The organism is Noviherbaspirillum sp. FW303-A3 (assembly GCF_058788695.1).
In genome coordinates this window covers 169,295-225,501 of record NZ_JBYTAZ010000001.1, presented here as the reverse complement: position 1 = coordinate 225,501, position 56,207 = coordinate 169,295, and the positions used below count along the sequence as shown (strand labels likewise).

Genomic DNA, 56,207 nt, shown 5'->3' with positions numbered 1-56,207 from the left:
ATCGTTCTGTACATCGCAGCAATGTGGATTGCCGGCGTGATGCAGGGCCTGATGTGGCGCGCGGTGAATGCCGACGGCACGCTGACCTACACCTTCGTCGAGTCCGTGAAAGCGACCTACCCGTACTACGTGATCCGCTTCGGCGGCGGCCTCCTGTACCTGACCGGTATGGTGATCATGGCCTACAACACGCTGATGACCGTGCGCGGCGCCAAGGCCGTTGATGCACGCATCCCGGCCTACGCGTCGCACGCTTGAATCAAGGAGCAGAAATGAAGAAATTTACCCATGAACTGATCGAGAAGAACCCCTGGCTGATGATCGCGCTGGTTCTGCTCGTGATCAGCGTCGGCGGTCTCGTGGAAATCGTGCCGCTGTTCTTCCAGAAGTCGACCACCGAACCGGTTGCCGGCCTGCAGCCGTACAACGCGCTGCGCCTGGCCGGCCGTGACGTGTACATCCGCGAAGGCTGCTACAACTGCCACTCGCAAATGATCCGTCCGTTCCGCGCCGAGACCGAGCGTTACGGCCACTACTCGGTTGCCGCCGAGTACGTGTACGACCGTCCGTTCCAGTGGGGTTCCAAGCGTACCGGTCCCGATCTGGCACGCGTAGGCGGCCGCTACTCCGACGAATGGCATCGTACCCACCTCGACAACCCGCGCGCCGTGGTGCCGGAGTCGAACATGCCGAGCTACCCGTGGCTCGCCACCACCAAGGTCGACCCGCAATCGGTCGCGCCGAAGATGGCGGCACTGCGCAAGCTGGGCCACCCGTACTCCGACCAGGAAATTGCAGACGCAGCGAAATCCGTCGAAGGCAAGACCGAACAGGACGCGCTCGTCGCCTACCTGCAAGGCCTGGGCATCCAGATCAAGGCGAAGAGGTAATCATGAGCTTCGAAAACCTGATCATGGACGCGCGCAATATCGTGACCGTGCTGAGCTTCCTGACTTTCATCGGTATCGTCTGGTGGGCATACAGCGCGCGTCGCAGCGCAGACTTCGAAACGGCAGCCAACCTGCCGTTCGCTGACGAACAAATGCAAGCTGCGGAGAAACAACATGGCTGACTTTACAAGTGAATTCTGGAGTATTTACGTTGCGCTGCTGACGATCCTCGGCATCGCCGGCTGCGCCCTCCTGCTGTGGCAGCAGTCCCGGGTCAAGATCCTGGTCGAGGCGGGCAAGGAAGCCGACACTACCGGTCACAGCTGGGATGAAGGCCTGTCCGAGTTGAACAACCCGATGCCGCGCTGGTGGATGTGGCTGTTCTATATCACCATCGTGTTCGGTGCGGTTTACCTGGTCCTGTACCCCGGCCTTGGCTCGTTCAAGGGCAAGCTGGGCTGGGCATCGACCGGCGAGTACCAGGAAGAGCTGAAGAAGGCGGACGCCGACTACGGTCCGATCTTCGCCAAGTACCAGGCGCAGGATCTCAAGACCGTGGCAGCGGACCCGCAGGCTCATGCGATGGGCGAGCGCCTGTTCCTGACCTACTGCGCACAGTGCCACGGCTCTGACGCACGCGGCAACAAGGGCTTCCCGAACCTGACCGACAAGGACTGGCTGTACGGCGGCGATCCTGACGTCATCAAGACGACCATCATGAACGGCCGTAACGGCATGATGCCCCCGATGGCTGCCGCAGTGGGTGGCGACAAGGAAGTGGAAGCGGTTGCGCATTACGTGCTCAGCCTCTCCGGTTCCACCGCGGACCCGATCAAGGCTTCGTTCGGCAAGGAGAAGTTTGCCGCCTGCGCAGCCTGCCACGGCGCAAACGGCCAGGGCAACCCGGCCATGGGCGCCCCGAACCTGACCGACAAGACCTGGCTCTATGGCGGCGGCGCGGAGACCATCATGGAAACGATCCGCAAGGGCCGTACCAATTCCATGCCGGCGTTCAACGAGTTCCTTGGCGAAGGCAAGGTGCACCTGCTGGCTGCTTATGTGTGGAGCCTCTCCAACAACAGCACCTCGGTAGCACAGAAGTAATTAGAGAACTTAGGCTCTAATCGCATGGCGGCAGCGGACAATCGCCGCCGCCATGCTTATTTCATAAGGTACCATTTCGGTCTCTTATGAAATAAAGATCAAGCGAGTCAATCAATGAGCGAACCGGCGCCGAAGGTTTCAGTCATTCGGATGTACAAGGCGCGCGAGGAAATCTATCCGCGCGAAATCAAGGGTTGGTATGCCAGCTGGCGCTGGGTGTGCGTCTGGCTGACGCAAATCGTGTTCTATGGCCTGCCGTGGCTGTCATGGAATGACAGGCAGGCCGTGCTGTTCGACCTCACCGCCCGCAAGTTCTACCTTTTCGGCATCGTGCTGTGGCCGCAGGACTTCATCTATCTTGCGCTGCTGCTGATCATCTGCGCGTATGCGCTCTTCCTCTTCACCGCCGTCGGTGGACGACTCTGGTGCGGCTATTCCTGCCCGCAGACGGTCTACACCGAAATCTTCATGTGGATCGAGAGCAAGATCGAGGGCAACCGCAGCCAGCGCATGCGTCTCGACAAGCAGCCGATGTCGGCCTCCAAGTTCGCCAAGAAGTCGGCCAAGCACCTCGTCTGGGGCGCGCTCGCGCTGTGGACCGGTTTCACCTTCGTCGGCTACTTCACGCCCATCCACGAATTGTCCGCTTCGGTGATGACACTGGACCTCGGTCCCTGGGAGTGGTTCTGGGTGCTGTTCTACGGCTTCGCCACCTACGGCAACGCCGGCTGGATGCGCGAGCAGGTCTGCATGTACATGTGCCCGTATGCGCGCTTCCAGAGCTCGATGTTCGACCCCGACACGCTCATCATCACCTATGACAAGGAACGCGGCGAGCCGCGCGGTGCGCGCAGCAAGTCGGCCGGGAAGTCCTCGCTCGGCGATTGCATCGACTGCTCGATGTGCGTGCAGGTGTGCCCGACCGGCATCGACATCCGCAACGGCCTGCAGTACGAGTGCATCGGCTGCGCGGCCTGTATCGACGCCTGCAACTCGGTCATGGACAAGGTCGGGGCGCCGCGCGGTCTGATCCGCTACTCGACCGACAATGCCATGCGCAACCACCTGTCGGACAAGGACATCCGCAAGCGCGCGACGCGTCCGCGCGTGCTGATCTACAGCGCAATCCTGGTGATCATCATTGGCGTGTTCTTCGGTTCGCTGTTCACGCGCACCGAGTTGAAGATGGACGTGATCCGCGACCGCGGCTCGATGGGACGCGAGGTCGAGGACGGCATGATCGAGAATGTGTACCGCCTGCAGATCATGAACACGGACGAAAGGCCGCACAAGTACAAACTGAGCGTATCCGGCATCGACACGATTGCACTTTCCACGCCGGAAGTGGTCGAACTGAATGCAACCGAATCGCGCGCGGTGCCCGTCCGGGTCCGTGTCGGCCCGGGCAAGGGCGAGAAGGGATCCAACAAGATCGCATTTGAATTGCAGGCCATCGATGATGAGAGCCTGCACGTAAGGGAAAAAGCGGTATTCATCGTGCCGCGTTAAGGAGATGACATGCAAGCTGCAGCCATGCCCCCGAAGATGAATGACCAACAGCCCTGGTACAAGCACCGCTGGCCGTGGCTGTTGATGCTGGGCCCCGCAGTCGTTGTCGTTGCAGGCATTTATACGACTTACCTCGCGGTGTCGCAACAGGATGCGCTGGTCGTCGACGACTACTACAAGCAGGGCAAGGCCATTAACCAGGACCTGAGCCGCGACCGCAAGGCGGCGGAGATGGGATTGGACGCTTCGCTCCGCTACGAGCCGGCGAGCGGCAAGCTGGTCGGCACGATCAGCAGCCAGAAGCAGCCGTTCTCCGGCAAGCTGTACGTGAGCCTGGTGCACTCGACGCAGCCCTTGAAAGATTTGAAACTCGAGACGACGGCCGACCGGCAAGGCAAGTTCGCCATTGCGATCCCGCTGCTGGATATCGCGCGGTGGAACGTGGTGGTAGAGGGCGAGCAGCGGGACTGGCGTCTGTCCGGCGAGTGGATGTGGCCGCAGCAGAAACAGGTTGATATGAAGGCGGACCAGACGGTCCAAGGGTAACTCCGAAGTAGGATATTGTCTTACGTCTGGCGACAAATTAAATGCTGGTGCACAATATCCGCAGTACGGTCGTTCTCATTCTCGTGAATGACGTTCCCGAATCTGGGAATGTCAATGGTTCGAAAGTGGGAAATGACTAGTGCTGGATCCCGGTACAGCTTTACACCGATTGTTCGGAGTGAAAGGAGGGTAGGTTGATGGCGCGACTAATGATGGTCGTCTTGTGGCCGTCGTTTCTGGTGGCAATCGTCGCGGAAGGTTTCTTCTTCTCGATGTTCGATCCCTACGACCTGTCGCTGTTCGGGACATACCCGGACATCAAGCCCCTGGCGGTCTACAGCATCGGATTCTTCTGCTTCTGGCTGTTTTGTTCACTTGCCAGCATGCTTACTTTCTACCTGATGGCCGTGCCCAATGAGGCGCCGGCAGGCAGGCGCAACTTCCGGGGCTTGTAAAAAACAAAGGCGAGGGCGCCATGCGCCGCTCGCCTTCTTTTTTGGCGGCTACTGCGCGCTCAGGCGCAGGACTGCGTCCCTTGTGCGACTGCCTTGAGGGTGGTCGGATCGAGCAATTCCAGTTCGCGGTTGTTCACCTTGATCCAGCCCTGCTTCTTGAACTTGGAGAGCAGGCGGCTGATGCTTTCGATGGTCAGGCCGAGATAGTTGCCGATTTCTTCACGCGTCATCCGCAGCTGGAAGCTGGTGGACGAGTAGCCGCGTACCGAATAACGTGCGGACAAATTCGTCAGGAATGCCGCAAAACGTTGTTCCGCACGCATATTTCCTAGCAAAAGCATGACACTTTGCTCGCGGGTAATTTCCTGGCTCATCATCCGGTGGAAGTGATGCAGCAGCGTGGGCATCTCGGCGAACAGCGCTTCCAGACGGGCGAACGGGATTTCGCACACTTCGCTGTCTTCCAGAGCAATCGCGTTGCAGTGGTGGCGGTCGGTGCTGATGGCATCCATGCCGAGCAGTTCGCCGGCCATCTGGAAACCGGTGATCTGCTGGTCGCCGCTCGGGTTGATCTGGTGGGTCTTGAAATGGCCCAGGCGAATAGCGTACAGGTTGGTAAAGGGATCGCCGACGCGGTACAAGTGGGCATCGCGGGGCACCTTGCGGCGGCGGCCAATGATCTGGTCCAGCTTCGCCATGTCCAGCTCGTTCAATCCCATCGGCAGACACAACTGGTGCATGCTGCACGCCGAGCAGCGGGCGCGCAGCTCATGCACGGTAGCGGTCTGCTGCTGCGGCGGCGGGAACGGGATAGTTTGTGTCATGTCGGCAGGATTTAGGCGGTGCAGTATCATTTTCGAGCCCTTTTCCAAACTTTAAGAATTATTGCTGTTATGGCCTTGAATTGAGCCAGGTCAAGCAATGTCATGCAAACCTCGTGCCACCTTGCGCAAAATAGGTGAACAGGATGGCAATCCCGGTGCATCTTGCGGAATTGGTTTTCGGACGCGGGACGATAATGTACAGCATTACGCAGGCTTCGCGCTTGCACCCATCTACCCACATCCACAGGGAGACACATGCTGACCGAACGCGAGATCGAGAGCTGCTATCTGGGACAATTCATCCCGCTGCACTACCACCACAACATGCTGATGGATGCCCGGCGCATGGACGGCTTCAAGGCAGCCATCGACGCCGCTGTTTTTCCGGGGGCAAAGGTGCTGGAGCTGGGAGGCGGCACCGGCGTGCTGTCATGGTTTGCCGCTGCCAAGGCAGAGAAGGTCTGGTGCGTCGAGTTCAACCCCGAGCTGGTTGCCGAGGCGCGCCGCCTGCTGGCGCGGAACAAGGGCGGGGACAGGGTGGAGGTCATCCACGCCGACGCCTTCGAATACCTGCCGCCCGAGCCGGTGGACGTCGTGATCTGCGAAATGATCCACGTCGGCATGCTGCGCGAAAAGCAGGTGCAGATGATTGAAGCATTCAAGCGCCGCTATCGCGCGCGTTTCGGCGGCAAACTCCCGGTTTTCCTGCCGGAGGCTGCCATCATGGCTGTCCAGCCGCTCCAGCAGGCATATGACTTCCATGGCTACCAGGCGCCGATCGTCCAGTTCCAGGAGCCTTCGCACATCCAGGCAGGCAGTATCGAACTGGCGCAGCCTTCTGTATACAGTGTCCTCGACTTCAGCCAGGACACGGCGGAGACGATCCAGTGGGAAGGGTGTTTCACGATGACACAGTCGGGCTGTGTCAATGCGCTGCGCTTCATCACCAAGAATATCCTGGCCGTGCTCATGAAGCAGGGCACGACCATCGACTGGTTGAACCATTACATGGTCCTGCCGCTGGGCGAACCGGTACAGGTCGATGCGGGCGACACCCTGCGCGTCAGTTTCCAGTACCGCGCCGGAGGATCGATTCCGTCGCTGCAGCAGGCCATGCGCGCAGAGTGCGTCGTCGTCGATGAACGCATCCTCGCCTACGCCTGATTACTTCTTCAGGTTGAGGAAGATGTTCGCCGCGAAGACCAGGATCCCGAGCGCGGCGACAATTTCCGAAAACGCGAGCACGGGGACGAGGGCACGCTGGCCGGCAACCACGAAGGCCAGCGATACCGCCATCACCGGCAGCGAAATGTTGTGCAGCCAGAAGTGCGCCTTCGCCAGCTTGCTTGCGGCTGCCAGCGGATAGACGCTGTAGACGAGTCCGGCGAGCGCCATCGTGGCCCAGCCCAGGAGGTTGATGTGGGCATGGACCGGACGCATCGTGAAATCTTCGCTGGCACCCATCATGATGCCAAGCCCGACGCCGACGATCAGGTAGAGGACGGCGAGCTTCAGCCAGAGTGCGCCTGCGGTGGAAAAGGCGGGTTGGGCGAGGGATGGATTGGTGTGCATGATTGTTCTTCCTTTCTTTCAGGCGAGTTGTTCTTCTTCGGCGGCATCGGAAAGTGTCTCGCGGCCGACAAGCCGGAGCGCCGCAGTGACGACGGCGTCCTGCTGTGGCATGAAGGCCTGTTCCAGTACATAGCTAGAGGGCGCGGGCGCATCGGGGCCGGTCAGGCGCATGATCGGCGCCTTGAGCGAACCGAAGGCCTGTTCCGCGACGATCGCGCTGATCTCCGCGCCGACGCCGCACATGCGGCTGGCCTCATGGACGATGAGCAGCCGGCCGGTCTTCCTTATGGAGCGCAAGATCGCTTCCTCGTCGAGCGGCTTGAGCGTGCGCAGGTCGATCACTTCCGCATCGATGCCGTGTTCTTCGAGCTGAGCGGCTGCCTGCATGCAGGTGTCGACCATCTTGGCGTAGGAAATGATGGTGACGTCCGTGCCCTGGCGCCGCACTGCGGCCTTGCCCAGCGGGACAAGGTGTTCGCCTTCGGGAACCTCGCCCGGCACATAGCCGAGCGGCATGTCGACGAAGAAGAGTACCGGGTTGTCGTCACGGACTGCGGATTTCAGCAGGCCCTTGAAGTCGGCGGCGTTCGACGGCATCACTACCTTCAGTCCAGGGCTGTGCACGAACCAGGCCTCGAGGTTGTGGTTGTGCTGGGCGCCGACAGTCCAGCCGCCGCCCGTCATGGAAAGCACGACCATCGGGAATTCGAACTGGCCGCCGGATATATAGCGCAGTTTGCCTGCGCTGTTGACGATCTCGTCCATCGCAAAACACAGGAAGGGGGCGAACAGCATGTCCACCACCGGCCGCAACCCGGTGGCTGCGGCGCCGGCGGCGGTTCCTGCGATGATGCCTTCGGCAAGCAGCGTATTCCGTACCCGCAGCGGACCGAATTCCTTTGCCAGCTCCTTGCGCTTGGTCGCGACGCCTTCGCCGAACATCAGCACGCGCTCGTCGCGGCGCATTTCCTCGGCCAGCGCCTGTTCGATGGCTTCATTGACGGTAATCTGTGGCATGGTGCGGCTCCTCAGGCGTAAACATCGGTAGTGAGTTCGGACGGAACAGGGAAGGGCGAAGCAGTGGCGAAGGCTGCCGCACGCTCCACTTCCGCGGCGATACGCTCTTCCATCAGCGCGATATCGTCCTCCGTCAGTGTCCCGTTCTGCAGGAGGCGTGCGCGTGTCCTCGCGACCGGGTCTTTCCCGCGCCATCCCGCCAACTCCTGCGCATCAACATAGGACTGGTCGTCCGGCTCGAAATGGCCGCGCAGGCGATAGGTATAGGTTTCGAGGAGGTAGGGCTTGCCGGTCTTGCGGATATGCGCAATGGCTTCCACCGCTGCCGCATGGACTGCCTCGACATCGTTGCCGTCCACCGTGCGGCTAGCCATGCCGTAGCCCTTCGCCCACTCGCTGACGTGGTCGCCGGTCATGGTTTCCTTGCGGTGCACATAGGCTTGCCACTGGTTGTTTTCGCAGACGTAGAGGATGGGCAGGCCCCACACCGATGCCAGGTTGAGCGATTCATGGAAGATGCCTTCGCAGGCCGCGCCGTCGCCGAAGAAGCAGGCGACGATGCCGTCCTGTTTGAGCATCTTGGTCGAGAGTGCAACCCCGGTGGCCAGGGAAAGTTCGCCGCCTACGATGGTCGAGGTCAGGACGACGCCCAGTTCCTTGGCGGAGATGTGCAGCGAGCCGCTCTTGCCCTTGCAGTAGCCGGTGCTGCGCCCCATCACCTCGGCCATCATGCGGCCAGCGTCGGCGCCGCGTGCAAGCAGGTGGCCGGCGCTGCGGTGGTTGGTGAGAATGCGGTCGCCAGGACGCAGGGCGCGCACGACGCCGACCGCCGACGCCTCCTGTCCGACGGCGGTGCAGGTGCCTGCCATGCTGCCGGCCGCCTGCAGCGCGGCGGCTTTTTCTTCGTAGGCCCGGATCAGCATCATGCATTCGAGCATGGATGCGGGGCTGCTCTCGGTTGCAATGTGATTCATGAATGTCCCTCTTCAACGGATCGGAAACGAGGGACGAAGTCTAAAGCGCGAAGGGGCGCAACAGAGCAGCCTGCGGCGGGCTTAAGATTTTTTTAAGATGAATTGAATGAAGTTTTAGGGAAGCCGCCGGCGAAGGTTTCCAGGCGGATGCAATCAGGGCAGGTTGACGTTGTCGTCGTGCATGAGACGGCCGATCTTTTCTTCCCATTCCTTCAGCTCTGCACGGTAGCGTTCCATGGCCAGGGCATGCAGGTCGAACACGCAGGGTTCGCAGCCGCTGCGGCAGCAGTCTCCGTCATCCGGCGGTTCGGGCGGCAAGGGTTTGGGTGGCAGGTCGGGAAAATCGTGTGTCATGCGGAGGCCGGGCGCCTGATGTGCGGCAGCCCGGAACCCCGATTGTAGCCTGCTTCAGCCGTCGGCGTTGATCGTCGCCACCAGTTCCTGCAGCACCTGTTCGGCCTTGTCGTTGTCCACCTGGCAGGTGCCTGCGTTTTCGTGCCCGCCGCCGCCGTACTTGAGCATCAGTTCGCCGATGTTGGTCTTCGAGCTGCGGTTGATGATCGACTTGCCTGTGGCGAACACGGTGTTCTGGTTCTTTAGTCCCCACAGCACATGGATCGATATGTTCGTTTCCGGGAAGAGAGCGTAGATCATGAAGCGGTTGCCGGCATAGATCGTCTCTTCCTGGCGCAGGTCGAGCACGATGAGGTTCTTGTGCACGGTGGAGCAGCGCCGGAGCTGGTCCTTGAATTTTTCCTCGTGCTCGAAATACAGGTTCACGCGCTCCTTCACATCCGGCAGTTCCATGATCTGCTCGATGCTGTGGTTCCTGCAGTAATCGATCAGGTCCATCATCAGGTTGTAGTTCGAGATGCGGAACTCGCGGAAGCGGCCCAGTCCGGTGCGCGCATCCATCAGGAAGTTCAGCAGGTCCCACTTTTCGGGATGCAGGATTTCGTCGCGGTTGAACTGTGCCGCATCCCCCTTGTCGACGGCGGCCATCATGTCATTCCACGCAGCGGGGAAAGCGATCTCGCCGCCGTAGTAGTCATAGACGACCCGTGCCGCGGACGGCGCGCGCGCATTGATGATGTGGTTGGCCTTGCCGCCTGCGTTGCGCAGGGTTTCCGAAAAATGGTGGTCGAAGGCCAGATGGGCGCCGGGAACATAGGGCAGGTTGGTGGTGATGTCGCGATCGGTGATGTCGATCTTCCCGTCCTGCATGTCCTTGGGATGGACGAACTTGATGTCGTCGATCATGTCGAGATGCTTGAGCAGGACGGCGCAGACCAGTCCATCGAAATCGCTGCGCGTCACAAGCCGGTATTTCTGGTCTTCTGCGGACATGAGGCTCCTCCACCGGAAAATTGCTGTCTCTGGATATGTTTTCGCAGTGCCGATCCGAACGGCATGCTGCTATCCGGAAATATTACGCCTCCGGACATGCCGGGGACAAGCGGGGGATGAAGGAAATTTTCAGCGGCTCAGGTTGCCTGCAGCAGCAGCGGACGCTCGACGCAAAGACGGAAACGCCCCCGGCCGGTTTTCTCGATGCGCATCGGCGCGCTGCGGTCCACCAGGCGCTTGCCGAGCAGGATCAGGCGGGCTTCGAGATTGTCGCTGACATCCGGGAGGCGAACGCGCGAGTCGAGGCGCAGTTCGCGATTGGTGAATTCCGAGCGCCCCTTGTCGGAATAGTCGCGCAGCAGCGTCCAGAGGATCGAACCGGCGACGCCCTTGATCAGGTAATCGTCGCCGAGGAAAACGCTGTCGTTTTCCGCGAAATGGCGCACCACGAGCGGAGCGCCGCCATGCCGCGGCGGGGCGGCCGATGCTGCCGCGGTGTCTTCTGCCGCTTCCCCGGCAGCCGTCTGCAGGATGTGCATCGCCATGCCGAACTGGGCGGCGACACTGGCAAGGGCATCCTCGTCGTCGTAGGTAAAGCGGAGATCCAGCGGGCTTTCGACATAGAGCACGCCGAGCAGGCGCTGGCCGGAAATGATAGGGACGGCGAGCTGGCTGCGCGGAGACGGCAGGCCAGGGAGCGGAATCGCCGTTTCCAGCGCGCTTGCCCATTCGCTGTTTTCGGCGCTCTCGCGAACGGCCCGGCTGTACGCATACTCCGATGTCATGTGTCCGATGCGGATCGGGGTACGCTCGCGCGCCGCGACGCCGATCACGCCCTGGCCAAGCGGGATCTCCGACCCCGCTCCCGAGGCTTCATAACCCATGCTCGCGACCGTGTAGAGGCGCGATCCGGGCGCGTCGAGCATGAGGAGCATCGCATGATGGATATTGAATTGCTGCTTCAGGCAGGACAGCAGTTCCGCCATGAGGCGTTCGAGGTCCGTGCATGCGGCGAGGCGCGTGGTGGTGGCGCGCAGCGCCGACAAGAGGTTGCATGGCGGCGCCGGGGCCGGTTGCGTTTCGCCTGCCAGCCGCGCTACGTCGAGCACCCTGTACACGTCCGAACCCAGCAGCCGGAAGACGCCGCTCATCCCGGTGTGGGACGCGATGCCCGCCAGCTTCGCTTTCATGACTTCGAACAGCGGCCCGGTGGTTTCGGTGTGCAGGTACTGCAGCGTGAGCCGGTACTGCGCCACCGTGACCGGATGCGTCATGATCAGCGAGGCCCGGGGATTGGCCATGATGTTCTGGCGCGTCTTGTTGAAAAACTGATAAGAGAGCGCAACATGCTCGCCATCGACAAACTGCACCTGCGACAAATAGGCGAGGTTGGGTGTGCCGTCGAGGGATGCCGTCGACATCGTTGCCGGCACGACGCCTTCGAAGCATTCCCGTATCGCTTCCAGCCGTATCGTCATGCTGTCCTCGCCAGCAATTCGCCTGCCTTCGGACCGGGCGTTTGCGAGTAGGCTTCGGCCGGGGTGAAGCGGATACCGACCATCTCCCCAGGCGGACAGGCAAGCAAGGTCTCGACTATTGCTCGCTGGAAGCCGATCCGTTCCAGTTCCTGTGCGAATGCCTCGCGGTACGCCTCGACGAGGTCGAGATCGCCAGCCTGCAGAGGAACGCGCTGCGCGTCGCGTGCCTTGACCTGCACGGTGCGATGCGTCGACGGCTCGGTGAATACCGCTGCCACGGCGCTGTTCTCGCGAATGCACTGGAGCACCGGCTCCGCTTGCCGCGCCGGCACGAACATTGTCATCTGCCGCCGGTCGGGAGAAATGCGACAACCAATTGCGCGCACGTGGACCGGTGCCGCGGCCAGGGTGCAGGCGGCAATCCCCATGCTTACGCCGATCTGGAAAAATGCGGCGTGCGCGGCGTCCAGGACAGGTTCGTTGGCGGCGGCCATAGACGTGGATTTATGATTTGTTATGTTTTATCCGACAGATCATACCGTCGAATCCATCGGTTTGCATTGTGGAGAAATCGTGGAAGGATGGTTCTGGTAGAGTGCCGGGATGACTAAACAGACATTGGATCGCATCCTGCAATCGCAGGGATTCGGCAGCAGGAAATGGTGCCGGGAATTGATTTCGGACGGCGAGGTATCGATCGGCGGCGCGGCGGTCACCGACTACCGTGCAAGCTTTGACACGGAAGGACTGGTCTTCACGATCTTCGATGAGGAATGGATGTATCGCGAGCGGGTGTACCTTGCGCTGAACAAGCCCTCCGGCTACGAGTGTTCGCGCAAGCCCAGCCATCATCCCGGGGTCCTCACGCTCCTGCCGGAGCAGTTTGCATGGCGCGACGTGCAACCCGTCGGACGGCTGGACCACGACACGACAGGTCTCCTGCTGTTGTCGGACGACGGCGCGTTCATCCATGCGCAGTCGTCGCCGAAACGCCATGTGCCCAAGCTGTACCTGGCGACGACCGCCGAGCCGGTCACGGACGAACTGGTTGGCCTCCTGCTGGGCGGCGTGCAACTGCATGACGAGCCGGCACCGATTGCCGCGCGCTCCTGCCGCCGCGTCGGCGACCGTCAGATCGAGATCGTCCTCGAGCAGGGGAAGTACCATCAGGTCAAGCGCATGCTGGCCGCGGCAGGCAACCATTGTGCTGCGTTGCAGCGTACTGCAATCGGGAAATTGACGCTGGAGCAATTGGCGCTGGATGAGGGTGAATGGCGCTACCTGGGAGCGGAAGACCTCGCGCTATTGATGTCTGAATGACAGCATCGCGGCCGATGATGTGTGGCTTTTTGGCAGCGTGGTGACATGCGTCAATGAATTGAGTCCGATTCCTTTTTCCGGGAAGCTACACGCACGCCATTTGAGAATAATATATATCCCATCGCAAAATCCCCCTCGTGGAACGCATGGCTGATACAGAATACAAGCGTCTTTTACAGGCGGCGAAGGAACGCGCGCTGTTGGGATTCCTCTCCGTTGTGCAGCGCGCCATGCAGGAAACCGACAAGAATATCGTCGACCTCCTGGCTGGGGCCAAGTCCGGACTCGACCACTCCGCACTCACTTCCGTACGACATTTCCTGCGGCAGGACGGCAACGTCTTCCTGCGGCGCATGGACGACCTGTTCAAGAACAGCCTCGACCGCGCGATGCAGACGATGTATGTCGACCTGCGTCCCGGAATGCGCAAGAAGACGGCAGATGAACTGAGCCTCATCGACGACGATGTCGTGACGCACCAGATCGAAGTCGGACGCCTGACGGAGCGCATGCGCGACGCGAACGAAGAAAACATCGGGCGCCTGAATGTTATCGTCGCGCAGCTGCACGGCCAGCGCGAGGCCAAGGAGCGCGAGAATCCCTTCCGTCCCTACCTGCTTGCGCGCGCGCTCTACGAGGCAATCAAGGAAACGGTCCCGGATGAAGCCAAGGCCAAGGTGTTGTTCGAGCACCTGTCCAACGCACTGGCCCAGCATTTGCCGGGCTATTACAACTCCATCCGCGAAGTGTTCGAGTCGTCCGGCGTGGCGGGCCGGTTCCAGGCGCAACGTTCGCGCGCCGCGCATAACCAGCGTTACTTCGGTGCGCCGGCGATGGATCCGAACCTGACAGCGCGCGTCATGCCCGGCCTGCAGCGCATGCTCGAAAACCTGCAGGGCATCCCCGCCGGTACGGGGGCTACGCCGGGCGCGCCAAACGGCGGCCAGCCCGAGTCGGTTCAGGATTTCATCCGCCAGATGTTCATGCCCTCGAAGGCGATCGCTTTCGGGCTGAACGGCGATCCCCTGAAGGCACGCGGCATCGAGATCACGTCCAATCCCCTGGTGTCCAAACTCCATCAGTTCCAGCACAAGGCCGCGCGCAACGAGCCGATCGCCGAGAAGGTCGAATCCGGCAAGAACGCGCTGCCTGCGCTGCGCGCGCAGATGGGGCTCGACAACGCATCCCTCATGGAGCGGATGACCGTCGACGTCGTGTCGATGCTGTTCGAGTTCATCCTTGAGGACGACCATGTGCCTGCCGAGATGCGCTGCCAGATCAGCCGTCTCCAGGTGCCGATCCTGAAAGCCGCCTTGCTCGACCAGGACCTGATGCAGGACGAATCGCATCCCGCGCGCCTGCTGCTCAACCGCCTGAGTACCGCTGCCGTTGCCGCCAATCCGTCAACCAGCGCAGGGAAGACGCTGGCTGCGGAAATCGAGCGCGTCGTCGACAAGGTGCTGGCCGAATTCAACACCGACACCGCGGTGTTTGCGACATGTGCAAGCGAGTTCGAGACTTTCCTTGCCGGCTTCCTGCGCAAGGAAGACAATCTTGCGGCGCGCGGCATCGAGGCGGTCGAAGACGCCGAACGTTTCAGCGTGCTGCTGACCAATGTCACGAAGACGCTGTGCGACGTGCTGGTGCCGCTGAACGTAGACAAGCGTATCTCCGACGTCATCATCCTGGTGTGGCCACATGTGCTGGTGCACGCCGCATGGCAGGACCGGCTGGGCAACATCAGCCAGGACGATCCGGCCAGCATGGCCCGGCAGTTTCATTCCGCGCTGCCGGAGCTGGTATGGAGCCTGCAGGAGAAATCGCCGCAGCAGCGTACCGTGCTGATCCGCCTTCTCCCCGATCTCGTCAAGCGCCTGCGCAAGGCGCTGGAGATCATCCAGTTGCCGGAGGAGGATTCAAAGCAGATCCTCGACAACCTGGTCGACATGCACACCCAGGTCCTGCGCAGCCAGCCACGGCCCGGCGCACCGGAGCAGACGTCGCTGGAAGACCTTCGCAAGGAATTCTCGCGGCTCGCATTCAGCTGGGAGCGCGCCGCATGGGAATTGCCGGAACCGCCGGCCCCGCGCGAGGACATCATCATGGAAATCTTCGCGCGGCATGGCGCCAATGCTGACATCAACCTCGGCCTGAATACCGTTTCATCGACGGCGGCAGACCGCGAATTCCTGACGCAAACCTACCTGCTGGGCACGCGCGTGGCGTTCCGCGCGCCTGATGGACGCAATATTCCCGGCCAACTGGTCTGGATCAGCACCCATCGATCGCTCTACCTGTTCAAGCAGGAAGGCAAGTCGACGCTGGCGGTGTATTCCCCGGCGGCGCTGCTCGAAGCCTTGCGCGAGGAATCCATCATCCCGGTGGAATACGCGCCCGTCTTCGAACGGGCCGTGGAGTCGCTGCTGTTCGGCGTCGGCACGATCGCCAGGGCGGCATGAGCCGTGCCCCGTCACCGGGGCACGGGCATCACTTGATGATTTCGTAGCAGGGGTTGTATTTCTTGCCCGGCAGCTTCATGCGGTGCTGGGCGACGAAGGATGCCAGCAGGGCGTCCATCGGTTCCATGATGTTCTTGTCCCCGTGGATCTGGAAGCGGCCGTGCTGCTCGATGGCGCGGATGCCCTGGTCCTTCACATTGCCCGCCACCACGCCTGAGAATGCACGGCGCAGGTTTGCGGCCAGCAGGTGGCGCTCCTGGTCCTTGTGCAGGTGCAGGTTGCGCATGTTCTCGTGCGTCGGCGCAAACGGCATCTGGAACTCGTGGTCGATCTTCAGCAGCCAGTTGAAGTAGTAGGCGTCGCTGCGCTCCTTGCGGAACTCGCGCACCGCCTTGATTCCTGTGTGCATTTCCTGCGCCACGCGCTGAGGATCGTTGACGATGATCTTGTAGCGCGACCGGGCTTCCGGTCCCAGGGTCTCGCCGATGAAATGGTCGATCTGGGTGAAATAGTCCTTCGCGCTTTCCGGGCCGGTGAAGATCAGCGGGAAGGGCTGCGCCGCATTGTCCGGATGCAGCAGGATGCCCAGCACATACAGGATTTCCTCTGCCGTCCCGGCGCCGCCCGGGAAGACGACGATGCCATGCCCGACGCGGACGAAGGCTTCGAGGCGTTTTTCGATATCCGGCATGATCACCAGGTCGTTGACGATCGGGTTCGGCGATTCGGCAGCGATGATTCCCGGTTCGGTGATCCCCAGGTAGCGGCCGCTGGCGTTGCGCTGCTTGGAATGGGCCACGGCCGCGCCCTTCATCGGCCCCTTCATGGCGCCCGGACCGCAGCCGGTGCAGATGTCGAGGCCGCGCAGGCCCAGTTCGTAGCCGACCTTCTTCGAGTAGTCGTACTCCTGCCGCGAGATCGAGTGACCGCCCCAGCACACCACCAGGTTGGGATTGGTGATGGCGCGCAGTACACCGGCATTGCGCAGGATATGGAAGACCGAATCGGTCACGCCTTCCATGGTGGCGAGGTCGAACTTGGGATTGCCGTTGATCTCGTCATTGACGTAGATCACGTCGCGCAGCACGGCAAACAGGTGTTCGTGGATACCCTTGATCATCTTGCCGTCGACGAAGGCATTGGCCGGCGCGCCCTTGATGTCGAGCTTGATGCCGCGTTCGCGCTGGATGATGCTGATGTCGAAGGACTGGTAGCGTTCCAGCAGTTCCTTGCCATCATCGAGGGCATTGCCGCAGTTCAGGACGGCGAGGGAGCAATTACGGAAGATCGTGTACAGGCCGCCCTGGCTGGTGTCGAGCAGTTTGGCGACTTCTGCCTTGGACAGGATATCGAGGCGGCCTTCCGGGGAAATCAGGGTGTCGATGACTTCGGGTTTCATGAGATGCATGTCTTCAGGTTGCGGTAAACGAGATGCCAGACCGGCATTGCCTGCTAAACAGCTTACACGCATAAACAGCCGGTGCGTATACCGGGATCAATGTTCGCTTGCTTTCCGGAAGCGCCAGGAAAGGCGGCGAACGTTTGGGAAGCGCTTGCGTCGAACCGATGTTGGCCACCTTGAGGCAGGCGTCCTGTATGCACGACATGAGCTGGACTGATCATCATAACGATGGTTTTCGGCTGGAGACACTGGCTCGGTATCACATCATGGATACCGAGCCGGAGTCGCGCTTTGACGATATCGTCGGGCTTGCGGCGAGGATATGCGACACGCCGATGGCGGTCATTTCCCTGCTGGACGAGAGGCGGCAGTGGTTCAAATCGCGGATCGGGCTGGAGGCACCTGAAACGCCCAAGGAGATCGCGTTCTGCCGTTACACCATCCAGCAGGATAAGGTGTTTGTCGTGCACGATGCCCTGAGCGATCCGGCCTTTGTCGACAATCCGCTGGTCACCGGGCCGCCTTACATACGCTTCTACGCCGGTGCGCCGCTGATCGCCCAGAATGGATGCGCGCTTGGCAGCCTGGCCGTGCTTGACCATGTCCCGCGCATCCTTGACGACCTGCAGATGAGCGCTTTGCGCGTCCTGTGCCGGCAGGTGGCCACACAGTTGGAACTGCGCAAAAACATCAAGGAACTGTCGCAAGCGGTTGCAGAACGGAACGAGGCAGCCGCTTCGCTGCATGCATCCCACAGGAATCTCGAGCAGCGTGTCATGGAGCGCACCAGGGAGCTGGACTTCGCCAATTCGGTACTCAAGGATGAGTCCGCCCGGCGCACCCGGGAGGCGCAGCTGTCGCAGGACATCATCGACAGCCTGCCCGGCATTGTCTATGTCTTTGACCAGGAGGAACGCTTGCTGCGCTGGAATCGCAACTTCGAAACGGTTACCGGCAGTACGCACGAGGAAATGGACAGGGCGCATTTCCATGATTTCCTTGGATCGGATGAAGACAAGAGGATGATTTCCGACTGCTTCAACGAAGTGCTGCAGAAGGGGAGGGCGTTTGCCGAGGCAGAGCTGTGCACCCGCTCCGGCAACCGGATTCCATACTATTTCAACGGAGCGCGGATTGAGCTCGACGGGCGCTTGTGCGTCACCGGCATGGGCGTGGACATCACGCAGCGGCGGATGGATGAAGAGACGCTGCGCTTGCGCAACCGCGCCATCCAGGCGAGCGTGAATGCGATCATCATTACCGACCTCGAGGGAAATATCGAGTATGCCAACCCGGCGTTCGAACGTATCACAGGTTATCCGGTGCAGGAATCCATCGGCCGCAACTGCCGCTTTCTGCAGGGGGACGACAACGAACAGCCAGGCGTCGAGACCTTGCGTGCAGCCATCCTGCGGCGCGAGGATGCATCGGCCCTGCTGCGCAACTACCGCAAGGACGGCGTGCTGTTCTGGAACGATGTCCATATCGCTCCGGTGCGCGGAGCGGATGGCGGCTTCACGCATTTCGTCGGCGTCCTGAACGACATCACCGAAATCAAGCACTACGAGAAAGAACTGGAGCGGCAGGCGAATGTCGATGCGCTGACCGAGCTTGCCAGCCGCACTGTCCTCAAGGAGCGCATTCGGGAAGGCATCGCCACCGCGCAGCGCTTCGACTCTTCGGTCACGGTCGGCTTCATGGACCTCGACAACTTCAAGTTCATCAATGACAGCCTCGGCCACAATGTCGGCGATGAGCTGCTCAAGCAAGTGGCGCTGCGGCTCGTCGCATGCCTGCGCGGGCAGGACACCATTGCCCGCTACGGCGGCGACGAGTTCGCCTTCGTTCTGGCTGGGCAGAAGGACGAAAAGGCGGTTGCCGGGTTGATGGACCGGATTCTGAAGACTGTCGACCGGCCATTCGAGATCAACGGTCACAAGTTCTTCGTCAGTTGCAGCATCGGTCTCAGTTTCTATCCCAAGGACGGCCACGACGCGGACACGCTGCTCAAGAATGCGGATGTCGCCATGTATCGCGCCAAGGAACGGGGGCGGAACAATTTCCAGTTCTATACGCCGTCGATGAACCAGCGCGTCACCGAACGGCTTTCGCTGGAGTCGAAGCTCCGGCAGGCGCTCGCGGATGACGAGTTCGCGTTGTACTACCAGCCCAAGATCGACCTGCGTACCGGAGAAATCGCGGGCGCGGAAGCGCTGATCCGCTGGAACCCGGGGCGGGGCGGGGCGGTGATTTCCCCTTCGACCTTCATTCCGCTGGCGGAGGAGACCGGCCTCATCGTCCCTATCGGCGAATGGGTGCTGTATACCGCCTGCGCCCACCAGAAAACGCTGCAGGAAGCCGGGCTGCGTCCGCTGCGCGTGGCGGTGAATATTTCGGCACGGCAGTTCGATCCGCACGCCGTCGTCACGCTGGTCAGGGAGGCGCTGGTCAAGTCCGGTCTCGACGCGAACCTCCTTGAACTGGAGTTGACCGAAAGCCTGGTCATGCAGAATCCGGAAGAAGTGATCAAGGTGCTGTACGACCTGAAGGAGATGGGTGTTCAACTGGCGATCGATGACTTCGGCACCGGCTATTCGAGCCTGAGTTACCTGCAACGCTTCCCCGTGGACCGGTTGAAGATCGACCAGTCGTTCGTGCGGGACATCGGCAACGATCCCAACGACGCCATCATCGCGCGGGCCATCATTTCGCTGGGCCACAGCCTCGGGATGGCGGTGGTGGCGGAAGGCGTATCCAGCGAAGAGCAGCTTACCTTCCTGCGGGAGAACGGATGCGATGAAATGCAGGGTTATCTGTTCAGCCGCGCCGTGCCGGTGAATGAGCTGAAAATGATGCTTGAAGGCGGCCGGATATTGCCGATTCATTAATTCTTCTGATCAGCACCGTCCGGCAGAATGCAGGCAATGCGGTGGAGGCCAACAGGCTGACCGAATCCGCGTCCGAAGTGGCCACACGTGGCGGCACTGTCGTGTCGCAGGTGGTCGACACCATGGGCGAGATCAATGCCTCGTCGCAAAAGATCGTCGACATCATCCGTCATGTGACTTGCATCATGGGCGATATCACGACGGCCAGCCAGGAGCAAAGCGCGGGCATCGAGCAGGTCCGCATCGCCGTCGGCCAGATCGACACGACAACGCAGCAGAATGCCGCGCTGGTGGAGGAACTGGCTGCCACGGCGGAAGGCTTGCACGAGCAGGCGGACAAGCTGGCGAGAACGGTGGGCGTGTTCAAGCTCGCGCAGGAAAAGAGCGCGCTGCGGCAGTCCGGCGGACTTCCGCAGACCCGTCAGGCACCGGCTCTGCTTGCGGCCTAGGCGATCGCCTTCTTGTGCGCTGAGGTGATGGTCCAGTAGTAGATCGTCTTCGAGCCGATGCGCTCCACCTTTTCCGGCGGCCATTCGGGCCCCATGTCGAAGTCGTGCGACACCACGCGCGTTCCGATCTTCAACTGCTTCCAGAGTTGCGGCCGCAAGGCGCGGTTGACATCCGGAAGCAGGTACAGCGTGACGACGCTGGCCTCTGAAAAGTCGGCGGCAAACAGGTCGCCGACCATGAATCTCACCTGACCGTTGACGCCGGCCGCTTCGGCATTCGCCTTGGCCTCGGCGATCCGCTGCGGATTCAGGTCGATTCCGACCCCGCGTGCGCCGCGTTCCTTCGCCGCCGTAATGACGATGCGGCCGTCGCCGCAACCCAGGTCATAGACCACATCGTTCTTTCCGACCTTTGCAATCTCCAGCATCTTGTCAACGACCGGTTGCGGCGTCGGCACATAGGGGACGTCCGGCTTGCGTGCGGGCTGTTCCTGCTGCTGGGAAAAAGCGGTCCCGGCCATTGCCAGCAAGGCGGCAATCAGCAGGGTCGTGAAGGCGGGCGAAAATATGCGGGACAAAGGAACGGCGCGGATGGGGCGTTTCATTGGCGACTCCTCAGGAAATGGATCGGAAGGCGGATTGCCGGCGGCGCCCTGCGCGGGAGCGCATCAGCAGCAACAGGACGAGACCGGCGGCCAGGACGGCGACGCCGATCCATGCGGCATTCAGGCCGCCGAGCGACTGGCTGTACACATAGGACAGGCTGGACCACAGCATGTATGCGCAGGTGGCGCAGAAGAGGGCCGGCAGCAGCGGGTATAGCGGCACCCTGAACGGCCTCTCGGCCCCGGGCTCGCGCGCGCGCAGCACGAACAGCGAAATGCCGGACAGCAGGAAGAACAGCCAGAACACCGGCGCGGTGAATTCGACCATGGACTTGAACCCGCTGCCGGTCCATGTGCCGACGGCCACCAGCAGCAATGCCGCCGCGCACTGGATGCGCAATGCATTGACGGGCGTGCCGCGCCTTCCGTCCCAGGTACCGAGCATGGAGAGAATCTGCCAGTCGCGGCCGATTGCATAGCTTGTGCGCGCGCCGACAATCATCGTCGCGTTGATCGAGGTCAGCGCCGATACCGCCACGATGGCGGACACGAGGCGCGCGCCGGTGTCGCCGAAGGCAACATGCAGCATGTCCGCGGCCACGGCGTCGGAGTGCGTCAGGCCACCCATTCCCAGGACTTTCCAGTAGGCCCAGGTCACCAGCAGGTAGAGGGCGGTGATGATGAAGATGGACCAGACCAGCGACTTGACCATGTTGCGCCGCACGTCCTTCAGTTCTGCGCTGATGTAGGCCGCTTCATTCCAGCCGCCATAGGTAAGCAGGACGAATACCATCGCCATGCCCAGCGAGGAAGGAGAGGGGACGGCATCCGGCGTCAGCGAGGGAATCGGTTCGACATGACCCGGAGCCGCGACGGCGGCAGCCACGATGAACAAAAGGCCGAGGATTTCGACGGCCGTGAGCCACGCCTGCGTGGAGGCGCCGGTGCGCATGCCACGCAGGTTGATCCACGACAGCACGGCGACCGCAGCGGCTGCATAGGCCGATTGACTCATCGTGTTGCCCAGCCCGTGCAGGGGCAGGATCTGGTGCATGTAGTCGCCGAAGACAAAGGCAAGCAGCGCGATCGAACCGGTCGTGATAACCGAAAACCTTGCCCAGCCGAACAGGAAAGAAATCGAGTGCCCGTAAGCGCGGCGCAGGAAATGGTAGTCGCCGCCTGCATGTGAATAGGCGGTTGCCAGTTCCGCATAGCACAGCGCACCCACAAGGGACATGATTCCGCCCAGCAGCCAGGCGGCAAACATCCATGCGGCATTGCCGGTCATTCCGGCCACCATCGCAGGCGCCTTGAATATGCCCGCGCCGATCACGATACCGACAATGATGGCTACCGCTTCCCGGACGCCAAGCACTTGCTGGGGTACATCGTGTTGCGGCCATGCATGGCCGGTAGCGGGTGGCGGGCTTTCCTGCTTCATCAGGGCGTCATTGGCGAGGGCGTTGTGGTGCGAAACCGCCGCCCACGAAAAGTTTCGCGCACAACGATGTCATCCGGATTTGATCAATAGCAGCCACGTCGTGCAGGCCGCCGGCAGTCCAAATAAGTCGAACCGACCGGAAGAGAGGGGTCTAACGCCTTACCTTCTGCAATTTGCTGAGGCAATTCAATTAGTTACGTTATTAGGAGGAAGCATGAAGAAGCTACCGATTGCAGTTCTTGTTTCATTACTCGGGGCGAGCACGGCAACATTTGCACAAAGCGGTTCCACCTCATCGACCACATCGGACCGGACCATGCAGAGCGGCAGCATGAGTTCGGACAGCCCGGCCTCGACGGGTACATCGAGCGGTACCGGCAGCACGATGAGCGGCGGCACGACGGGTAGCGGCTCGGGTACTTCAGGCGCCACCGGCGGAAACAACGGTACTTATGGCACCAGCGGATCGTCAGGCACCGGCGGCACGAGCGCAAGCGGCGCCACGGATGCATCGGGCACGTCCGGCACCACAGGAACCACAGGTACCGGCAGGACATCGGGGACATCGGGCTCGTCCGGCATGGGCAGTACCAGCGGCAGCACGACCTTGCCGAGCGATTCGGCCACGGGAAGCGGCATGTCGGGCAGCAGTTCTTCCGGCGCGACGGGAACGACCGGAACCGGCGACTCTACCAGTGGCAGCACCAGCGGCACAGGCAGCACGACCGGTAGCGGTGCCTCCGGGTCGAGCAGCATGGGGACCGGCAAAATGGAGGACGAGGAGTGGCGCCGCCGCAGTGGCTCCAGCGGGGTTTCGGGAACCACCGGCACGACCGGCCCAGGCACGTCTTCCGGCAGCAGCTCAAGCCTGCCGGGACCGACCGGCACCAGCACCGACAGCGGCTCGTCCGGCATGACCGGTACCGGCCGTTAATCATGCAACAAGCAGTGCAACCAGGTGGCGCCAGGCGACTCCAATAGATCGTACCGCCGGCGTCCGTCCGGCGCGTGCGGATACCTTGCCGGAAGACCGCACGCGTTCCTTGTCCGCACTGGAGCGCACGATGCATGCCGTGCCCCTCATCAAATTCGGCGTCTACAACGCGCTGCCGACCGGTTTTCGTGTTGCGCGCCACGGCGTCCTGACCTGGCTTCTGACTGCGCTTTCGCTGGCCTTGAGCTATGTGTCGTTGGAAAAACGTGTGCGGCAGGAAAAGTCGATGGCCGCGGCTTGACAAGGTTCTCTTGCAATGGCGAAGGCAGTCTGCGTCAAAACCCGGAACTATTGACGTTATTCATGATCTTTTGTCTACGTAGCGGAAACTCCACTTCGGTATAACGCCGGCAGAGGGCGATGTTCCCTGCGAGAAGCCCGGACCTCCACGCCGTTGCCGTTCAGCATCGACGCCTTCCCAAGGCGCCCGTTGCGGATAGCGCTGTGCTGCTGGAAAGATTCCGCGTTCTGCCGTGTGAACCGCCGTTTGCACAACCACCGGATGCATCCATGCCATTTCAATCCTTCCGCCTGACTTTGCGTTTTGTACTGCCGCTGGCCCTCGTACTTGGCCTGTTCGCGTACGCGGTTGTTCCCCTGGTGGAAACACTGACCTTGCGATGGTTCGTACGCGATCTCGATACCAGGTCCCAGTCGCTTGCCAATGCCTTGCAGGACCCCTTGCTTGAATACGTGCCGCAACGCGCCGAGAAACGCATCGGACAATTGTTCGACCGCGCCATGCGGGACGAGCGCCTGTATGCGATCGGCTTTTGCGATCCGTCGGGCAACCTGCTCTACAAGACCGCAACCTATCCATCCTCGCTCGGCTGCCGCGGTGTGCAGCAGCATAGCGGCGTGCTGCAATCGCTGGTGAGCATGCCGCAGGGCTCGCTGCATGTCTCCGAAAGCGCGCTGGAAGGCGAGGGCCAGTACCTCGGCAAGCTGGTGCTTGCGCACGACATGAGCTTCATCGAGCGTCGCAGTGCCGATACCAAGAAATACGTGATCGGCCTGTTCGCTGCGATCGCGATCGTGACCTCGCTCATCACGGTCTTCATCGCGCACCTGAGCTGGCGCGACTGGATATCTTCGGTCAAGCGCCTGCTGCGCGGGGAGATTGGTCCGCGTCCACAGCAGCAGTCGCCCCAGGCCGAGGTCCATCCACTGGAGGGCGACCTGCGTGCCTTGCTCCATGAATTCAATATCGAAAGACGCACGCGTGACGATTCCACCCACTTGTGGACGCCGGAAAAGCTGCGCGTGCTGCTGCACGAGGAACTGGCCGGCGATGAGGTACTGGTCGTCTCCAACCGTGAGCCTTACCTCCACATGCGCACGCGCAAGGGCATCGAGGTGCAGCGCCCCGCCAGCGGCCTCGTCACTGCGGTGGAGCCGGTGATGCGCGCCTGCTCAGGCACCTGGATCGCGCACGGCAGCGGCACCGCCGACAAGGAAAGCGTGGACCGCAACGACCGCGTCCCCGTCCCCCCCAACAACCCGGCATACACGCTCCGGCGGGTTTGGCTGTCGCGCGAGGAAGAGAAGGGGTACTACTACGGCTTCGCCAATGAAGGGCTTTGGCCGCTATGCCATATCGCGCATGTACGGCCGGTGTTCCGCTCCTCCGACTGGGAGCAGTATGTCGCCGTCAACCAGCGCTTCGCCGACGCGGTGGTGAAAGAGGCGCGCACCGACGATCCGGTGGTGCTGGTGCAGGATTACCACTTTGCGCTGCTGCCGCGCATGGTGCGCGAGGTGCTCCCCAAGGCCACGATCATCACCTTCTGGCATATCCCCTGGCCCAACCCGGAATCCTTTGGCATCTGCCCATGGCGCGAGGAAATCCTGGAAGGCCTGCTGGGCAGCACCATCCTCGGCTTCCATACGCCATTCCATTGCAAGAATTTCCTCGAGACCGTGGACCGCTATCTCGAAACCCGCATCGAGCACGAAGCCTCGACCATTTCTTACGGAGGCAAGCTCACGCAGGTGGAGCATTACCCGATCTCCATCGCATGGCCGGAACAGACGCGCGACCAGCCCAGCGTCGAGGAATGCCGCCTGTCAGTACGCGAAGAGCATGGGCTGCCTGTGGACCATGTCCTGGGCATCGGCGTGGACCGGCTCGATTACACCAAGGGCATCCTGGAGCGCTTCCAGGCGGTCGAGCGGATGTTCGAAGCCCATCCCAACCTGGTCGGCAAGTTCACCATGATCCAGATCGCCGCCCCCTCGCGTTCATCGCTGGAGGAATACCAGAATTTCGAGGCGCGGGTGCGCGCGCTGGTGCAACGGGTCAATGCGCGTTTCGGCAGCGGGAATTACCTGCCGATCATCCTGAAGGCGGAACACCATGATTCCGACCAGGTGAACCGTTATTTCCGTTCGGCCGAAGTCTGTCTCGTGACGAGCCTGCATGACGGCATGAACCTGGTCGCGAAGGAATACATTGCCGCACGCGACGACGAGCGCGGCGTGCTCGTGCTCAGCCAGTTCACCGGCGCCGCGCGCGAGCTGCACGAAGCGCTGGTGGTCAATCCGTACCACATCGAACAGAGTGCAGAAGCCCTGTACCGCGCCGTCACCATGCCGGAGGTCGAGCAGCGCGAGCGGATGCGGAGCATGCGTTCGCTGGTGAAGGACTTCAACATCTATCGGTGGGCCGGGCGCATGCTGCTCGATGCCGCGCGCCTGCGCCAGCGCGAGCGGATCGTGACACGTATCCACTCCCACAGCCGGAAGTCCTTGCGGCGCGTCGTATGAGCATGCAGCCGCTGTTTTCCGAGGCCGGCCGGCAGCGAATGACGGAGATCGCCCGGCCTCGACTGCTGTGCGCTTTCGACTTCGATGGGACGCTGGCGCCGATCATGCAGCGCCCCGAGCAGGTCCGCCTGCCGGCATCTGTCCGGGAAAAGTTGCTTCGCTTGTCCGCCCATGCCCCCGTGGCTATCATTACCGGAAGGGCGCTTGATGACATCCGCTGCCTGCTCGACTTCACGCCGGCATTTGTGGTCGGTAATCATGGAATGGAAGGCGTGCCGGGCTGGGAGGAGCGTGCTGCCGTCCATGAGCGGCACTGCGCCGCGTGGAAGTCGCAGCTTTCCCGCCACCTCGAAAGCGCGCCGCATGCAGAGGGAATCTTCATTGAGGACAAACGGTATTCGCTATCCGTGCATTACCGCGCCGCGCCGGACCAGGAACGGGCCGTCGACTTCCTTGATGAGGTGTGCGCCAGCCTCGAACCCCGTCCGCGCCTGGTGGCAGGCAAGTGCATCGTGAGCCTTGTCGGGGAAGATGCCTGGCACAAGGGAAATGCGCTGGAAGCCCTGATGGAAATGACCGGGGCAACCAGCGCCATCTACGCGGGCGACGACGTCACGGACGAGGACGTGTTCCGGATCAAGCGTCCCGAATTGCTGTCGGTGCGGGTCGAGCGCAGTGCCGCCAGCGCGGCGGACTTTTTCATTCCGCAGGCGCAGGACATGGAAAGGCTGCTCGACGACCTGATCGCGCGTCTCGCCGCCTGCGGCGCGCGCAACTGGCTGCTCTCGGAAGCCGCCTTGCATCATTGAAAGGGCTGACACAATGGATGCCGAATACATCGCCGCGCTCGATATCGGCGGCACGAAAATGGCCGCCATGGTGGCCTCCCGCGAAGGCCCCCTGGCGCGCATCTCGCAGCCAAGCATCAAGAGCGGAACACCACGTTCGCTTCCGGAGCAGGGGCTGGCACTGATCGACGCCGTATGTGCGAAGGCAGGCGTGCCCAAGGACGCCGTGCGTGCGCTCGGCGTCGCATCCGCCGGCCCCTTCGTGCGCGAGGAAGGGGCAGTTTCCCTCTGCAGTCCGAACCTCTGCGGCGGCCTGAGCGCGACGTCGGACCTGCCCAACGACTGGAAATCCATTCCCCTCGAAAAAGTGCTGCGCGAACGCTATGCCAGGCTGGCGATCGACAACGATTGTGTATCGGCGCTGGTGGCCGAACGTGCCTTCGGCGCAGTGATCGATGAGCCTGATTGCGTCTACGTGACGTGGAGTACGGGCGTGGGGTTCGGCCTGTGCGTCGACGGACGCGTCCTGCGCGGCAAGAATGGCAATGCCGGGCACGCCGGCCACATCCTCATGAGCGAGGTGGACGATGCGGTTTGCGGCTGCGGCAATCGCGGCGATCTTGAAGCTTTGGTATCCGGACGCAACGTCGGCAACCGGTCGCACATGCCTGCTTCCGAACTGTTCCAGAAGGCGCGGGAGGGCGATGCGCAGGCGAGGCAGATCGCGGAACGCGCGGCCAGCTGGTTCGGACGCGCGCTGTACAATGTCGTGGCAACGCTGGACACGCGCACGTTTGTCATCGGCGGCAGCGTCTGGCTGCACCATGGCGACTGGCTCACTCCGCTGGTGATGCGCGAAATCGAATCGCGTTTCCCGGCACTGACCGGCGGCGTGCGCATCCTGCCGGCCGCGCTGGGTCGCCTGGTCGCCGATGTGGGCGCCCTGGCGCTGGCCGTGCCGGAGGACTGGATTCCCGCCTGGCGGCAGAGCAAGCCATGGGAAAAGCTCTCGAACGCGTGATTTTGCTCAAATGAACCTTTGCCCTGCGGATGCATCTTAGTCCTTTTGTTATCAGCTCCTGTCCGCACCATGTACAACACTGTAATGCCGTCGCTGCCGCAGGCATGGCAAGCCTGGATCACCGAAAACCTTGCCCGCGGATGCGCTCCTGCCGAGATGGCGCAGGTGATGGTCCGCGACGGGAAATTCGAGGCGACCCTCGCCCGCGCCGCAATTGAAGAGGCCCGCCGCAGCAGGTTTACGCATCTGCCGCCGGCGCCCGCGCCGCAGCCGCTGCCCGAAATCGACACTTCCGCCAACCTGTTCCGCGCCCCGGACCGCGATGTGGAAATCCTGTTCTCGCTGCGTACGCCGCGCATCGTGCTGCTCGGCGGCCTGCTGAGTGATGAAGAATGCAACGACCTGATCGCATACGGCCAGGCCCGCCTGGAACGTTCGCCGGTCGTTTCCGACACCGACGGCAAGACCGAAGTCCACGCCCACCGTACCAGCCGCGGCGCCATGCTGCAGCGGGGAGAAACCGAACTGGTACGCCGCATCGAAGCACGCCTCGCCGCGGTTACCCGCTGGCCAGTCGAGAACGGCGAAGGCTTGCAGATGCTGCAATACGAAAAGGGCAACGAATACCGTCCCCACTACGACTGGTTCGACGCCTCGCTTCCCGGCCCGCGCAAGCACCTGGAACGTGGCGGGCAGCGCGTAGGCACCATCGTGATGTACCTGAGCGATGTGGCGGCGGGCGGCGGCACCTCCTTCCCCAATATCGGCCTGACGGTGCAGCCGAAGAAGGGCAGCGCCGTTTTCTTTGCCAACACCGATGCCTGCCGCATGCCGGACCAGCAAACCCTGCATGCCGGGGAACCGGTGGAGAAGGGCGTCAAGTACATCGCCACCAAGTGGCTGCGTGAACGGGCGTACGTCTAGCCAGATGAATTCGCAGGGGGTGCCTGACGATAGAGCCAGCCGCGCCGGACCAGCATCTTCTCCACTTCCACAGCAAGAAAAACTACCGACGACAGCGCCAGGCAGAACAGGAGTTCGTCCGCTGTCAGCGGCACCGTGTTGAAGACCGGGTTAAGGAATGGCACGTAGACCGTCGCCATCTGCAGCAGGAAAGTCAGCGCCACAGCCCCGAGCAGGGGCAGGTTGGTGGACAATCCCTGCGAGAACAGCGATTCTCGTTCGGAGCGGATCGCCAGCACGTGCCCCATCTGCGACAGGGTGAGCACGGTAAAGACCATGGTTTGCCAGTGCGCGGAGCCCGTCCTGATCGCCCACGCCTGCGCGAACAGGGACACCGCCGCCATCGCCAGGCCGATGGCAAGGATGTGCTGCCACATGCCGTGCGCGAAAATGCTTTCCGACGGTGCCCGGGGCGGGCGCTGCATCACCCCTTTCTCGGCCGGCTCGACGGCCAGCGCCAGCCCGGGCAATCCATCGGTCAGAAGGTTGATCCAGAGGATGTGGATGGGCAGCAGCGGAATCGGCATGCCGAGGAAAGGCGCAAGGAAGATGGTCAGAATTTCGGCGGAGTTGCCGGTCATCGCATAGCGGATGAACTTGCGGATATTGTCGAAGATGCGCCGGCCTTCGCTCACCGCGCCGACGATGGTCGCGAAATTGTCGTCCAGCAGGACCAGGCTCGAAGCCTCTCGCGCCACATCCGTTCCTCCCTTGCCCATCGCCACGCCGATGTCGGCCCGCTTCAATGCGGGGGCATCGTTGACGCCGTCGCCGGTCATGGCGACGAATTCTCCCTGCGCCTGCAAGGCTTCGACAATGCGGATCTTTTGCGCGGGATCGACGCGCGCATAGACACGTACCTTCGCAACCTGCAGCCTGAAGGCCTCATCGCTCATCGCCGCCAGTTCCGGCCCGGTGATGGCCAGTGCATCTTCTTCCGCGATGCCGAGCTGGAATGCAATCGCACGCGCCGTGGCGGCGTGGTCGCCGGTAATCATGACCGGTGTGATGCCTGCCGATTTGCACAGCCGCACCGCTTCCTTTGCTTCCGCGCGCGGCGGGTCGATGAGTCCGACCAGGCCAATGAACACCAGCCCGGTTTCAATGGCCTCCGAATCCGGCGCACCGGGCAGGTCCGGCCACTCCCTGCAGGCGACCGCCAGCACACGCAAGCCGCGAGCGGCCATGCTCTCGGCGTTCGAAAGCACTTGCGCGCTGTCGAACGCATGCTCGCCGAGGCCCGACACGCAACGCGGCAGGACGCTTTCCGGAGCGCCCTTGGTGTACGCAATCAAGCCTGAAGGCATCCGGTGGAAGGTGGTCATCCGCTTGCGGTCGGAGTCGAACGGAAGTTCGAACACCCGCGGAGCCTGTCCCGTCAGCGCACCCTTGTCGTAACCGCCTTCCAGTGCCGCCGCGAAGAGGGCGGTCTCGGTCGGGTCGCCGGTCATCCTGCCCTCGTTATCCCGGCCGGCGTCGTTGGAAAGTGCGATGGCTGTGAGGAGTTCCGGCCACGGCGAGTGCTTCGGCACGTCCTTGCACTCGGTACAGGCCGTGCCGCCAGCTTGCAGGGTTGCTACGCGCATCCTGTTTTCAGTCAGGGTGCCGGTCTTGTCGGAGCAGATGTAGGTCACCGAGCCGAGTGTTTCCACAGCCGGCAGCCGCCGGATCAATGCCTGTTGCCGGACCATCTTGCGCGCCCCAAGGGCGAGCGAAATGGTGACGATGGCGGGCAGGGCTTCCGGAATGGCCGCGACTGCCAGGCTGACGGCCGTCAGGAACATCAGCGCCAGGTCTTCACCGCGCAGCAAGCCGACGGAAAAGATGATGGCGCAAATGGCGAGCACGACGATGCCGAGCCGGCGGCCGAATGCGGCAAGGCGCTTCTGCAGCGGTGTCTTGAGTTCGTCGCCGGTATCGAGCAGTGCCGCGATCTTGCCGAGCTCGGTGGCCATGCCCGTGGCGACGACGATGCCGACGCCGCGCCCGTAGGTGGCCGTCGTTCCCTTGAAAGCCATGTTCCGGTGGTCCCCCAGCGGCAGGTCCGCGTGATGCAGCGCATCGGTGGACTTTTCGACCGTCACCGCTTCGCCGGTCAGCACGGCTTCGTCGGCCTTGAGCTGGATGGCTTCGATCAGGCGCAGGTCGGCGGGCACCACATTGCCGGCTTCGAGGCAGACGATGTCGCCGGGCACGACATCCGCGGCCGGAACCACCTGGCGTTGTCCGTTGCGCAGGACGACGGCGCTGGTCGCGGCCATTTTCTTGAGGGCCGCCATGGCGCGCTCGGCCCGGACTTCCTGTACAAATCCGATGATGGCGTTGAGCAGCACAATCACCACGATGGCGACGGTGTCCTCGATGTCGCCGACGATGCCGGAGACGATCGCGGATGCCACCAGCACCAGGATCATGAAGTCCAGGAACTGGTCGAGGAGCATGCGCCATGCCGGGCGAGGGGGCTTCTCGCGTATCGTGTTGGTCCCGTGCCGCTCCAGGCGTCCGCTTGCTTCGCTGTGGGACAGTCCGGTGGAAGGATCGACATCGAGCCGTCCGGACACGTCGTGTCCAGGGAGGATGTGCCAGTGGGTGCGCTGCAGAGGCTGTTCCGCGCCGGCGCCGGGTTGGTCGATTCCCATGCAGGTGAAGTGGCGTTGCCGCTTTACTTCACGAGGGTGACGGGAACGTTGGCGAGATGGACCACCTTGTTGGCAACCGATCCCATCACCAGATTGCCGACGGGTCCCAGGCCGCGTGTGCCCATGATGATGGACTCGCAGTCGATTTCTTCCGCATACGCGGCAATCGTCGGTGCGATGGCGCCGACGCGCCAGTCCGCGCGGTACGCCACTCCGGCGTCATCGAGCAGTTGCATGACCGGCTGAAGGATGTGCTGCGAGTCGGCTGACTGGATCGATTTTGCCTCCTGCTGCGAGAGGTAGGCGTGGCTCCGGACTTCGAGCGGTTCCTGGACGTTCAGCACGTGGAGCTGGACGGCAGGGTTGTCGCTTGCAAGAACCGCCGCATAGCGGGCGGCGTTCTGGGCGCTTTCGGATGCATCGACCGGAACGAGGATTTTGCGCATTGCGGGCCCCTTGCGAAGTTATATATGGCTCTGCCGCGCAGGCTACCGTTCGTGCCGCGGAATTCATTTGATGTGAGTCAAACGCTCCCGGATTCGTTGAATCGGCGCATTTGTTTCTGCTGCCGGATGTCGCCTTGCAGCTGGCGGGAAGTTGCGGCTACTATTGCTTTACATCAATTTTGATCCGGCAGCGCCGGAGATGCCGCAGCATGCCGCGATCCCCGCTTCGTTTCATCCCACGCCGCAAACGCTCCCTGGCAGCCTGGCGCGCGGCCATCGCGCTGCTGTTTGCTGCGCTCATGGCGGGAGAAATGCTGGGATTGCGCCTGCTGGATACCACCGAGGCTCGGCTGGCGGACGTCTACATGCAAAGGCATGCCGCCGCCTACAAGCCGGATCCGGACATCGCGGTCATCGATATCGACGACGCCAGCATGGCAGCGATGCAGGATATCGCGGGATTGTGGGCCTGGCCGCGGGAGATCCACGCCGACCTGCTCGAAGCGCTGGCCGAATTCCAGCCGCGCGCGGTGGTATTCGACATTGCCTTTGCCGAGCGCGACCTCCAGCGGCCCAAGAGCGATGCCCGGTTGTCCGACGCCATCCGCGCGACGCCGTCGGTCTTCCTGTCCGCGGTCCAGATTGACGGAAAGGCCGCAGTCACGCCGCTGGCGCCGCTCGCCGCAGCCTTCGGCGTCGCCGAGCCCGGTCCCGGCGACGCGCAGGCGCCGCTGCTGCTGCCCGCCGCAGTCGATCCGGCCGTCTGGCGTCTCGGCCTCATCAACAGCATCGACGACAAGGACGGCGTGTTGCGGCGCTACCGGCTGTACAGCGAGCTGGAGGGATGGAGTCTTCCCTCGCTGCCGTCACGCATTGCCACCGACCTTGGCGTGCCGCTGCCGCAGGGCAGGGAGTTCATCATGCGCTGGCCGGCGCAGGGGCACCAGCGCTATCCCTACGGCGAGCTCTACCGCATCCTCACCGAACAGCGGCTGTCACTCGGCGCGCAGGACCTGGCAACCCTGGACAGCCGGTTCCGGGGAAAGATCGTCGTCATCGGCAACTCCGCATCCTCCTCCTTCGACCATCACCTGACGCCCCTGGGTGCTGGTTATCCCGGCGTCGATATCCTCGCGCAAGCGATCGACAACCTGAAAAACGCGCGCAGCATCTCCCCGGCGCACCCCGGCTGGCCGCTGCTATTCGGTGTCGTTCTTCTGGCCTGCATCGCTGAGGCATTCGCCCGGCGGGTGAATCCGGTGGGAACCGGCGCCGGCCTGATCGTCGTTTCCATCGCGGCGCTGGCGTTCGCCGACCGCGCCCTCGAGCGCAACCTGATGGTCCCGGTGGTGACGCCGCTCGCTTTTGCGTGGGCATGGTTCCTGACGGCCGCCGTCGACGGCTACCTGCGCGAACGGCGCACGCGTGAACAGGCCGTCTCCCTGTTCCGCCGCTTCCTCAATCCCAACGTCGTGCAACAGATCGTGGAGCAGGGCGAGACCGTCGAGAGCCTGTCGGGCCGCACGCGCGACATCACCATCCTGTTTTCCGATATCCGCGGCTTCACCACCCTGTCGGAAAGCCGCCCTCCGCAAGAGGTGGTGCTCCTGCTGAACCGCTATTTCGAACGCCAGGTCGAGGTCGTCTTCCGCCATGGCGGCACGCTGGACAAGTTCATCGGCGACTGCATCATGGCTTTCTGGGGCGCTCCCGTGGATGACCCCGAGCATGCGCGCCATGCCGTCGCCGCTGCCCTGGAAATGCAGCAGACCCTGCTAGACTTCAGGCGGGAGCTGCAGGCGGAAGGCTCGGCCGTCGGCGATTTCGACGTGGGCATCGGCGTGCACACCGGCCCCGCGGTCGTCGGTTTCATCGGCGCGCAGCGCAAGCTGGATTACACGGCCATCGGCGACACGGTCAACCTGTCCAGCCGGGTCGAGGGCCTGACCAAGGGCGTCGCGCGCGTGCTGGTCACGCAAGAGACCGTCGAGGCCTGCAAGGGAACGGAAGAATTCGAATTCGAACATCACGGAGCCTTCGCAGTGAAGGGCCGCACCGCCGAAGTCAACCTGTACGAACCACGGAGGAGAACAACATGAAACGATGGATACTCATGCTCGCAGGCCTGCTGGCCAGCGCAGCCTGGGCGGAATCCGCGCTGACCAGCCGGGCCACCGAACTGCAGGCGCAACCGCAATCCGATTCGGCGATCATTACCACGCTGGCGGAAAACACCAAGGTCGAAGTCCTCGCCAGGAAGGGCGCATGGAGCCAGGTGAAGACAGCGGCCGGCCAGACCGGCTGGGTGCGCATGCTCAGCCTCAAGCCCGAGACATCGGGCCAGGCGGCGCCTTCCGCGTCATCGTCCAATCCTGTCGGCGCGCTCGGCAACCTGCTGACCGCCGGCCGCACCTCGAACACCGGCACCGTCACCACCGGCGTACGCGGCCTCAGCGAGGAAGACCTGCAGAATGCCCAGGCCAACCCGGCGGAAGTGGAAAAGATGCAAAAGTTCAGCGTCGAGAAGAACGCCGCCCAGTCCTTCGCCCAGCGCAGCAAGCTGTCGCCGGTAAAGGTCGACTACCTGCCAGACTCGGCGCCGGCCGGGAACAACCAGCGCAACGCGGAAGGAGGCTGACATGCGAACCATGACCATGAAACGGACACTGGCGTCCATCCTCCTCGCGACCGCCTGCGGCGGCGCGCTCGCGCAACTGCCGTTCTCGCTGCCGGGTTTCGGAAAAGGCAGCGGCAGCAGCGAAAAGGGCATCAACCTCAACAGCGTCGGCAACTTCGTCAGCAACCTCGGCAAGGCGACGAAGGAAACGACGGAACCGGAAGAAATCAGCATCGGCAAGGAATTCGCCGCCACGCTGCTCGGCGCCAAGCCGCTGGTGAACGACCCGGCCCTGCAGCGTTACGTCAACACCCTCGGCCGCTGGCTCGCAATGCAGACGGAACGGCCGGACCTGCCGTGGACCTTCGGCGTGCTGGACGATCCCGGCTTCAATGCCTTTGCCACGCCCGGCGGTTACATCTTCGTGACGAAAGGACTCGTACAGCGCATGCAGAGCGAAGCCGAACTGGCCGGCGTGCTCGCGCACGAGATCGGGCATGTGCTGAAAAAGCACCACCTGCGCGCCGTGCAGAAGAATGCCGGCTTCGCGCTGGTCGGCGACGTGCTGTCCGCGACGGGCAAGGGCAATCCGGAGGCACGCAACGCGCTGGTCAATATCGGAAAGAAGCTGTACGCAAGCGGCCTCGACAAGGATGACGAGTTCGAGGCGGACCGGCTTGGCGTGGTGATCGCCGCTCGGGCGGGGTATGACGCCTACGGGCTGCCGTCGGTACTGCAGATGCTGCAGCGGCAGAATGGCGGGGACGGGGATTTCACGCTGTTGTTCAAGACGCATCCCTTGCCGTCGGCGCGGGTGGAGATGCTGGACCGGTTGATGAAGGACCGGTTCGATGCGGTGGGCGGCGCGGAAGGATCGCCGTTGACTTCCCGGCTGACAGAGTTCAAGAGATAGCCGGGTTTCCATAAATTCGTACTAAAAATTCGCTTGCCAAATGCACATCTGGCGTTTGGCGGGATACTTTCCTTGATACATGGAGCTAGTTGCCAAGGCGCAACTGGAGGGATTCGCCTATCCTGCGCGTTTGAGTTCCCATTTGCTCCGGGATATAATGCCGGTTGCATGTATGCAATGAAATAGTCGCTGAAAGGGGCCCGGATTCACTGGAGCCGCCACGACAAGTGTTCATGCGGACAGCGGCGTGAACGACTACTCCCCCGCATTTTTCGATCTTGATTGCGCCTGCATATGACGCGAGTGTTGCCGCGTACACATTTCCACAGTTCTAAACTCATTCGTTGTCTCGCTGATCTCGCCCTGGCAGATGCTGGCGAGTCGGGGAATGCGTTTGCGGAACAACTGGGGCAGTGGGTGCATTTTGCCGACGCGATCTCGCTGTCCGCCGTGCACAGCGAAGGCTTGGCACGCATGCCAAAAGCGCCGCAGCAAACGCGGGAAATCGCGCGTGATGCCGTTGCGGTCGAATTCGAGCGGATACAGGCTTTCCTGGTGAATTCGATCCTGCGCAGCTTCTCGCCCAAGCTGGGCAGGACACACATTCAGTTACCCATTCCGGAACTCGCGCTGCCGATGAATTTCGCAACAGCGTACGCGCCATACCGCCGTTTCTATGAATCGCATCAACGCGACATGGAACTGAGTATCCAGCCCCTGCGGACCAATGTTCGGGAATCGCTCGCCAGGTCGTCGCCGAAACTCCGGAAACTTGCAGACCTGGATGTGACGCTCGAGAAGATATTGCGCGACCGCGAGGGCAAGTTGCTCTCGCGGGTGCCGCTGCTTCTCCGAAAACGTTTCGAGCAATTGTTCAAGGAACATCAGCAGAAGCTCGCCGATGCCTCGCAGGCAGATAATCCCGCCGTCTGGACGCAGGCGGGCGGCTGGCTGGCCCGTTTTTGCGAAGACATGCAAATGCTGCTGCTGGCCGAAGTGGATCTTCGCCTGCAGCCTACGCTTGGTCTCATTGAAGCATTCAAACAAGATACGCAATGAATAAACATTTATTTACAGTCGCATTCATCCTCGGCGCGGCCGGGGTCGTTTGGGTGGGCGCCGGATTTTTCGGCTCCAGCTTCCTGGCGCTGCTGATGACGGCTGTCATTGGCGCCGTTTATGTATTTGGCGCATTCGAACTGCGCCAGTTTCGCCAGGCGACATCCAGCTTGAGCGCAGCGCTCGCGGCGATTCCCGAAAACCTGGCAGACCTCGATGACTGGCTGTCCAGCGTGCATCCTTCGCTGCAAAATCAAGTGCGTTTGCGGATCGAGGGCGAACGCGCCGGCTTGCCCGGTCCCGCACTGACACCGTATCTGGTCGGACTGCTGGTGATGCTGGGTATGCTCGGTACCTTCCTTGGCATGGTCGTCACCCTCAAGGGCGCCGTCTTCGCACTGGAAAAGACGACAGACCTCCAGGCCATCCGCTCCGCGCTTGCCGTGCCGGTATCGGGATTGGGACTGGCGTTCGGCACCTCGGTGGCAGGCGTTGCCGCTTCCGCCATGCTGGGCTTGATGTCGGCCCTCAGCCGCCGCGAAAGGATGCAGGCTTCGCAGCTGCTCGATAGCAAGATCGCCACCGTATTGCGCAGCTTTTCCCTTACGCATCAGCGCCAGGAAACCTTCAAGGCCCTGCAACTGCAATCCCAGGCCTTGCCGCAGGTCGTCGATAAGCTGCAAACCATGATGGCGCAGATGGAGGGCATGAGCCAGCAGTTGAACCAGCGCCTGCTCAGCAATCAGGAATCCTTTCACAGCAATGTCAAAAGCGTCTATACCGATCTGGCAGGCGCAGTCGATAAGTCACTGCGCGAGAGCCTGAGCCAAAGTGCGCATGCCGCAGGTGAAAGCATCAAGCCCGTGGTCGAGGCGGCGATGAGCGAGATTGCGCGTGATGCAAAGCTGATGCACGAGCGCATGGCCGATACGGTAAAGATGCAGCTCGACGGACTTTCGTCGCGCTTCAGCGATGCCACCGCGACCGTGACCGAAACCTGGACGGCCTCGTTGAAGAGCCACGAACAGGCAAACGCCGGCATCGTCGCGGATGTAAGCCGTTCGCTGGTTGCATTCAACGAGACTTTCGAGCAACGTTCGGGCGCCCTCGTGGCAACGGTCGGCGAGGCCTACGCCAGCCTGCAGACTGGCCAGGCAGAGCAAGACAAGCAACGTCAGCAGGCATGGACCCAGTCGCTGGAGGCAGTAGCGGCGACGCTCACCCGCGAATTGCAGCAGTCGAGCGCGCAAACGCTCTCGCAACAGCAGGAAATCTGCAACACCTTGACCAGGGCGGTGCAAGACATCACCGGGCAGGCGCAGGCCAGCACCAGCAATACGCTGGCCGAGACGACGCGCCTGGTTACCGGCGCAGAAGAATTGATGCGCTCCCGTATCGCCACCGAAGCGCAGTGGATCGAACAGCATCGCGAACGCATGGATCAGCTTGCCAGCACATTGCAGTCCGAACTAGGCGCGCTCAAGGATGATCAGGCAGAGCGCGACAAGCAGCGGCAGCAGGCGTGGGCAGACTCGCTGGAAGCAATGGCGGCAGCGCTCACCCGCGAGCTGCAACAGTCGGGCGCGCAAACGCTTTCACAGCAGCAGGAAATCTGCGACACCATGGCCCGGACTGCGCAGGACATCGCTGAACAGGTTCAGACTGGTGCCCGCAATACGCTGGCCGAAACAACGCGCCTGGTCACCGGCGCCGAAGAACTGATGCGCTCCCGCATCGATTCCGAAGCGAACTGGATCGAACAGCATCGCGAACGCATGGATCAGCTGGCCAGCCTGTTGCGTTCCGAGCTCGGTGCGCTCAAGGATGAAGAAGCCGCGCGCGGCAATGCGGCGGTTGAACGTCTGGGGCAATTGCAGGCTGCGCTGGCAACACACCTGACAACGCTGGGCACCGCGCTGGAAGAGCCGATCACGCGTCTCATCGAAACAGCGTCGGAAGCGCCCCGCGCCGCGGCAGAAGTAATCGGCCAATTGCGCCAGGAGATTTCCAACAGCGTTGCGCGCGACAACGCGCTGCTGGAGGAACGCAGCCGTATCATGGAAACACTCAATTCGCTGCTCGAGGCAATCAATCATGCTTCTGCCGAACAGCGCTCCGTGATCGATTCCCTGGTGACTTCTTCCGCGGCGGCGCTCAATACGACCGCCAGCGCGTTCTCGGAAAATGTGGCCTCCGAAGCCGCCAAGCTGACCGACATTGCCGCGCAGGTCACCACCAGCGCGGTCGACGTGGCGAGCCTGAGCGAAGCCTTTGGTTTTGCCGTGAACGCGTTCAATGACGCCAATGAAAAGCTGATCGCCAACCTGGAGCGCATCGAAGGCGCGATGAGCAAAACCATGTCGAGGAGCGACGAACAGCTCGCCTACTACGTGGCGCAGGCGCGTGAAATCATCGACCTGAGCATGAGCTCGCAAAAGGAAGTCCTTGAAGAGTTGCGCCAGCTGCCGGCAAAGCAGGGGGCGTTTGCTGAAGAGGCACGGTGATGGTGGATACCGAAGCAGGCGTCGAGAATACCGCTCCGGTCTGGGCCGTTTTCGGCGACCTGATGTCCAGCCTGCTGGGCGCTTTTGTGCTGCTTCTCGTGGGCGTGGTCGCCGTGCAGATGGAATTGACGTCGAGCTTGCAGGACGAAGTGAAAAAGCGCCAACTCGAAGAACAGCGCCGCATGAGCCTGGAGAAGGCGCTGGCGATTCCGCTCGCTTCCGGCCGCATCACGCTGAACAACGGGCGCATCGGCATCAGCGGCCAGGTACTCTTCGCGCTCAATTCGGATGAGCTGCAGCCGGAAGGCCGGCAACTGTTGAAGAGCCTGGTCGTTCCGCTGAAGGCCTACCTGGCAGCGCGCGACGAATTGCTCATGGTGAGCGGCTTCACCGACGACAGGCCCATCCGGGGCGGCCCCTTCACCGACAACTGGGAACTGTCCGCGCAGCGCGCCTTGACGGTCACCCGCACCCTGATCGAGGAAGGAATGCCGTCTTCCATGGTATTTGCGGCAGCCTTCGGTTCCGAACAGCCGGTGAAGCCCAATACCGACGACGCCGCACGCGCGCAAAACCGTCGGGTGGAAATGGCGCCGGTGCCGAAATCCTCCAATGCCAGGAACGCCGCTTCATGAATGCGCCGGATCATATAGAAATCGTCGATGCGCCGGCAGATGCAGATCCTGATTTCATTGCACTGATCGCTTCCCTGCGGGAGGCAGGCGCGGAACGGTTTGACCCCGTGCGCCTGCACTATATCGACGTGCTGGCCAACCGCGCAATGAAGCATCAGGGAAGCGTCAAGCGCATGCTCGATGCCAGGCTGGCGCAAGCGTTGGCGGCATTCAGGGAGCGTTTCGACCTGGCGCAATCCCATGCCAGGGAAGCCGTCGAGCGAAGCGTGCAGCAATATCCTCATGCGGCCAACGACCTGCAGCGGCTTTTTGCCGCGGGCGATTTCAATGGATTGCAACGATTTATCTCGGGCCTGAAGGACCGCGCGCAATGCGCATCCTTGAGTGCTCTGGTCCGCCAGCTTGAGCAACATTCCTCGGAAAGTGCGGATGCGCGTCCGGTGGCAAATCCAGGACCGCGTTCGGAACTGAGGGCCATCCGGAATTTCAGGAATACCTGGGCCAAACTGAGCGTCGACAAACAGGTGGCACAGGCGCTTCAGCAAGCCCCGAAAAATGCCGGACCGATCAATTCCCACATGCTGGTGCTGCGCTCGCTGACGTTGATGCGCGACATCTCGCCGGACTATCTCAGCCGGTTCATGACCTACGCGGATACCTTGCTGTCGCTCGATCAATGCGAGAAAGAAAAGCCGGCCGCTCCCAAAAAACAGCCGGCGACGAAGACAGCGAAAAAATAGCCGTCGCACCACATGGCGTGGAACATTTTCCGCCGCCACATCCTTCCTTCCATTTAATTCCTTCCTGATTCACCTGCAACGAGCGTTCCCCATTTTGCTCGCGGTGGCGCATGAGTTAACGGGATTCAATGCCCCGAATCAATCGGAACTCACGCCAAGTTTTAGCTTCTTACTAACCCATTGCGATTTTTGTATCGCACCTGAAACGTCGAAGGACGCAAGACGCCTGGATGGAGGCGCGCACATCGACTTTTCACATAACTGAAGGAGAACGGATGATGGCAAACCAAACCAGAGACAATTCCGGCATGCTCACCGGCCTGTTCAACGACAGGGACAGCGCCGAACGTGCCTACCAGAGCCTGACGACACGCGGCTACACGAAGGACGATATCAACGTCGTCATGTCGACTGACGCCAGGAAAAAGCATTTCGCATCGGGAGCGGCTGAAACCGAGTTGGGCAATAAAGCGGCCGAGGGGGCGGGCATTGGCGGTGCAGTCGGCGGTACGCTTGGTGCGGTGTTGGCCGCAGCGACCGCTGCGGGAACCAGCCTCGCATTGCCGGGACTGGGCCTGGTGATTGCCGGTCCGCTTGCAGCGGCGGCGGCAGGTGCGGGTGCCGGTGCCGGTGCCGCCACGGGCGGCCTGCTCGGCGCGCTGGTCGGCTGGGGCATCCCGGAAGAGCGCGTGAAGCACTATGAAAGCGGCCTGAAGCAGGGCGGCATCCTGATGGGTGTGCGGCCGCGGTCCGACGAGGATGCCGCATGGCTCGAGCAGGATTGGCGCAAGCACAACGGACAGCATATCTATCGTCCCGGAAGCGCTGCGTCTTCCTCCTATGCCGACGAAGGCGGCGCACGCAACGTGGTTGGCGTATACGACGAGTATTCGGATGCGCAGGCCGCGGTGCAGGCGCTGGTGGCGGACGGTTTCCAGCGCACCAATATCCAGTTGAGCAATGACGAGGATACGACGGCCACCACAAAGGCCACCGCTGCCAAGAAAGATACAGGCGGCATCAGCGGGTTCTTCCGCTCGTTGTTCGGTTCCGAACAGAACCCGTATCACGACACCTACGCGGAGTCCGCACGCCGCGGCAGCTATGTGCTGACCGTGCAGGCGCGTGACGACGACGAGGCCGACCGCGCCTCCGACATCATGAACCGCTTCGATCCGGTCGACGTGGAGGAGCGCGCCAGCTACTGGAAGCAGCAGGGATGGTCCGGCTATGACGCAAAGGCGCCACGCTATACGGATGACGAGATCCGCAAGGAACGCAGCGCCTATCAGCCCGCCCGCGCCGGCAGCACCACGACCGACCAGACGCGCATCCCGGTCGTCGAGGAGGAAATGAAGGTTGGCAAGCGCGAAGTGCAGCGCGGTGGCGTGCGCGTATTTCGCCGCCTGACCGAAAAGCCGGTCCACGAACAGGTCCAGCTGCGCGAAGAGCATGTCCGTGTCGAACGCCACCGCGTCGACAAGCCGGCTACCGAAGCCGACATGGCTGCCTTCAAGGAAGGCTCCGTCGAGCTGCGCGAAACTTCGGAAGAGGCAGTGGTTTCCAAGTCTGCCCGTGTTGTCGAGGAAGTGGTCGTCGGCAAGGAAGTCACCCAGCGCACTGAACAGGTCAACGACTCCGTCCGCAGGACCGAGGTGGATGTCGAACAGATCGGCGCATCGGGCACGACGGCGGACGACACAGACTTCCGCAGCCACTGGCAAACTACCTATGGCAAGTCGGGTGGCCGTTACGAAGACTATGACGCGGCCTACCGCTACGGCTCCACCGTGGCCGGCAGCGACCAGTACAAGAACTACCAGTGGAACGACGTCGAGCCGCAACTGCGCAACGACTGGGAGTCCAGCCACCCCGGCAGTACCTGGGACAAGGTGAAGGATGCCGTCCGGTATGGCGCGGAGCGCGTGACCGGCCATCGCCGTCATTAAGCAGGAAAGAAGAACAGGCCGCATGCGCAGTGCATGCGGCCTTTGACTTTGGAAGGAGGATTACCGTGAACAAATTCAGCGTCATCGCCGCATCCATTGCACTGGCACTGGCCGCGGGCGCCCATGCGCAGCAATCGTCCGGTGCCTCGGGTGCATCTTCCCAGCAATCCGGTCAGCAGTCGCAGAAGGACCGTATCGACCAGCAGCACCAGGCTGCCATGGAGAAGTGCAACGGCATGAAAGAGAACGCCAAGGACATCTGCAAGGCCGAGGCGGACGGACAGAAGAAAGTCGCCGAAGCGCAGGCCAGGCTGACCGAACGCGACACGCCGAAGAACCGTCTGGAATTGGAAGAGGCCAAGGCTGAAGCCCAGTACAAGGTCGCCAAGGAGAAATGCGACGACCAGGTCGGCGATGCAAAGAACGCCTGCCAGAAGGAAGCCAAGGCCTCGCGTGACATGGCTGTGGCACAGGCGAAGAAGCAGTCTCAGGCGGCGTCCTCGTCCGGAGGCGGCAGCTCGAGCGGTTCGTCGGCATCCGGGCAGTCGCAACAGCCATCGCAGCCTTCTGCGGCAAGCAGCGGTATGAGCGGAAGCGACGCGTCGTCCGGCCAACCCGCTCAATCGTCCGGCGCAAGCGGAAGCAGCGCCGCGGGATCATCGTCGTCCAGTCAGGCGCCGGTTTGGAGCAGCGGCGGATCGCAGGGCCAACCCTCGTCCGGCGCTTCGGGCGGATCTCCCCAGCAGCCAGCGCAGCAGCCCCAGCCGCCGCGCTAGCGCGCAATACAGTCAGATTCACTGATCTCTGACTGGCCTCTTTGCGAACGTCGTTCCTCGCTTCGGGATTCTGGCGTTCGCGCGCTCTCTGCTTCAAATGACGCGCCTGGCTTGCCGTCTGAAGCCTTTCGCACGTCCGGAACGAGGTACCCCCCTGGCTCCATCTAATGTAGTAACTGGAAAGCCGCTTCCTGCACCTGAAGGCCTGTTGCCTCGGGCAAGGAGCCGGTTTTGCCGTTGAAGAAGCTCTTGCATGCGGCCGTGTACGCTGCGAGCGCTTCCTGGCCTATTCATTCGCTCGCAAACATAGGGGGAATTACCATGTCTTTTCTGATCATCGGAAGTGAAACGGTTCCGAACGAACGCCGGTCCTTTCTTGGCAGGTCCGGCCTGCTTCTTTCCGGAGCCGCCGTCGCGCTTCTTGCCGGGCATGACGCGCTCGCCGCCAAGGACGACAACGCCACAGCGGATGACGTACGGATACTCAACAGCGCACTGGGGGCAGAGCTTGAGGCGATTGCCGCATACCAGCTGGGCGCCGAGAGCGGACTGCTGCAAAAGCCTGTGCTTGATCTGGCCGTGGCGTTCCAGGGCCACCATAAAGAGCATGCGGACGTCCTGGCAAAAACCGTTACAAAACTGGGAGGCAAGCCTGTGCTTGCGAAAGACAAGTACACGTTTCCGACCGAAAAACTGAAGTCCCAGTCAGACGTCCTGCGATTTGCCGCCACGCTGGAAAAAGGAGCGGTCAGTGCCTATCTCGGCGCCGTGCCCTTGTTCGGCAACCGGGAGCTGGCGAAAGCCGCGGCCAGCATCCTCGGCGATGAGGCAATGCATTGGGCGATCCTGCGCAACGCACTGGGCGAAGTGCCGGTCCCGTCGGCCTTCGTGTCATGAGGGATGGGGCCGTGATGCGACAGCTGGCAGGCGTTGCGCTCGCCCTGTTTTCCGGCGTGGCAGTCGCGGCGGCGGATCGGATGCCGGAACAGGTCCGGGCGGGCGAGGCAGTTTACGCCCGTTGCCTGGCCTGCCATGCGCTTGGGTACGACCGGACAGGTCCCCGGCATTGCGGCCTGTTCGGTCGCCGTGCAGGGAGCGTGGAAGGTTTTCCCTACTCGGAAGCGATGAAACGGTCAGGCATCATCTGGAACCGGAAGACGCTGGACCGGTTCCTCGCCGACCCGGTCAAGTCCATGCCGGGCACGAACATGGGCTATGCGGGCGTCAAGGATGAGAAGGAACGCGCGGCGCTGATCGCATACCTCGCGCATGCCAATACATCGGGCGATTGCAAGAGATAGCGGCGGCAAGGACGATGGGCGTTATTTCCCCTGTGGAGGCGCCGCCTGTTCCGCGGCGCGTTGCATCAGGAGCGCGCGTTCGCGCGCATTGCGGGCCATGGCTGCGGCGCGTTCGAATTCCGCGCGCGCCTCGTCCCTTCGTCCCAGCCTGGCGAGCAGGTCGCCGCGCACGCTCGGCAGCCACTGGTAGTCACGCAAGGCCTTCTCGTTCACCAGGGTATCGACGATGTCGAGACCAGCCGCGGGACCGTAAGCCATGCTGACGGCAACCGCACGGTTGAGTTCCACGACCGGCGACGGCATTGCGTGGGCGAGGGCGCCGTAGAGCTCCGCGATACGGCGCCAGTCGGTATCGGCCGCGCTCGGCGCGCGCGCATGACAGGCAGCGATCGCGGCCTGCAGCAGATAGGGGCCGGGTTCCGGCGTTGCAGCAAGTCCGCGGTCCAGTGCCGCCAGTCCGCGGCGGATGAGCAGGCGGTCCCAGAGCGCACGGTTCTGGTCGGCCAGCAACACCGGCCGCCCCGATTCATCCACCCGTGCCTTGGCACGCGACGCCTGGATTTCCATCAGTGCGGCGAGGCCATGGACTTCCGGCTCCGCGGGTGCGAGTTCGGCCAGCATGCGGCCGAGGCGCAGTGCTTCATCGGTGAGTGCCGGACGCATCCAGTCGTCGCCGGCGGTAGCGGTATAGCCTTCATTGAAGACGAGGTAGACCACTTCCAGGACCGAGGCCAGGCGTTCGGAAAGTGCGTCGCCGCGCGGGACGTCGAAGGGGACGCGGGCATCGCGCAGCGTCCGTTTGGCGCGCACGATGCGCTGCGCGATGGTGGGTTCCGGAACGAGGAAGGCGCGCGCGATTTCGTCCGTCGCCAGGCCGCCCAGCAGTTTGAGCGTGAGCGCCACCCGGGCCTCGGTCGACAGCACGGGATGGCAGGCGGTAAAGATCAGCCGCAGCAGGTCATCGCCGATATCGTCCGACCTTGCCGCATCCAGTTCATCCACGAAATCGGGCACGATCAGGGCCTCCTGTGCGTCGAGGTCATGGCCCAGCTGCTCGAGCTTGCTCTCGGCCAGTTTCTGGTGGCGCAGCCGGTCGAGCGCGCGGTTCTTCGCCGTGGCCATCAGCCAGGCGCCCGGATTGTCCGGAACGCCAGCGGACGGCCAGTGCTCCAGCGCGGCGACCAGCGCATCCTGGGCGAGCTCTTCCGCCAGGCCGATGTCCCGCACCAGGCGAGCGACGCCGGCGACAATCTTTGCCGACTCGATGCGCCAGACGGCGTCGATCGCCTTGTGGGTGGGGGTGGTCATCAGGACTGGGCTGGCGGGTCGCCGACCATGTGAACGAGTTCCCAGATGTGGCCATCAGGATCCTCGAATCCATGCTGATACATAAAGCCGTGGTCCTGCGGTTCGCGCGGCGCCTTGCCGCCGGCGGCAACCGCTTTTGCAACCAGGCCTTCCAGCTCCGCCCGGCTGTCGCAGGACAGGCAGACCAGCACTTCCGTGACCTTGTTTGCGTCGGCAATCGCCTTGTGCGTGAAACCCTGGAAGAAGGGCTCGGTCAGCAGCATGACATAGATGGCGTCCGACACGACCATGCAGGCCGCATTGGCGTCGGTGAATTGCGGATTGAAGCTGAAGCCGAGCGCGCCGAAGAATGCCTTGCTGCGCTCGAGGTCCTTGACCGGAAGATTGACGAAGATTTGTTTGCTCATGGCTGACTCCTAGTTTTTCTGTTCCCCGCCGACACACATGTCGCGGAATTTCCGGATCGCGTCGCTCTGTTCAAAGTCTTCCAGTTCGTACAACTGCCGGACCTCGATCTCGGCCGTGACATCCTTGCCGTGCGGTGCCGGGAAGCGGCGCGACCACTCCAGCGCTTCTTCGCGCGAGCGAACCTGGATGAGGGTGTAGCCAGCGATCAGCTCCTTGCTTTCCGCGAAGGGGCCGTCAACGACGCTGCGCTTGCCGTCCGCATAACGGACGCGCCAGCCCTGCGATGTCGGTTGCAGGCCGTTCGCATCCAGCAGGACTCCCGCCTTGGCAAGTTGTTCGTGGTAGGCCGCCATTTCGGCGAACAGGCTTTCGGGCGGCATGATGCCCGCTTCGGAATCCGCCGTTGCCTTGACGATGATCATGAATCGCATGTCCGTTTCTCCTTTTAAAGGGGGGCGGCCAGGGTGCGATATGCACATTTTGCCGGCGCCTGATCACACGACGAACGGGCGGTGGCGGAATCGACAGACTGCGCAGAAAAAATTCAGCTGACGTAACAGGGAGCGAGGCTGCGTACTTCGACGGTGCACCATTCGGCCGCCGGGCATCGTGCGGCGATGGCGATCGCTTCCTCGCGCGTGGCGCAATCGAGCAGGAAAAAGCCGCCGATCATTTCCTTGGCTTCCGCGAAGGGGCCGTCGAGAACGGCTGCCTTGCCGTCGCGGACCTTGACCCGCGCCGCGGTAGATTGGGAGGCAAGGGATTCCACGCCTAATAGCACGCCGTTTTCCTTGAGTTCTTCGGCAAACCTGAGCATGCGGCCGTAGACTTGCCGGCCCTCTGCCTCGGTTCGCTCCTGCCTCTGGCCGGTGGGCTCGACGATGAGCAGCATGTAGGACATGGTGTTTTCCGATTGATAAGAAAACCTGATTGTAACCAAGCTTTCCGGACCGGGATCAGTGAAGCGTGTGGTAAGCCTTGCGGATCAGGGTGAGGGTGACCGGAAGGGCGTCGTGACAGCGCAGGTCGGCGGGCTGGTTCACGCGCGGCACGTAGCCCCAGCGCGAAGATCTCAGCATCCGTACATACTTGCGGTCGAGGTCGCCGGCCTGTTCCAGCGTCTTCAGCGCTTCCTTTTCGATCTCGTGCACGAGACGCCAGGTGAGGGGACGGCCCTCCGTCCGGTGGCGTTCGACGATGGCGTCGACAGCGAGGGCGAGCCTCGCTTCTGCGGCATGCAGTTTATGGACTTCGAAGAATTTCATGATACTCACCTGCTGCATTACTGTATGAATGTACAGTATAGATCAGAACAGGGAGCCGGATTATGAGGTCGAGCAAAAAGTCCGTGCGCCGCCACACCAGGGTTGTAAAGTGGAAATTATTTTTGACTTTTGGCAGGTGTTCAGAGCGGATTTCGTATCCTCTCCGTCGTCCTGGAACAGGCAATGCCGATACTGGGACTGGAGGGCCGTTTATCCGGCTTCTGCCTGGTCAAGCTCCGCCGATAGCCGGGTGGGACGTCGGCCAGCATTTCCAGAAAGGCAGATTGATCGATGACCGGCTTTCCGCCGCACAAATGAAAACGCCCCATCCGTGATCCGGGTCCGCCGTATGGCTGCCGACCTGATCCGCTCGATAGGGCGCTGGGCCTGCCGCCATGCATATCAGTTGCATGTGCCGCAGATAGGCGAATCATACCGAGCGCGCCGGCGCGCGTGGATGATCCAGATCAACCTTTTCGTTACGCATTTTTCAAGCTGCTGCTATGCGAACTTCCTTGCCGCATCGATCGCAAGCCCAGCGCCGATGCTGCCGAACAGGTCGCCCTCGACATGCGCGGCGGCAGGGAACATGGACGCGATTTCCTGCCGCAGCAGGGGCACGCCGCTCGAACCGCCGGTGAAGAACACGGTGTCCACGCCATCCACACCGACGCCGGCATCGGCCAGCAGGCCGGAAACCGACGTCCTGATGCTGGCGATGAGATGCGCAATCGCGTCGTTGAATGCATCGCGCTGCAAGGTAAACGCCAGGTCCGGCGCGAGCCTGTCGAGCAGCAGGGGCACGGCATCCGCATCGGACAAGGCAATCTTTCCTTCCTCGACCTTCTGCGCCAGCCAATGCCCGTCGCGCTGGTCGACCAGCTTGAGCAGGCGGGCGAGCTTGTCGCGTTCCTGCGCATCGCGGTGGACGTCCTGCAGCTCGCGCCACACTTTCTGCGAATAGGCGAAGTTGATCGTGTGCCAGGTCGCGAGGTTGAAGTAATAGCTCGAAGGCACTTCATTGTTGTTTGTGAGGCGGGTGCCGAGGCCGAGCATGGGCATGACGCCGGCCAGGCTCAGGTACTTGTCGAAATCCGTGCCGCCGATGTGCACGCCGCCGGTGGCCAGGATGTCCTCATGCCGCTCGGCCTTGGTTGTGCCCTCGGGCGACAGCCTGACCAGCGTGAAATCGGAGGTGCCGCCGCCGATGTCGATGACGAGCACCAGTTCCTCGCGCGTGATACCCGACTCATAGGTGAACGCGGCCGCGATCGGCTCGAACTGGAAGGCGACGTCGGCGAAACCAGCCTTGCGCGCGAGATCGAGCAGGGTGTCCTCGGCAAGCTTGTCCGCTGTCGCGTCGTCGTCGATGAAGTGCACCGGCCGGCCGAACACCGCATGCGTGAATTGCCGCTGCGCGGACTGCTCGGCGCGCTGACGCAGTTCGCGCAGGAACTGGGTCAGCAGCTCGCGGAAAGGTACTGCCCGGCCCTGGACCTCGGTCTGTCCGTCCATCAGGCTGGTGCCGAGCAGGCTCTTCATCGAGCGCATCAGGCGGCCTTCGTCGCCGGACAGGTAATCGGCCAGCGCCGCGCGCCCGAACGTCGTCGTGTTGTCCTCGGCGTGGAAGAACACGACCGAGGGCAGGGTGGCTTTGCCGTCTTCCAGCGGAAGAAGCAGGGATTCGCCGGGACGGTAACAGCCGACCGTCGAATTGGAGGTGCCGAAGTCGACGCCGCAGGAGTGGGACACGGGATGCATTCTATTCGTTGTTGTTGCCGCGCCGGGCTTCGGCGAGGGCGATGGTCAATTGCTGGATCCTGGCTTTCAGGCCGGCGTTTTCCGCTTTCAGTTCCACGATCCTCGCATTGGCTTCGCCGATGTCGGCTATGGTTTCGTGCGGCTCGGGAGCGGCTTCCGCCTTCGGCGCCTTGGGCGGCGCTTTCGCTTCGCGCACCTGTTTGGCAACCTGCCGCAATTCCTTCTTGCCGCCGTTGACGGCAGCGACCTGTTCTTCGCTCGGCAGGGATGCGACGGCTGCAGCCGCGTTGAGGGAGATGGTGCCGGTGCGAACCGCTTCAACCAGTTCGGGCGTGGCCGTCTTCTGGATTTTTTCGATGCGGCTGACGGTGTTGCTGCTGATGCCTGCGACCTTGGCGATTTCTTCCCTGGTCGCGAGCGGCTGGCGCTCTTGCGCGGGCTCGGGAGCGTTTTCCGGGCTGGTTTCCGGGGTGGTCTTCGGTTCTGCCTCCTTTTGCACCTTCACGCGGGCGGACAGGATTGCTTTCTTGCGCAGGGCAAGCATGCCGCGCTGGAAATCCGAGACGCTGCGGCGGGCAAGATGGTTGTCGATCATCCACAGCATCACATCCTCGATGGCGCCGAAATGGTCATTCTGTACCGTTTTGAAGGGGATGCCGTGTTTTTGGCAGATGGTGTAGCGGTTATGCCCGTCGATCAGGATGTCTCCCCACACCACCAAGGCATCCCGGCAGCCTTCGGCGAGGATGCTGCGCTCCAGCGCTTCGTATTCATGGGAAGTCAGCGGGTCGACATAGGCCCGCAGTTCGTCGCTAATCCTGATATTCATGCTTTCCTGAAAGGTTGAGAGCCTGCTCCGTCTCTGGTGCCGGCGCGATCGGGGGGACGTATTCTAAGTGATAGGGGCAGTAGGGCGCCAGTATTCTGAAAATATTGCTATAGAATGAAGATTGGTATAATCTTTCCAAAGAAAGGATTGATGCCATGACTATCGCCCGGAATGCCCCGCAAGCCGATGCCGCAGCCACCCTGACCAAGGCTGTCGTGCGCGCCGCAGGCCTGATCGGCGTCACCCAGCAATCCCTATCGCGCATCCTTGGCGTCAGCGCGGCGACGGTGTCCCGCATGTTTTCGGGACAGTATCGGCTTGCGCCCGAGCGCGGCAAGGAATGGGAGCTGGCGGTGCTGTTCGTACGGATGTACCGTTCCCTGGATGCGATCTTTGGTCATGCCGATGCCGCCCAACAGTGGCTGAACGGCGACAACCTCGGCCTCATGGGGAAACCCGTCGAGCTGATCCAGAGCACCGAAGGGCTGGTGCGGGTCCTTCACTACCTGGACGCGCACCGTGGCCGTGTTTGAGCCGCGGGACACGGCGCTCGACCTGTGGCGGGCAGTGGAGGCGCAGCACCGGGTTTCCACCATGGTGCTGGTCGACACGCTCGATGAGCAGGCTCTGCTGGAAAGCATCCTCGACGAGTCGAAGCCGCCGCTTGCCTCGTCGCAACGAAGCTTGCATTACCTTTTGTTTACCCCGTTCCGCTATCCGCCTCTTCCCAACGGTTCCCGGTTTCGCGGGCCGTTCGATCCCGGCGTGTTCTACGGCGCGGAGGCCATCCGCACGGCCTGCGCGGAACTCGGCTACTGGCGCTGGCGGCTCCTGAACGACAGCCCGCAGCTGCAGTCGATTCCTCCCGTTCCGCAGACCTTGTTTCGCACGGCGGTCGCCGGACCGGCGATCGACCTGCGCGAGCCGCCGTGGTTCGAGCGCCACCGTCAATGGACCGATCCGCATGACTATGGCCCTTGCCAGCAGCTCGCGCGCGAAGCCCGCTCGGACGGCGTGCAGGTAATCCGCTACCAGTCGGTTCGCGATCCCCGGCCGGGCGCCTGCGCGGCGGTACTGAGCCATGCAGCCTTCGTGAAACCGGTGCCCGAGGAAAGCCAGACCTGGACGCTAGCGGTATTCCGGCAGCGTGTGTTCTGGCGCCGGGATTCGATATTTGAAGAGGAAAGTTTCGACTTCGATGCGGCCTGCTGGACTCCCTCTAATCCGGCGTCCAGGTAAAATCTCCCGCGTTGCCGCTGAACAGGATGTTGCAATCCACGCCCGATTCGCGCAGGCGCGCCCTCAGCTCGCGCTGTCCAAGGGTATGCAGCGGTGGAGCGTCCAGGCGCACGGGAAGGGTGCGAATCATGGTATCGCCGGCAATGAATTCGACGCGGCAGTCGATGGCTGCCGACATGGCCTTGTACTCCTGGTGGAGGCGCTCCATTTTTGCCGAGACTTCGCGGCTCGCGCTGCGTACGGCATGGAGTTCGTCGTTCAGCGTCTTCAGGCGGCGCAGGACGGGAAGGACGCGACTCAGCAGTTTCTGCCAGTTGGCCGACTGTTCGGTCGTCAGGCGCAATTCATTGGAGCGCATCCGGGCATTGAGGATGGAATAGTTTTTCACGTCCGGCTGGTTCGTCACTGCTTCGATCTCGTGCGTGCCGGCCTCGATGACGGTTTCGTATTCGGACTGCTTCAGCGCGAGTTCTTCCAGCTGGCGGGTATAGGCGGACAGGTCGGGAACCAGCATGGAGATCGCGGTCTCGGTATCCCGCCGCATATTGGCGGTGCCCACATGAACGCGCTGTGCGCCAAGGGCGCAGCCTTCCGCGACTTCGACCCAGAGTTCGTCCGCGAGAACGTCGCACTGGATGGCATGTTCGATGCGGACCTTTTTCCCGATGATGACGCAGCCTTCCGCATGGCCCAGCGTGATCTCGCCGCCGGCCGCTTCGATGGTCGCGCGCGAGGCGTTGCCTTCTACGACGACCATGCCGCCCGGATTGCGCACCGCGCCTGCATTCAGGTTTTTCTTGAAGACGACCCGGCCGCCATGGGACACGATCTTGCCGAACACGTTGTCCTGGAAGGTCATGTTCTTGCCTTCGATCTTGCTCAGTTCCTGGACTTCGCCATGCTCTTCGTATTCATCGCCGTCCAGCGTCAGGTTGCCGGTGGTGTGCAGGCCGACGCCTTCGCGATGGATGATCTTTTCGCTAATGGAGATGGTTCCTGATGCCGCATCGATGTTCAGGAAACCGCTCATGTCGGCCACGACGAACTCACCGTCGCCGGTGCGGTCGATCCGCGTGCCGGGGCCGGACACCTGGGCAATGTCGACATCCCGCGGAAGGTCGGACGCAAGTTCATTGCCCGCGAGATCCCAACCGCTCTTGCCGGCTACCCGTGCCACCTTGCGGAGCAGGCGCGTGTTCTTCGCCACCTGGGGAAAACGGTTCTGGAAATGATGCAGGTCGATGCGTCCGTCGGGCAGCAACCGGGGAGCGTCGTCGCGGTGCAGGCTGCGGGTCATTTCCGCGACCGTCGCATCCTGTCCTGCCGCCGGAGCGAGCATGCGGGCAATCGTGACGCGCTCCGCACGGTCGCCCGCGATCGCCTTGCGCACCGCTTCGATGTCGATCCCGAATCGAACGGCCTCGGACCACATCGCCGCGATGAACTCGTCCGGATCCAGTTTTTCCCGGACCGATACGGTGCGCAGCAGGCGGTCGACGATTGCCCGGCTGCCGTCCGGTGCCGGATCACCGTAGACCGGTTCTTCCACGGTCTTTTCGACCATCACCGGTTCAAACAGGTACTCGGCCTCCCGCCCGTCTTCCACCAGTTTTGGGGGCCGGTAACACCGGCGTCTTTCCGGCGTCAGCACGGCAATGCCTGCAGCAAGACGCAATGGCGGTCCCTTTGCGATTGCGGTCGTTTCCAAGCCATAGAGCAGCCTGTGCATGACGGGGTAGTCGAGTCCGGTGAAGTACATTCCCGCGTCAAAGGTCCGGGCGACAAAGCTGCAGAAGAGAGCGGGCGAATCCAGCGTGCTCAAGTCGACATGAAGGCCGTCGGGCCGGCGCAGGATGAATCTGGGAAGGGGAATCGGGAAGGCGTCGGCATCTCCGGGCGATGCCTCGCCCGTGCCGTCGATCTTGAGGGCTGAAGCGGCGTCAGCCACGGGTGCCGGTAGACAGGTGAGACGACATGGGACTCCTTCCTGTTGAAACTTTGGCAGTTTCCTGCCGGAACTTTAACAAATGCCAATTGATGCAGCAAGGAAAATGCACCGGTATGCACGACCAGCTCTGCGACTGCAGGGAGGCATGGTTCCTTCACAGGCGGCGGAACAACTCATGAAAGGTGATCTGGCACAACGGGCTCCCCACAGCCGACTGGGAGAATTGGGCATGCTCTCCCGCTCGTTCAACAAGATTGGCCGAGGCGCTGCAGTAATCGTTCAGCGACCTGCTGAGCGAAGTGGACATGCGAAAACGCCGTAAGGGTGAGCAGGAAGAAAGCCAGTTGCGTGTCCGGCTCAACGAAAACCGGCCGCAACTTGCGACGAGGGCTGCCGGCTTGGGCATCTGGGACATGAGAGAAATGAACTCGTTTGGGATGATGCGATGTATCAGCAGTGCGACATCGACAAGGCGGCGTTCGACGGGGCGTACGAAGCCTGGTCGTGCTGCCTTGCCCGGAATGGCTTCGAGCGGGCCAGCGGCCGGGTCTGGGTGGAAAGTGCGCCCGGCCGGGGCGTTACTTTTTTTATGGGGCTGAGGCATGGCTAACTCTGCATCGACTCCCCGGCCCGTTCTGCTGGTCGAAGACAATCCGGTCCACGTCGCCCTGACGAAACGCGCATTCTCCCGCCGCAAGCCGGCCAATCCGATCGAGACAGCGCAGATCGAGCTGTACTGGTGTGCTTTGAACGCGCCGCCGCATTCAGGCTGGAGCAGAGAATGAATAACGGTCTGCCAAGCAGGGTGCTGTACCTGGAAGACAATCCCATGGATGCCGACCTGGTGCGCCGTGCACTCGCCAGGCAGGCGCCGCAGATCACGCTGGACATCGTTCCCTCCCTGGCCGAAGCGATGCAGCGCGTGGCGCCGGGCGAACCGCCGTATGACTTGATCCTGTCCGATCTGCGCCTTACCGACGGCAGCGGCATGGAACTGCTGGCGCATGTGCGGGAGCGGCGGCTGCAGGCCGCAGTGGTGATCCTTACCGGCTCCGGGGACCAGGCCTCGGCCATCGCGGCGCTGAAGGCCGGCGCCGACGATTATGTCGTCAAGCGCGCCGAGTACCATGTTCGCCTGCTTCCCACGCTGAAGGCCGCGCTGGCCCGTTTTCGCTCCGAGTTCAATCGCAAGGCACGCATCCTGCGGGTCCTGTATGCCGAGCACAACGTCTTCGACATCGACCTGACGCGGCGCCATCTGGCGCGGCATGCGCCCCACATTCGGCTCCATGTGGTCAAGACCGGGGATGAGGTGTTGATGGCGCTGCCCAGGGCGGCGGCCCACGCTCCGCCGTTTGACGTGCTGCTCCTCGACTACCAGCTACCCGAGGTAAATGCCCTCGAAATTGTGAAAATCCTGCGCGACGAGCGCGGGCTCGATGTGCCCGTCGTGATGGTGACCGGGCAAGGCAGCGAAGATGTCGTGGCCGAGGCGCTGCGCATGGGGGTGGCCGATTACCTGGTGAAGCACGCCGGATATCTCTCGGAAATGCCCGCGGTGCTCGAGCATGCGCATCGGCAGACCCAGCTGGAGCGCGAACAGGAAAAGCTCCGCACGACAGCGGATCGTCTTCGCCAGCTGCTGGAGGCCAATCCCACGATCCTGTATGTGTTGCATCTGGATGGATCGCGCATGGCGCCGCAATGGATAAGTGAAAACATCACGCGCGTATATGGCTATCCGGTGGAAGAATGCCTGCAGCCGGACTGGTGGTGGGCGGGACTGCATGCCGACGACCGGGAACGGGTGCTGGCGGAGCGCCAGCGCCTGTTCACGGAGCATCGACTGACCCAGGAATACCGGTTTCACGACAAGTCCGGTGCGGTGTGCTGGGTGCGCGACGAGATGCGGCTATTGTCCGACGCTACAGGCAAGCCGGCCTCGGTGGTCGGCAGCTGGAGCGACGTCACCGCCGACCATCTGGCCAGCGAACGCCAGGCATTGCAGGCTGCGGCCCTGTCCAGCACCCGCGACGCCGTCATGATTACCGATCTCGACTCGCGCATCATTTATGTCAATCCGGCCTTCACGGAAATCACCGGTTATACAGAAGCCGAGATCGTCGGCTGCGATCCGCGAATCCTGCAATCCGGTCAACATGAGCCGGCGTTTTATGCGGCGATGTGGGAACGGCTGCGCGAACGCGGACAATGGCAGGGAGAGGTGTGGAACCGCCGCAAGAACGGCGATGTGTATCCGCAATGGCTGACCATCAGCGCCGTGCGTGACGCGAGCGGAATGCCGACCCATTTCGTGGCCGTCATGACGGATCTCACCATGATCAAGCGCAGCGAGGAGCAGCTTGATCACCTGGCACATTACGATCCGCTCACGAACCTGCCCAATCGCGCCTTGCTGCGGTCGCTGCTGCAGCATGCGGTGGAAAAGGCGCAGCGGCGGGGAGGGCAGGTCGGCGTGCTGTTCCTGAATCTCGACAAGTTCAAAACCATCAACGACAGCCTGGGCCATGTCGCTGGTGACCAGTTGCTGATGAGCGTGACGGCCAGGCTCAACGAGCATCTGGGCGGCCAGCAGTTGCTCGGGCGCCTGAGCGCGGATGAATTCGTGGTCGTGGTGGAGCCGCTGCTCGGGGCCGAGGATGCCGAAGCCATTGCCTTCGACCTGCGCAATACGATCGAGGCACCGTTCATGGTGGATGGCAGTCAGGAAGTCTACATCCGGACCAGTATCGGCATTAGCCTCTTTCCGCAGGACGGGCTCAGCGCGCACGATCTCCTGCACCATGCAGATGCAGCCGTACACCGTGCCAAGGAGCGAGGCGGGAACCAGATTGCTTTCTATACGGCTGAATTGAGCACGCGGGCACTCGCCCAGCTCCAGATGGAAGCAGGGCTGCGGCGGGCGTTGAAGCATCATAAGTTCGTCCTCCATTTTCAGCCCAAGGTAGATCTGGCGAACGGGCGCATTACTGGCGCCGAAGCCTTGCTGCGCTGGAAACGCCCGATGCAGGAAATGCTGTATCCGGCGGAGTTCATT

56 protein-coding genes (2 of these 56 running past the window's edge) are annotated in these 56,207 nt (G+C 62.3%); 33 read left to right on the top strand and 23 right to left on the bottom strand.

Annotated features, from left to right (window positions below; genetic code table 11):
• From ccoN to AC3WOY_RS01055, 7 genes are all read left to right on the top strand, one after another.
• Window positions 1-258, top strand: partial view of a cytochrome-c oxidase, cbb3-type subunit I gene (ccoN, locus tag AC3WOY_RS01085; RefSeq protein WP_492420466.1) — the 3' portion only. The gene continues 1,167 nt to the left of window position 1, outside the view; only the last 258 of its 1,425 coding nucleotides appear in the window; its start codon lies off the left edge, out of view; it ends in the stop codon at window positions 256-258.
• Between the two features lie 14 nt (window positions 259-272).
• A complete protein-coding gene (gene ccoO, locus AC3WOY_RS01080; protein ID WP_492420464.1) occupies window positions 273-890 on the top strand; it encodes a cytochrome-c oxidase, cbb3-type subunit II in 618 nt (205 codons plus the stop codon).
• A gap of 2 nt (window positions 891-892) precedes the next feature.
• Window positions 893-1,072 carry a cbb3-type cytochrome oxidase subunit 3 gene (locus AC3WOY_RS01075; protein WP_492420463.1) on the top strand — a complete coding sequence of 60 codons (180 nt, stop codon included), beginning with the start codon at window positions 893-895 and terminating at the stop codon, window positions 1,070-1,072.
• On the top strand, window positions 1,065-1,994 hold the full coding sequence (gene ccoP, locus AC3WOY_RS01070) for a cytochrome-c oxidase, cbb3-type subunit III (protein WP_492420462.1): 930 nt from the start codon (window positions 1,065-1,067) through the stop codon (window positions 1,992-1,994). The genes AC3WOY_RS01075 and ccoP overlap by 8 nt, the downstream gene beginning before the upstream one ends.
• Before the next feature lie 114 nt (window positions 1,995-2,108).
• A complete protein-coding gene (gene ccoG / locus AC3WOY_RS01065) occupies window positions 2,109-3,503 on the top strand; it encodes a cytochrome c oxidase accessory protein CcoG (protein WP_492420460.1) in 1,395 nt (464 codons plus the stop codon).
• A gap of 9 nt (window positions 3,504-3,512) precedes the next feature.
• The gene (locus AC3WOY_RS01060) at window positions 3,513-4,049 is read left to right on the top strand and encodes a FixH family protein (protein ID WP_492420458.1); all 537 of its coding nucleotides are present in this window, start codon (window positions 3,513-3,515) and stop codon (window positions 4,047-4,049) included.
• Window positions 4,050-4,246: 197 nt separating this feature from the next.
• Window positions 4,247-4,504: a hypothetical protein gene (locus AC3WOY_RS01055; protein ID WP_420474949.1), complete on the top strand. Its 258-nt coding sequence runs from the start codon at window positions 4,247-4,249 to the stop codon at window positions 4,502-4,504.
• A gap of 59 nt (window positions 4,505-4,563) precedes the next feature.
• Here AC3WOY_RS01055 and fnr read toward each other — a convergent pair whose 3' ends face one another.
• Window positions 4,564-5,328 (bottom strand): fumarate/nitrate reduction transcriptional regulator Fnr, encoded by a 765-nt coding sequence (gene fnr, locus AC3WOY_RS01050; protein WP_492420456.1) that lies wholly within the window; start codon window positions 5,326-5,328, stop codon window positions 4,564-4,566.
• A gap of 255 nt (window positions 5,329-5,583) precedes the next feature.
• On the opposite strand from fnr, the gene AC3WOY_RS01045 reads away from it, so the two are divergent.
• On the top strand, window positions 5,584-6,492 hold the full coding sequence (locus AC3WOY_RS01045; protein WP_492420455.1) for a class I SAM-dependent methyltransferase: 909 nt from the start codon (window positions 5,584-5,586) through the stop codon (window positions 6,490-6,492).
• On the opposite strand, the gene AC3WOY_RS01040 is transcribed toward AC3WOY_RS01045, so the two are convergent.
• The 7 genes from AC3WOY_RS01040 to AC3WOY_RS01010 all read right to left on the bottom strand — a co-directional run bounded on the left by AC3WOY_RS01040 (window position 6,493) and on the right by AC3WOY_RS01010 (window position 12,210).
• A complete protein-coding gene (locus AC3WOY_RS01040) occupies window positions 6,493-6,900 on the bottom strand; it encodes a hypothetical protein (protein ID WP_492420454.1) in 408 nt (135 codons plus the stop codon).
• Window positions 6,901-6,918: 18 nt separating this feature from the next.
• Window positions 6,919-7,917 carry an alpha-ketoacid dehydrogenase subunit beta gene (locus AC3WOY_RS01035; RefSeq protein WP_492420452.1) on the bottom strand — a complete coding sequence of 333 codons (999 nt, stop codon included), beginning with the start codon at window positions 7,915-7,917 and terminating at the stop codon, window positions 6,919-6,921.
• An 11-nt stretch (window positions 7,918-7,928) separates the two neighbouring features.
• Window positions 7,929-8,891: a thiamine pyrophosphate-dependent dehydrogenase E1 component subunit alpha gene (locus tag AC3WOY_RS01030; protein WP_492420451.1), complete on the bottom strand. Its 963-nt coding sequence runs from the start codon at window positions 8,889-8,891 to the stop codon at window positions 7,929-7,931.
• A gap of 153 nt (window positions 8,892-9,044) precedes the next feature.
• Window positions 9,045-9,245, bottom strand: a complete 201-nt coding sequence (locus AC3WOY_RS01025; RefSeq protein WP_492420449.1) for an oxidoreductase-like domain-containing protein — start codon at window positions 9,243-9,245, stop codon at window positions 9,045-9,047.
• 54 nt (window positions 9,246-9,299) lie between these two features.
• On the bottom strand, window positions 9,300-10,238 hold the full coding sequence (locus tag AC3WOY_RS01020) for an exopolyphosphatase (protein WP_492420448.1): 939 nt from the start codon (window positions 10,236-10,238) through the stop codon (window positions 9,300-9,302).
• Window positions 10,239-10,375: 137 nt separating this feature from the next.
• Window positions 10,376-11,716 (bottom strand): GAF domain-containing protein, encoded by a 1,341-nt coding sequence (locus AC3WOY_RS01015; protein ID WP_492420446.1) that lies wholly within the window; start codon window positions 11,714-11,716, stop codon window positions 10,376-10,378.
• On the bottom strand, window positions 11,713-12,210 hold the full coding sequence (locus AC3WOY_RS01010; protein ID WP_492420444.1) for a hypothetical protein: 498 nt from the start codon (window positions 12,208-12,210) through the stop codon (window positions 11,713-11,715). Before AC3WOY_RS01010 ends, AC3WOY_RS01015 begins: the two co-directional genes overlap by 4 nt.
• Window positions 12,211-12,319: 109 nt before the next feature.
• Here AC3WOY_RS01010 and AC3WOY_RS01005 point away from each other — a divergent pair, with 109 nt between their 5' ends.
• Window positions 12,320-13,036, top strand: a complete 717-nt coding sequence (locus tag AC3WOY_RS01005) for a pseudouridine synthase (RefSeq protein WP_492420443.1) — start codon at window positions 12,320-12,322, stop codon at window positions 13,034-13,036.
• A gap of 146 nt (window positions 13,037-13,182) precedes the next feature.
• Window positions 13,183-15,495 (top strand): DUF1631 family protein, encoded by a 2,313-nt coding sequence (locus tag AC3WOY_RS01000; RefSeq protein WP_492420441.1) that lies wholly within the window; start codon window positions 13,183-13,185, stop codon window positions 15,493-15,495.
• 28 nt (window positions 15,496-15,523) lie between these two features.
• Here AC3WOY_RS01000 and ppnN read toward each other — a convergent pair whose 3' ends face one another.
• Window positions 15,524-16,894 carry a nucleotide 5'-monophosphate nucleosidase PpnN gene (gene ppnN / locus AC3WOY_RS00995; protein WP_492429127.1) on the bottom strand — a complete coding sequence of 457 codons (1,371 nt, stop codon included), beginning with the start codon at window positions 16,892-16,894 and terminating at the stop codon, window positions 15,524-15,526.
• Window positions 16,895-17,091: 197 nt separating this feature from the next.
• Between ppnN and AC3WOY_RS00990 the strand changes: the two genes are divergently transcribed.
• Together AC3WOY_RS00990 and AC3WOY_RS00985 are read left to right on the top strand one after the other, a co-directional pair.
• Window positions 17,092-19,785 (top strand): sensor domain-containing phosphodiesterase, encoded by a 2,694-nt coding sequence (locus AC3WOY_RS00990; protein ID WP_492420439.1) that lies wholly within the window; start codon window positions 17,092-17,094, stop codon window positions 19,783-19,785.
• Between the two features lie 41 nt (window positions 19,786-19,826).
• Complete coding sequence (locus tag AC3WOY_RS00985) at window positions 19,827-20,234, top strand: hypothetical protein (protein ID WP_492420437.1); 408 nt, start codon at window positions 19,827-19,829, stop codon at window positions 20,232-20,234.
• Here AC3WOY_RS00985 and AC3WOY_RS00980 read toward each other — a convergent pair.
• The 4 genes from AC3WOY_RS00980 to AC3WOY_RS00965 all read right to left on the bottom strand — a co-directional run bounded on the left by AC3WOY_RS00980 (window position 20,231) and on the right by AC3WOY_RS00965 (window position 23,195).
• On the bottom strand, window positions 20,231-20,839 hold the full coding sequence (locus AC3WOY_RS00980) for a class I SAM-dependent methyltransferase (RefSeq protein ID WP_492420435.1): 609 nt from the start codon (window positions 20,837-20,839) through the stop codon (window positions 20,231-20,233). The genes AC3WOY_RS00985 and AC3WOY_RS00980 overlap by 4 nt on opposite strands.
• A gap of 10 nt (window positions 20,840-20,849) precedes the next feature.
• Window positions 20,850-22,280 (bottom strand): APC family permease, encoded by a 1,431-nt coding sequence (locus AC3WOY_RS00975; protein WP_492420433.1) that lies wholly within the window; start codon window positions 22,278-22,280, stop codon window positions 20,850-20,852.
• A gap of 186 nt (window positions 22,281-22,466) precedes the next feature.
• A complete protein-coding gene (locus tag AC3WOY_RS00970; protein WP_492420431.1) occupies window positions 22,467-22,679 on the bottom strand; it encodes a hypothetical protein in 213 nt (70 codons plus the stop codon).
• A 51-nt stretch (window positions 22,680-22,730) separates the two neighbouring features.
• Window positions 22,731-23,195 (bottom strand): hypothetical protein, encoded by a 465-nt coding sequence (locus AC3WOY_RS00965; protein ID WP_492420429.1) that lies wholly within the window; start codon window positions 23,193-23,195, stop codon window positions 22,731-22,733.
• Between the two features lie 128 nt (window positions 23,196-23,323).
• Between AC3WOY_RS00965 and AC3WOY_RS00960 the strand changes: the two genes are divergently transcribed.
• From AC3WOY_RS00960 to AC3WOY_RS00940, 5 genes are all read left to right on the top strand, one after another.
• Window positions 23,324-23,515 (top strand): hypothetical protein, encoded by a 192-nt coding sequence (locus AC3WOY_RS00960; protein WP_492420427.1) that lies wholly within the window; start codon window positions 23,324-23,326, stop codon window positions 23,513-23,515.
• A gap of 269 nt (window positions 23,516-23,784) precedes the next feature.
• Window positions 23,785-26,040, top strand: a complete 2,256-nt coding sequence (locus AC3WOY_RS00955; protein ID WP_492420425.1) for an alpha,alpha-trehalose-phosphate synthase (UDP-forming) — start codon at window positions 23,785-23,787, stop codon at window positions 26,038-26,040.
• The gene (otsB, locus tag AC3WOY_RS00950) at window positions 26,037-26,849 is read left to right on the top strand and encodes a trehalose-phosphatase (protein ID WP_492420423.1); all 813 of its coding nucleotides are present in this window, start codon (window positions 26,037-26,039) and stop codon (window positions 26,847-26,849) included. The genes AC3WOY_RS00955 and otsB overlap by 4 nt, the downstream gene beginning before the upstream one ends.
• Window positions 26,850-26,862: 13 nt before the next feature.
• Window positions 26,863-27,849 (top strand): ROK family protein, encoded by a 987-nt coding sequence (locus AC3WOY_RS00945; protein ID WP_492420421.1) that lies wholly within the window; start codon window positions 26,863-26,865, stop codon window positions 27,847-27,849.
• A gap of 69 nt (window positions 27,850-27,918) precedes the next feature.
• Window positions 27,919-28,773: a 2OG-Fe(II) oxygenase gene (locus tag AC3WOY_RS00940; RefSeq protein ID WP_492420419.1), complete on the top strand. Its 855-nt coding sequence runs from the start codon at window positions 27,919-27,921 to the stop codon at window positions 28,771-28,773.
• On the opposite strand, the gene AC3WOY_RS00935 is transcribed toward AC3WOY_RS00940, so the two are convergent.
• Both AC3WOY_RS00935 and AC3WOY_RS00930 read right to left on the bottom strand, forming a co-directional pair.
• The gene (locus AC3WOY_RS00935; RefSeq protein ID WP_492420417.1) at window positions 28,770-31,451 is read right to left on the bottom strand and encodes a calcium-translocating P-type ATPase, PMCA-type; all 2,682 of its coding nucleotides are present in this window, start codon (window positions 31,449-31,451) and stop codon (window positions 28,770-28,772) included. The genes AC3WOY_RS00940 and AC3WOY_RS00935 overlap by 4 nt on opposite strands.
• Before the next feature lie 23 nt (window positions 31,452-31,474).
• Window positions 31,475-31,897, bottom strand: a complete 423-nt coding sequence (locus AC3WOY_RS00930; protein ID WP_492420415.1) for a universal stress protein — start codon at window positions 31,895-31,897, stop codon at window positions 31,475-31,477.
• Window positions 31,898-32,106: 209 nt separating this feature from the next.
• Here AC3WOY_RS00930 and AC3WOY_RS00925 point away from each other — a divergent pair, with 209 nt between their 5' ends.
• From AC3WOY_RS00925 to AC3WOY_RS00875, 11 genes are all read left to right on the top strand, one after another.
• Window positions 32,107-33,996, top strand: a complete 1,890-nt coding sequence (locus AC3WOY_RS00925) for a CHASE2 domain-containing protein (RefSeq protein WP_492420413.1) — start codon at window positions 32,107-32,109, stop codon at window positions 33,994-33,996.
• Entirely contained in the window at window positions 33,993-34,535 is a 543-nt protein-coding gene (locus tag AC3WOY_RS00920) for an SH3 domain-containing protein (protein ID WP_492420411.1), read from the top strand. The genes AC3WOY_RS00925 and AC3WOY_RS00920 overlap by 4 nt, the downstream gene beginning before the upstream one ends.
• A 1-nt stretch (window position 34,536) precedes the next feature.
• Window positions 34,537-35,427: a M48 family metallopeptidase gene (locus AC3WOY_RS00915; RefSeq protein ID WP_492420409.1), complete on the top strand. Its 891-nt coding sequence runs from the start codon at window positions 34,537-34,539 to the stop codon at window positions 35,425-35,427.
• A 282-nt stretch (window positions 35,428-35,709) separates the two neighbouring features.
• On the top strand, window positions 35,710-36,486 hold the full coding sequence (locus AC3WOY_RS00910) for a DUF3348 domain-containing protein (protein WP_492420407.1): 777 nt from the start codon (window positions 35,710-35,712) through the stop codon (window positions 36,484-36,486).
• Window positions 36,483-38,990, top strand: coding sequence for a DUF802 domain-containing protein (locus tag AC3WOY_RS00905; RefSeq protein ID WP_492420406.1), 2,508 nt, complete (start codon window positions 36,483-36,485; stop codon window positions 38,988-38,990). The genes AC3WOY_RS00910 and AC3WOY_RS00905 overlap by 4 nt, the downstream gene beginning before the upstream one ends.
• Complete coding sequence (locus AC3WOY_RS00900) at window positions 38,990-39,625, top strand: OmpA family protein (protein WP_492420404.1); 636 nt, start codon at window positions 38,990-38,992, stop codon at window positions 39,623-39,625. The genes AC3WOY_RS00905 and AC3WOY_RS00900 overlap by 1 nt, the downstream gene beginning before the upstream one ends.
• A complete protein-coding gene (locus tag AC3WOY_RS00895) occupies window positions 39,622-40,365 on the top strand; it encodes a DUF2894 domain-containing protein (RefSeq protein ID WP_492420402.1) in 744 nt (247 codons plus the stop codon). Before AC3WOY_RS00900 ends, AC3WOY_RS00895 begins: the two co-directional genes overlap by 4 nt.
• Window positions 40,366-40,640: 275 nt before the next feature.
• Complete coding sequence (locus tag AC3WOY_RS00890) at window positions 40,641-42,314, top strand: YsnF/AvaK domain-containing protein (RefSeq protein ID WP_492420400.1); 1,674 nt, start codon at window positions 40,641-40,643, stop codon at window positions 42,312-42,314.
• Window positions 42,315-42,379: 65 nt separating this feature from the next.
• On the top strand, window positions 42,380-43,090 hold the full coding sequence (locus AC3WOY_RS00885; protein ID WP_492420398.1) for a hypothetical protein: 711 nt from the start codon (window positions 42,380-42,382) through the stop codon (window positions 43,088-43,090).
• 321 nt (window positions 43,091-43,411) lie between these two features.
• Window positions 43,412-43,987: a ferritin-like domain-containing protein gene (locus tag AC3WOY_RS00880; protein WP_492420396.1), complete on the top strand. Its 576-nt coding sequence runs from the start codon at window positions 43,412-43,414 to the stop codon at window positions 43,985-43,987.
• 14 nt (window positions 43,988-44,001) lie between these two features.
• Complete coding sequence (locus AC3WOY_RS00875) at window positions 44,002-44,391, top strand: c-type cytochrome (protein ID WP_492429125.1); 390 nt, start codon at window positions 44,002-44,004, stop codon at window positions 44,389-44,391.
• A gap of 21 nt (window positions 44,392-44,412) precedes the next feature.
• Here AC3WOY_RS00875 and AC3WOY_RS00870 read toward each other — a convergent pair whose 3' ends face one another.
• From AC3WOY_RS00870 to AC3WOY_RS00840, 7 genes are all read right to left on the bottom strand, one after another.
• Entirely contained in the window at window positions 44,413-45,699 is a 1,287-nt protein-coding gene (locus AC3WOY_RS00870) for an RNA polymerase sigma factor (RefSeq protein WP_492420394.1), read from the bottom strand.
• A complete protein-coding gene (locus AC3WOY_RS00865) occupies window positions 45,699-46,106 on the bottom strand; it encodes a VOC family protein (protein ID WP_492420392.1) in 408 nt (135 codons plus the stop codon). Before AC3WOY_RS00865 ends, AC3WOY_RS00870 begins: the two co-directional genes overlap by 1 nt.
• Window positions 46,107-46,115: 9 nt before the next feature.
• Entirely contained in the window at window positions 46,116-46,538 is a 423-nt protein-coding gene (locus tag AC3WOY_RS00860) for a YciI family protein (RefSeq protein ID WP_492420391.1), read from the bottom strand.
• Window positions 46,539-46,651: 113 nt separating this feature from the next.
• Window positions 46,652-47,008 carry a YciI family protein gene (locus AC3WOY_RS00855; protein WP_492420389.1) on the bottom strand — a complete coding sequence of 119 codons (357 nt, stop codon included), beginning with the start codon at window positions 47,006-47,008 and terminating at the stop codon, window positions 46,652-46,654.
• Window positions 47,009-47,063: 55 nt separating this feature from the next.
• A complete protein-coding gene (locus AC3WOY_RS00850; RefSeq protein ID WP_492420388.1) occupies window positions 47,064-47,372 on the bottom strand; it encodes a DUF2471 family protein in 309 nt (102 codons plus the stop codon).
• A gap of 501 nt (window positions 47,373-47,873) precedes the next feature.
• Window positions 47,874-49,124, bottom strand: coding sequence for an Hsp70 family protein (locus AC3WOY_RS00845; protein ID WP_492429121.1), 1,251 nt, complete (start codon window positions 49,122-49,124; stop codon window positions 47,874-47,876).
• Window positions 49,125-49,134: 10 nt separating this feature from the next.
• Window positions 49,135-49,962 carry a hypothetical protein gene (locus AC3WOY_RS00840; protein WP_492420386.1) on the bottom strand — a complete coding sequence of 276 codons (828 nt, stop codon included), beginning with the start codon at window positions 49,960-49,962 and terminating at the stop codon, window positions 49,135-49,137.
• Between the two features lie 155 nt (window positions 49,963-50,117).
• Between AC3WOY_RS00840 and AC3WOY_RS00835 the strand changes: the two genes are divergently transcribed.
• Together AC3WOY_RS00835 and AC3WOY_RS00830 are read left to right on the top strand one after the other, a co-directional pair.
• Window positions 50,118-50,495 (top strand): antitoxin Xre-like helix-turn-helix domain-containing protein, encoded by a 378-nt coding sequence (locus AC3WOY_RS00835; protein ID WP_492420384.1) that lies wholly within the window; start codon window positions 50,118-50,120, stop codon window positions 50,493-50,495.
• Entirely contained in the window at window positions 50,482-51,201 is a 720-nt protein-coding gene (locus AC3WOY_RS00830; protein WP_492420383.1) for an RES family NAD+ phosphorylase, read from the top strand. The genes AC3WOY_RS00835 and AC3WOY_RS00830 overlap by 14 nt, the downstream gene beginning before the upstream one ends.
• On the opposite strand, the gene AC3WOY_RS00825 is transcribed toward AC3WOY_RS00830, so the two are convergent.
• Window positions 51,182-53,149, bottom strand: a complete 1,968-nt coding sequence (locus AC3WOY_RS00825) for a flagellar assembly protein A (RefSeq protein WP_492420381.1) — start codon at window positions 53,147-53,149, stop codon at window positions 51,182-51,184. The two genes, AC3WOY_RS00830 and AC3WOY_RS00825, sit on opposite strands and share 20 nt — an antisense overlap.
• A gap of 79 nt (window positions 53,150-53,228) precedes the next feature.
• Here AC3WOY_RS00825 and AC3WOY_RS00820 point away from each other — a divergent pair, with 79 nt between their 5' ends.
• The 3 genes from AC3WOY_RS00820 to AC3WOY_RS00810 all read left to right on the top strand — a co-directional run.
• On the top strand, window positions 53,229-53,471 hold the full coding sequence (locus AC3WOY_RS00820) for a HAMP domain-containing protein (protein ID WP_492420380.1): 243 nt from the start codon (window positions 53,229-53,231) through the stop codon (window positions 53,469-53,471).
• Window positions 53,472-53,751: 280 nt separating this feature from the next.
• Window positions 53,752-53,934, top strand: coding sequence for a hypothetical protein (locus AC3WOY_RS00815; protein WP_492420378.1), 183 nt, complete (start codon window positions 53,752-53,754; stop codon window positions 53,932-53,934).
• Window positions 53,931-56,207 carry the 5' portion of an EAL domain-containing protein gene (locus AC3WOY_RS00810; protein WP_492420377.1) on the top strand. The gene runs 627 nt beyond the window's last position, so only the first 2,277 of its 2,904 coding nucleotides appear in the window; the start codon lies at window positions 53,931-53,933; the stop codon falls past the right edge of the window. The genes AC3WOY_RS00815 and AC3WOY_RS00810 overlap by 4 nt, the downstream gene beginning before the upstream one ends.

Coding starts and splice junctions, on each gene's coding strand:
- AC3WOY_RS01045 (WP_492420455.1), top strand. CDS start 5,584: ATGCTGACCGAACGCGAGATCGAGAGCTGCTATCTGGGACAATTCATC.
- AC3WOY_RS01010 (WP_492420444.1), bottom strand. CDS start 12,210: ATGGCCGCCGCCAACGAACCTGTCCTGGACGCCGCGCACGCCGCATTT.
- AC3WOY_RS00835 (WP_492420384.1), top strand. CDS start 50,118: ATGACTATCGCCCGGAATGCCCCGCAAGCCGATGCCGCAGCCACCCTG.
- AC3WOY_RS00940 (WP_492420419.1), top strand. CDS start 27,919: ATGTACAACACTGTAATGCCGTCGCTGCCGCAGGCATGGCAAGCCTGG.
- AC3WOY_RS01025 (WP_492420449.1), bottom strand. CDS start 9,245: ATGACACACGATTTTCCCGACCTGCCACCCAAACCCTTGCCGCCCGAA.
- AC3WOY_RS01030 (WP_492420451.1), bottom strand. CDS start 8,891: ATGAATCACATTGCAACCGAGAGCAGCCCCGCATCCATGCTCGAATGC.
- AC3WOY_RS00890 (WP_492420400.1), top strand. CDS start 40,641: ATGATGGCAAACCAAACCAGAGACAATTCCGGCATGCTCACCGGCCTG.
- AC3WOY_RS00990 (WP_492420439.1), top strand. CDS start 17,092: ATGCACGACATGAGCTGGACTGATCATCATAACGATGGTTTTCGGCTG.
- otsB (WP_492420423.1), top strand. CDS start 26,037: ATGAGCATGCAGCCGCTGTTTTCCGAGGCCGGCCGGCAGCGAATGACG.
- AC3WOY_RS00850 (WP_492420388.1), bottom strand. CDS start 47,372: ATGAAATTCTTCGAAGTCCATAAACTGCATGCCGCAGAAGCGAGGCTC.
- AC3WOY_RS00870 (WP_492420394.1), bottom strand. CDS start 45,699: ATGACCACCCCCACCCACAAGGCGATCGACGCCGTCTGGCGCATCGAG.
- AC3WOY_RS00915 (WP_492420409.1), top strand. CDS start 34,537: ATGCGAACCATGACCATGAAACGGACACTGGCGTCCATCCTCCTCGCG.
- AC3WOY_RS01005 (WP_492420443.1), top strand. CDS start 12,320: ATGACTAAACAGACATTGGATCGCATCCTGCAATCGCAGGGATTCGGC.
- AC3WOY_RS01000 (WP_492420441.1), top strand. CDS start 13,183: ATGGCTGATACAGAATACAAGCGTCTTTTACAGGCGGCGAAGGAACGC.
- ccoO (WP_492420464.1), top strand. CDS start 273: ATGAAGAAATTTACCCATGAACTGATCGAGAAGAACCCCTGGCTGATG.
- AC3WOY_RS00905 (WP_492420406.1), top strand. CDS start 36,483: ATGAATAAACATTTATTTACAGTCGCATTCATCCTCGGCGCGGCCGGG.
- ppnN (WP_492429127.1), bottom strand. CDS start 16,894: ATGAAACCCGAAGTCATCGACACCCTGATTTCCCCGGAAGGCCGCCTC.
- AC3WOY_RS01060 (WP_492420458.1), top strand. CDS start 3,513: ATGCAAGCTGCAGCCATGCCCCCGAAGATGAATGACCAACAGCCCTGG.
- AC3WOY_RS00955 (WP_492420425.1), top strand. CDS start 23,785: ATGCCATTTCAATCCTTCCGCCTGACTTTGCGTTTTGTACTGCCGCTG.
- AC3WOY_RS00900 (WP_492420404.1), top strand. CDS start 38,990: ATGGTGGATACCGAAGCAGGCGTCGAGAATACCGCTCCGGTCTGGGCC.
- AC3WOY_RS00945 (WP_492420421.1), top strand. CDS start 26,863: ATGGATGCCGAATACATCGCCGCGCTCGATATCGGCGGCACGAAAATG.
- AC3WOY_RS00820 (WP_492420380.1), top strand. CDS start 53,229: ATGCCAATTGATGCAGCAAGGAAAATGCACCGGTATGCACGACCAGCT.
- AC3WOY_RS00875 (WP_492429125.1), top strand. CDS start 44,002: ATGCGACAGCTGGCAGGCGTTGCGCTCGCCCTGTTTTCCGGCGTGGCA.
- ccoP (WP_492420462.1), top strand. CDS start 1,065: ATGGCTGACTTTACAAGTGAATTCTGGAGTATTTACGTTGCGCTGCTG.
- AC3WOY_RS00920 (WP_492420411.1), top strand. CDS start 33,993: ATGAAACGATGGATACTCATGCTCGCAGGCCTGCTGGCCAGCGCAGCC.
- AC3WOY_RS00965 (WP_492420429.1), bottom strand. CDS start 23,195: ATGCCGGACGAGCCGCTGTCGGTGCTGGTGCCGGTCGGTCCCGGCAGG.
- AC3WOY_RS00895 (WP_492420402.1), top strand. CDS start 39,622: ATGAATGCGCCGGATCATATAGAAATCGTCGATGCGCCGGCAGATGCA.
- AC3WOY_RS00975 (WP_492420433.1), bottom strand. CDS start 22,280: ATGAAGCAGGAAAGCCCGCCACCCGCTACCGGCCATGCATGGCCGCAA.
- AC3WOY_RS00865 (WP_492420392.1), bottom strand. CDS start 46,106: ATGAGCAAACAAATCTTCGTCAATCTTCCGGTCAAGGACCTCGAGCGC.
- AC3WOY_RS00815 (WP_492420378.1), top strand. CDS start 53,752: ATGGCTAACTCTGCATCGACTCCCCGGCCCGTTCTGCTGGTCGAAGAC.
- AC3WOY_RS00855 (WP_492420389.1), bottom strand. CDS start 47,008: ATGTCCTACATGCTGCTCATCGTCGAGCCCACCGGCCAGAGGCAGGAG.
- AC3WOY_RS00840 (WP_492420386.1), bottom strand. CDS start 49,962: ATGAATATCAGGATTAGCGACGAACTGCGGGCCTATGTCGACCCGCTG.
- ccoG (WP_492420460.1), top strand. CDS start 2,109: ATGAGCGAACCGGCGCCGAAGGTTTCAGTCATTCGGATGTACAAGGCG.
- AC3WOY_RS01040 (WP_492420454.1), bottom strand. CDS start 6,900: ATGCACACCAATCCATCCCTCGCCCAACCCGCCTTTTCCACCGCAGGC.
- AC3WOY_RS01075 (WP_492420463.1), top strand. CDS start 893: ATGAGCTTCGAAAACCTGATCATGGACGCGCGCAATATCGTGACCGTG.
- AC3WOY_RS01035 (WP_492420452.1), bottom strand. CDS start 7,917: ATGCCACAGATTACCGTCAATGAAGCCATCGAACAGGCGCTGGCCGAG.
- AC3WOY_RS01015 (WP_492420446.1), bottom strand. CDS start 11,716: ATGACGATACGGCTGGAAGCGATACGGGAATGCTTCGAAGGCGTCGTG.
- AC3WOY_RS01055 (WP_420474949.1), top strand. CDS start 4,247: ATGGCGCGACTAATGATGGTCGTCTTGTGGCCGTCGTTTCTGGTGGCA.
- fnr (WP_492420456.1), bottom strand. CDS start 5,328: ATGACACAAACTATCCCGTTCCCGCCGCCGCAGCAGCAGACCGCTACC.
- AC3WOY_RS00935 (WP_492420417.1), bottom strand. CDS start 31,451: ATGGGAATCGACCAACCCGGCGCCGGCGCGGAACAGCCTCTGCAGCGC.
- AC3WOY_RS01020 (WP_492420448.1), bottom strand. CDS start 10,238: ATGTCCGCAGAAGACCAGAAATACCGGCTTGTGACGCGCAGCGATTTC.
- AC3WOY_RS00980 (WP_492420435.1), bottom strand. CDS start 20,839: ATGAAACGCCCCATCCGCGCCGTTCCTTTGTCCCGCATATTTTCGCCC.
- AC3WOY_RS00860 (WP_492420391.1), bottom strand. CDS start 46,538: ATGCGATTCATGATCATCGTCAAGGCAACGGCGGATTCCGAAGCGGGC.
- AC3WOY_RS00880 (WP_492420396.1), top strand. CDS start 43,412: ATGTCTTTTCTGATCATCGGAAGTGAAACGGTTCCGAACGAACGCCGG.
- AC3WOY_RS00925 (WP_492420413.1), top strand. CDS start 32,107: ATGCCGCGATCCCCGCTTCGTTTCATCCCACGCCGCAAACGCTCCCTG.
- AC3WOY_RS00930 (WP_492420415.1), bottom strand. CDS start 31,897: ATGCGCAAAATCCTCGTTCCGGTCGATGCATCCGAAAGCGCCCAGAAC.